This is a genomic window from Streptomyces sp. NPDC096012, from assembly GCF_040426375.1.
In the GTDB taxonomy this organism is placed as follows: Bacteria; Actinomycetota; Actinomycetes; order Streptomycetales; family Streptomycetaceae; genus Streptomyces.
Window position 1 is genome coordinate 250658 of sequence record NZ_JBEOTD010000002.1, and the last position, 56828, is coordinate 307485.

Annotated in this window: 49 protein-coding genes, 3 tRNA genes and 2 pseudogenes; 26 read left to right on the forward strand and 28 right to left on the reverse strand. The window is 71.0% G+C overall.

The window, feature by feature from the left end:
• Positions 1 to 65 precede the first annotated feature (65 nt).
• The 3 genes from ABVB68_RS03510 to ABVB68_RS03520 form a co-directional block, all read right to left on the reverse strand.
• Entirely contained in the window at positions 66 to 1055 is a 990-nt protein-coding gene (locus ABVB68_RS03510) for a DUF5926 family protein (protein WP_353599350.1), read from the reverse strand.
• Positions 1056 to 1190: 135 nt separating this feature from the next.
• Positions 1191 to 1829: an ATP-binding protein gene (locus ABVB68_RS03515; RefSeq protein ID WP_353599351.1), complete on the reverse strand. Its 639-nt coding sequence runs from the start codon at positions 1827 to 1829 to the stop codon at positions 1191 to 1193.
• 345 nt (positions 1830 to 2174) lie between these two features.
• The gene (locus ABVB68_RS03520; RefSeq protein ID WP_353599352.1) at positions 2175 to 3002 is read right to left on the reverse strand and encodes a glycerophosphodiester phosphodiesterase; all 828 of its coding nucleotides are present in this window, start codon (positions 3000 to 3002) and stop codon (positions 2175 to 2177) included.
• 229 nt (positions 3003 to 3231) lie between these two features.
• Between ABVB68_RS03520 and ABVB68_RS03525 the strand changes: the two genes are divergently transcribed.
• The 3 genes from ABVB68_RS03525 (at position 3232) to ABVB68_RS03535 (ending at position 6060) form a co-directional block, all read left to right on the forward strand.
• Positions 3232 to 4728, forward strand: coding sequence for a S1C family serine protease (locus tag ABVB68_RS03525; protein ID WP_353599353.1), 1497 nt, complete (start codon positions 3232 to 3234; stop codon positions 4726 to 4728).
• A 391-nt stretch (positions 4729 to 5119) separates the two neighbouring features.
• Entirely contained in the window at positions 5120 to 5752 is a 633-nt protein-coding gene (locus ABVB68_RS03530; RefSeq protein WP_353599354.1) for a LysE family transporter, read from the forward strand.
• A gap of 221 nt (positions 5753 to 5973) precedes the next feature.
• Positions 5974 to 6060 (forward strand) — tRNA-Ser (locus tag ABVB68_RS03535).
• 303 nt (positions 6061 to 6363) lie between these two features.
• Here ABVB68_RS03535 and ABVB68_RS03540 read toward each other — a convergent pair.
• From ABVB68_RS03540 to ABVB68_RS03555, 4 genes and pseudogenes are all read right to left on the reverse strand, one after another.
• Positions 6364 to 6759, reverse strand: coding sequence for a hypothetical protein (locus ABVB68_RS03540; RefSeq protein WP_353599355.1), 396 nt, complete (start codon positions 6757 to 6759; stop codon positions 6364 to 6366).
• Between the two features lie 270 nt (positions 6760 to 7029).
• Positions 7030 to 7461, reverse strand: a complete 432-nt coding sequence (locus ABVB68_RS03545) for a hypothetical protein (RefSeq protein ID WP_353599356.1) — start codon at positions 7459 to 7461, stop codon at positions 7030 to 7032.
• 493 nt (positions 7462 to 7954) lie between these two features.
• A pseudogene (locus ABVB68_RS03550) lies at positions 7955 to 8170 on the reverse strand (GNAT family N-acetyltransferase); the annotation flags it as partial.
• A 108-nt stretch (positions 8171 to 8278) separates the two neighbouring features.
• Entirely contained in the window at positions 8279 to 9151 is an 873-nt protein-coding gene (locus ABVB68_RS03555; protein WP_353599357.1) for a bifunctional DNA primase/polymerase, read from the reverse strand.
• 369 nt (positions 9152 to 9520) lie between these two features.
• On the opposite strand from ABVB68_RS03555, the gene ABVB68_RS03560 reads away from it, so the two are divergent.
• The 6 genes from ABVB68_RS03560 to ABVB68_RS03585 all read left to right on the forward strand — a co-directional run bounded on the left by ABVB68_RS03560 (position 9521) and on the right by ABVB68_RS03585 (position 15736).
• On the forward strand, positions 9521 to 9832 hold the full coding sequence (locus ABVB68_RS03560) for a hypothetical protein (protein ID WP_353599358.1): 312 nt from the start codon (positions 9521 to 9523) through the stop codon (positions 9830 to 9832).
• Positions 9833 to 10273: 441 nt separating this feature from the next.
• Entirely contained in the window at positions 10274 to 11239 is a 966-nt protein-coding gene (locus ABVB68_RS03565; protein WP_353599470.1) for a bifunctional MaoC family dehydratase N-terminal/OB-fold nucleic acid binding domain-containing protein, read from the forward strand.
• 8 nt (positions 11240 to 11247) lie between these two features.
• A complete protein-coding gene (locus tag ABVB68_RS03570) occupies positions 11248 to 11706 on the forward strand; it encodes a MaoC family dehydratase (RefSeq protein WP_353599471.1) in 459 nt (152 codons plus the stop codon).
• Complete coding sequence (locus ABVB68_RS03575; protein ID WP_353599359.1) at positions 11703 to 12869, forward strand: lipid-transfer protein; 1167 nt, start codon at positions 11703 to 11705, stop codon at positions 12867 to 12869. Before ABVB68_RS03570 ends, ABVB68_RS03575 begins: the two co-directional genes overlap by 4 nt.
• Before the next feature lie 520 nt (positions 12870 to 13389).
• Positions 13390 to 13983 (forward strand): SigE family RNA polymerase sigma factor, encoded by a 594-nt coding sequence (locus ABVB68_RS03580; RefSeq protein WP_353599360.1) that lies wholly within the window; start codon positions 13390 to 13392, stop codon positions 13981 to 13983.
• Positions 13984 to 14080: 97 nt separating this feature from the next.
• The gene (locus ABVB68_RS03585; RefSeq protein WP_353599361.1) at positions 14081 to 15736 is read left to right on the forward strand and encodes a long-chain fatty acid--CoA ligase; all 1656 of its coding nucleotides are present in this window, start codon (positions 14081 to 14083) and stop codon (positions 15734 to 15736) included.
• A 258-nt stretch (positions 15737 to 15994) separates the two neighbouring features.
• Here ABVB68_RS03585 and ABVB68_RS03590 read toward each other — a convergent pair whose 3' ends face one another.
• The gene (locus ABVB68_RS03590; protein WP_353599362.1) at positions 15995 to 17260 is read right to left on the reverse strand and encodes an MFS transporter; all 1266 of its coding nucleotides are present in this window, start codon (positions 17258 to 17260) and stop codon (positions 15995 to 15997) included.
• A gap of 132 nt (positions 17261 to 17392) precedes the next feature.
• Between ABVB68_RS03590 and ABVB68_RS03595 the strand changes: the two genes are divergently transcribed.
• Positions 17393 to 17974: a TetR/AcrR family transcriptional regulator gene (locus tag ABVB68_RS03595; RefSeq protein ID WP_353599363.1), complete on the forward strand. Its 582-nt coding sequence runs from the start codon at positions 17393 to 17395 to the stop codon at positions 17972 to 17974.
• Positions 17975 to 18045: 71 nt separating this feature from the next.
• Here ABVB68_RS03595 and ABVB68_RS03600 read toward each other — a convergent pair whose 3' ends face one another.
• Both ABVB68_RS03600 and ABVB68_RS03605 read right to left on the reverse strand, forming a co-directional pair.
• Positions 18046 to 23343, reverse strand: a complete 5298-nt coding sequence (locus ABVB68_RS03600) for a PAS domain-containing protein (protein WP_353599364.1) — start codon at positions 23341 to 23343, stop codon at positions 18046 to 18048.
• 974 nt (positions 23344 to 24317) lie between these two features.
• Complete coding sequence (locus ABVB68_RS03605) at positions 24318 to 24815, reverse strand: SSI family serine proteinase inhibitor (RefSeq protein WP_353599365.1); 498 nt, start codon at positions 24813 to 24815, stop codon at positions 24318 to 24320.
• Between the two features lie 413 nt (positions 24816 to 25228).
• Here ABVB68_RS03605 and ABVB68_RS03610 point away from each other — a divergent pair.
• Positions 25229 to 25319: transfer RNA gene (locus ABVB68_RS03610), tRNA-Ser, on the forward strand.
• Between the two features lie 215 nt (positions 25320 to 25534).
• Positions 25535 to 25607 (forward strand) — tRNA-Arg (locus ABVB68_RS03615).
• A gap of 77 nt (positions 25608 to 25684) precedes the next feature.
• Here the strand turns inward: ABVB68_RS03615 and ABVB68_RS03620 are convergent.
• From ABVB68_RS03620 to ABVB68_RS03665, 10 genes are all read right to left on the reverse strand, one after another.
• On the reverse strand, positions 25685 to 26911 hold the full coding sequence (locus ABVB68_RS03620) for a tyrosine-type recombinase/integrase (protein ID WP_503006010.1): 1227 nt from the start codon (positions 26909 to 26911) through the stop codon (positions 25685 to 25687).
• Positions 26908 to 27114, reverse strand: coding sequence for a helix-turn-helix domain-containing protein (locus tag ABVB68_RS03625; protein WP_353599367.1), 207 nt, complete (start codon positions 27112 to 27114; stop codon positions 26908 to 26910). Before ABVB68_RS03625 ends, ABVB68_RS03620 begins: the two co-directional genes overlap by 4 nt.
• Positions 27111 to 28391 carry a replication initiator gene (locus ABVB68_RS03630; protein ID WP_353599472.1) on the reverse strand — a complete coding sequence of 427 codons (1281 nt, stop codon included), beginning with the start codon at positions 28389 to 28391 and terminating at the stop codon, positions 27111 to 27113. The genes ABVB68_RS03625 and ABVB68_RS03630 overlap by 4 nt, the downstream gene beginning before the upstream one ends.
• A gap of 157 nt (positions 28392 to 28548) precedes the next feature.
• Complete coding sequence (locus ABVB68_RS03635) at positions 28549 to 28794, reverse strand: SpdD protein (RefSeq protein ID WP_353599473.1); 246 nt, start codon at positions 28792 to 28794, stop codon at positions 28549 to 28551.
• A gap of 25 nt (positions 28795 to 28819) precedes the next feature.
• Positions 28820 to 29014, reverse strand: coding sequence for a hypothetical protein (locus tag ABVB68_RS03640; protein ID WP_020940615.1), 195 nt, complete (start codon positions 29012 to 29014; stop codon positions 28820 to 28822).
• Positions 29015 to 29030: 16 nt separating this feature from the next.
• On the reverse strand, positions 29031 to 29222 hold the full coding sequence (locus ABVB68_RS03645; RefSeq protein WP_101417899.1) for a mobile element transfer protein: 192 nt from the start codon (positions 29220 to 29222) through the stop codon (positions 29031 to 29033).
• Between the two features lie 10 nt (positions 29223 to 29232).
• Positions 29233 to 29853: a DUF2637 domain-containing protein gene (locus ABVB68_RS03650; RefSeq protein WP_353599368.1), complete on the reverse strand. Its 621-nt coding sequence runs from the start codon at positions 29851 to 29853 to the stop codon at positions 29233 to 29235.
• A 33-nt stretch (positions 29854 to 29886) separates the two neighbouring features.
• Positions 29887 to 31263 (reverse strand): FtsK/SpoIIIE domain-containing protein, encoded by a 1377-nt coding sequence (locus ABVB68_RS03655; RefSeq protein WP_353599369.1) that lies wholly within the window; start codon positions 31261 to 31263, stop codon positions 29887 to 29889.
• Positions 31263 to 31619 carry an SCO3933 family regulatory protein gene (locus ABVB68_RS03660; protein ID WP_353599370.1) on the reverse strand — a complete coding sequence of 119 codons (357 nt, stop codon included), beginning with the start codon at positions 31617 to 31619 and terminating at the stop codon, positions 31263 to 31265. Before ABVB68_RS03660 ends, ABVB68_RS03655 begins: the two co-directional genes overlap by 1 nt.
• Before the next feature lie 168 nt (positions 31620 to 31787).
• Entirely contained in the window at positions 31788 to 32576 is a 789-nt protein-coding gene (locus ABVB68_RS03665) for a GntR family transcriptional regulator (RefSeq protein WP_053710568.1), read from the reverse strand.
• A gap of 109 nt (positions 32577 to 32685) precedes the next feature.
• Here ABVB68_RS03665 and ABVB68_RS03670 point away from each other — a divergent pair, with 109 nt between their 5' ends.
• The 4 genes from ABVB68_RS03670 (at position 32686) to ABVB68_RS03685 (ending at position 36861) form a co-directional block, all read left to right on the forward strand.
• Positions 32686 to 33093 carry an NUDIX hydrolase gene (locus ABVB68_RS03670; RefSeq protein ID WP_263280133.1) on the forward strand — a complete coding sequence of 136 codons (408 nt, stop codon included), beginning with the start codon at positions 32686 to 32688 and terminating at the stop codon, positions 33091 to 33093.
• A 46-nt stretch (positions 33094 to 33139) separates the two neighbouring features.
• On the forward strand, positions 33140 to 33568 hold the full coding sequence (locus tag ABVB68_RS03675; RefSeq protein WP_353599371.1) for an ATP-binding protein: 429 nt from the start codon (positions 33140 to 33142) through the stop codon (positions 33566 to 33568).
• Positions 33568 to 33945 (forward strand): hypothetical protein, encoded by a 378-nt coding sequence (locus ABVB68_RS03680; protein ID WP_353599474.1) that lies wholly within the window; start codon positions 33568 to 33570, stop codon positions 33943 to 33945. The genes ABVB68_RS03675 and ABVB68_RS03680 overlap by 1 nt, the downstream gene beginning before the upstream one ends.
• A gap of 480 nt (positions 33946 to 34425) precedes the next feature.
• Positions 34426 to 36861, forward strand: a complete 2436-nt coding sequence (locus ABVB68_RS03685) for a hypothetical protein (RefSeq protein WP_353599372.1) — start codon at positions 34426 to 34428, stop codon at positions 36859 to 36861.
• Positions 36862 to 37250: 389 nt separating this feature from the next.
• Here ABVB68_RS03685 and ABVB68_RS03690 read toward each other — a convergent pair whose 3' ends face one another.
• The 4 genes from ABVB68_RS03690 to ABVB68_RS03705 form a co-directional block, all read right to left on the reverse strand.
• On the reverse strand, positions 37251 to 37592 hold the full coding sequence (locus tag ABVB68_RS03690) for a hypothetical protein (RefSeq protein WP_353599373.1): 342 nt from the start codon (positions 37590 to 37592) through the stop codon (positions 37251 to 37253).
• A gap of 329 nt (positions 37593 to 37921) precedes the next feature.
• Entirely contained in the window at positions 37922 to 38221 is a 300-nt protein-coding gene (locus tag ABVB68_RS03695; RefSeq protein ID WP_353599374.1) for a hypothetical protein, read from the reverse strand.
• Complete coding sequence (locus ABVB68_RS03700) at positions 38218 to 38532, reverse strand: tyrosine-type recombinase/integrase (RefSeq protein WP_353599375.1); 315 nt, start codon at positions 38530 to 38532, stop codon at positions 38218 to 38220. Before ABVB68_RS03700 ends, ABVB68_RS03695 begins: the two co-directional genes overlap by 4 nt.
• Positions 38533 to 39332: 800 nt before the next feature.
• Entirely contained in the window at positions 39333 to 40154 is an 822-nt protein-coding gene (locus tag ABVB68_RS03705) for a MerR family transcriptional regulator (protein WP_353599376.1), read from the reverse strand.
• Between the two features lie 100 nt (positions 40155 to 40254).
• Between ABVB68_RS03705 and ABVB68_RS03710 the strand changes: the two are divergent.
• Positions 40255 to 40559 (forward strand): annotated as a pseudogene (locus ABVB68_RS03710) (hypothetical protein); the annotation flags it as partial.
• Positions 40560 to 40630: 71 nt separating this feature from the next.
• Positions 40631 to 41287 (forward strand): class I SAM-dependent methyltransferase, encoded by a 657-nt coding sequence (locus ABVB68_RS03715; protein ID WP_353599377.1) that lies wholly within the window; start codon positions 40631 to 40633, stop codon positions 41285 to 41287.
• 592 nt (positions 41288 to 41879) lie between these two features.
• Here the strand turns inward: ABVB68_RS03715 and ABVB68_RS03720 are convergent.
• The 3 genes from ABVB68_RS03720 to ABVB68_RS03730 are packed head-to-tail and all read right to left on the reverse strand — an operon-like array spanning position 41880 to position 43450.
• Positions 41880 to 42302 (reverse strand): arsenate reductase ArsC, encoded by a 423-nt coding sequence (locus ABVB68_RS03720; RefSeq protein WP_353599378.1) that lies wholly within the window; start codon positions 42300 to 42302, stop codon positions 41880 to 41882.
• A 30-nt stretch (positions 42303 to 42332) separates the two neighbouring features.
• Positions 42333 to 43079, reverse strand: a complete 747-nt coding sequence (locus ABVB68_RS03725; protein ID WP_353599379.1) for an aquaporin — start codon at positions 43077 to 43079, stop codon at positions 42333 to 42335.
• A complete protein-coding gene (locus ABVB68_RS03730) occupies positions 43076 to 43450 on the reverse strand; it encodes an ArsR/SmtB family transcription factor (protein ID WP_353599380.1) in 375 nt (124 codons plus the stop codon). The genes ABVB68_RS03725 and ABVB68_RS03730 overlap by 4 nt, the downstream gene beginning before the upstream one ends.
• Positions 43451 to 43557: 107 nt before the next feature.
• Between ABVB68_RS03730 and arsM the strand changes: the two genes are divergently transcribed.
• The 8 genes from arsM (at position 43558) to ABVB68_RS03770 (ending at position 55904) form a co-directional block, all read left to right on the forward strand.
• Entirely contained in the window at positions 43558 to 44358 is an 801-nt protein-coding gene (gene arsM, locus ABVB68_RS03735) for an arsenite methyltransferase (RefSeq protein WP_353599381.1), read from the forward strand.
• A 393-nt stretch (positions 44359 to 44751) separates the two neighbouring features.
• Entirely contained in the window at positions 44752 to 45786 is a 1035-nt protein-coding gene (locus ABVB68_RS03740) for a DUF2797 domain-containing protein (RefSeq protein ID WP_353599382.1), read from the forward strand.
• 579 nt (positions 45787 to 46365) lie between these two features.
• The gene (locus ABVB68_RS03745) at positions 46366 to 47106 is read left to right on the forward strand and encodes a response regulator transcription factor (protein WP_353599383.1); all 741 of its coding nucleotides are present in this window, start codon (positions 46366 to 46368) and stop codon (positions 47104 to 47106) included.
• Positions 47107 to 47297: 191 nt separating this feature from the next.
• Positions 47298 to 49325, forward strand: a complete 2028-nt coding sequence (locus ABVB68_RS03750) for an ATP-binding protein (protein ID WP_353599384.1) — start codon at positions 47298 to 47300, stop codon at positions 49323 to 49325.
• A 14-nt stretch (positions 49326 to 49339) separates the two neighbouring features.
• The gene (locus tag ABVB68_RS03755; RefSeq protein WP_353599385.1) at positions 49340 to 50938 is read left to right on the forward strand and encodes a bifunctional glycosyltransferase family 2/GtrA family protein; all 1599 of its coding nucleotides are present in this window, start codon (positions 49340 to 49342) and stop codon (positions 50936 to 50938) included.
• A complete protein-coding gene (locus ABVB68_RS03760) occupies positions 50935 to 53355 on the forward strand; it encodes an ArnT family glycosyltransferase (RefSeq protein WP_353599386.1) in 2421 nt (806 codons plus the stop codon). Before ABVB68_RS03755 ends, ABVB68_RS03760 begins: the two co-directional genes overlap by 4 nt.
• A 250-nt stretch (positions 53356 to 53605) precedes the next feature.
• On the forward strand, positions 53606 to 54991 hold the full coding sequence (locus ABVB68_RS03765) for an MFS transporter (RefSeq protein ID WP_353599387.1): 1386 nt from the start codon (positions 53606 to 53608) through the stop codon (positions 54989 to 54991).
• 154 nt (positions 54992 to 55145) lie between these two features.
• Entirely contained in the window at positions 55146 to 55904 is a 759-nt protein-coding gene (locus ABVB68_RS03770; RefSeq protein WP_353599388.1) for a TetR/AcrR family transcriptional regulator, read from the forward strand.
• 231 nt (positions 55905 to 56135) lie between these two features.
• Here ABVB68_RS03770 and ABVB68_RS03775 read toward each other — a convergent pair whose 3' ends face one another.
• Complete coding sequence (locus tag ABVB68_RS03775) at positions 56136 to 56606, reverse strand: PPOX class F420-dependent oxidoreductase (protein ID WP_353599389.1); 471 nt, start codon at positions 56604 to 56606, stop codon at positions 56136 to 56138.
• Between the last annotated feature and the right edge of the window lie 222 nt (positions 56607 to 56828).

A 56828-nucleotide genomic window follows, 5' to 3' on the forward strand; every position in this document is an offset into this window, starting at 1 on the left:
ACGTGGACGGTGTTGTCCGAGATACCGTACGGCGGTCGGTCGTAGAGGACCGGCGCGCGGGCCCGTCAGCTGAGCGTGACCTGCCGGTTGGTCAGCCCGCCGCGCGCCCGGCGCTCGTCCGCAGTGAGCGGCTCCTGGACGGCCAGAGCGGCGGCGAGGCGATCGGCGAACTCGGCGGCCGGTTTCTCCACGTCCTCGGCCATGACCCCGCTCGGCAGGTCCCAGACCGGCACGGTGAGCCCGTGAGCACGGAAGGAGCCCACCAGCCGGGTGCCCTCACCGAGGCTGGAGCGGCCCGCAGCGTGCAGTCGCGCGAGCGCGTCCAGAAGCCGCTCCTCCGGATGGGGCATCACCCAGCGCAGGTGGTTCTTCTCCGGGGTCTCGCACCAGTACGCGGCGTCCACACCGGACAGCTTCACCGTCGGGATCGCGGCGGCGTTCGCCCGCTCCAGGGAGGCGGCCACCTCCGGGCTGGCGTTCTCGGCGTCCGGCACCCAGAACTCGAAGCCGCTGTGCACGACCGGCTCGAACGGGGCCTGCGCGGCCAGCAGGTCCTGCAGCCGCGGACCCTCGGCGGGAGCCCGGCGGCCCTGTACGGGAGTGCCGGGTTCCGCCTCCAGGGCGCGCAGCAGGGTGTCGGCGAGGTCGCGGCTGATGTCGCCGGACGCCGTGTCGTTCTGCAGGCCGATCAGGACCGAGCCGTCGTCGCGGCGCAGCGCGGGCCAGGCCATCGGCAGCACCGTGGCGAGAGTGACCGACGGGACGCCCTCGGGCAGGCCGCCCTCGAGCGTCAGCTCGGCCGTCGCGGCCGGGACCAGCTCGCGCATGGCCACCCAGTCGCACTCGCCGGGCAGCCCCTCGAACGGGCGCTGCACCAGCTCGGTCACGGCGTGCGCCGCGGCCCGGCCGTGACAGGCCTTGTAGCGCCGGCCGCTGCCGCAGGGGCAGGGTTCGCGGGCGCCGACAACCGGAACCTGTCCATCAGCGCCGGCGGCGCGGGCCCCGTCATCGAGCTGGGGCCGCTTGGCCTTCGTCTGGGGTCGCTTCTTGGCCATCGTGGGGTCTCCCGGTTACGGCTCTTCTCGTACGGCGGGAGCCTAGCCGTTCAGGACCGGACCAACGGGAACCTGTGGACAACGCACGCACGCTCGACGCCAGGGGTGTGAACCGGAGGGCGACCGGCCGACCGTTCAGCCCACGTCCTCGAAGGCGTCGGCGAAGTCCAGACCCGTCAGGTCGGGCAGCGAGGAGGCCGTGACGCGCGTAGCGAAACCGGCGCGCCCGCCCCCGGCATCGGGATCGTGGACGTCCGCGTGGACCACCACCCAGACCGTCACCTCGCCGCGGACGCCGTCCCGCACGCCCCAGTCGTCGGCGAGGGCCCTGATGATGTTCAGTCCCCGGCCGCCGTGCGCGGTCACCGACGGCGTGGCCGGAGCCGGCCGGGTCGGGCCGCCGCCGTCCGTCACCTCGACGATGAGCCGGCCCCGGGCGTCCACCCGCCACGCGGCGCGGACGTCGCCGTCTCCTGCCGGCGCGTCGCCCAGGGGGCGTCCGTGTTTGCAGGCATTGCTCAAAAGTTCGGAAAGGATCAGTACGGCATCGTCGATGACCGTGTCCGGTACGCCGCCGGTCCGTAGGTGCGCACGCATCCGGTGCCGCGCCTTCCCCACGCCCGCAGGGCCATGGGGTACGGCCATGCTCGACGACGTGGGCACCTCCTGTGCCACCACCAACGCCACCCCCGAGACCTCCTTTGCCCCACGCCACGGTGTGGATGCCCCATTGGCCTGTACCGGAAACCGGCCAGTCCCCTTCCGCTGACGCATTCGAAACGGTCGTACACGTATCGAACGCGCCGGAGCACACCGCGTGACGATCCGACCGCCCCGACCGCCACCGCGGCTGCCGCCCCGACCGCCACCACGACCGCCACCACGACCGCCACCACGGCTGCCGCCACGGCTGCCGCCACGGCTGCCGCCACGGCTGCCGTCACCGGCGTCGTCAGCGGCCGTCGTGAGTGGTCGCCGCCAGGGGCCGTCGTCGCGGCCTGACGCCACCGGCCGTCGTCAGTGGTCGCCGTCACTGGCCGTCGTCAGTGGTCGCCGTCACCGGCCGTCGTCACGGCTGACGTCACCGGCCGTCGTCACCGGCGTCGTCAGAGGCCGTCGTCACCGGCCGAGTCGGTCCAGCACCGCGCGCGGGCGGTTGGTGATGATGGCGTCGACGCCCAGCTCGACGCAGAGGTCGACGTCCTCGGGCTCGTTCACGGTCCACACGTGCACCTGGTGGCCGGTTCGCTTCAGCCGCTCCACGTACGCGGGGTGATTGCGAACGATGCGCATCGAGGGGCCCGCGATCCGCACGCCCGCGGGCAGCCGGCCGTCGCGCAGTCTCGGCGAGACGAACTGCATCAGGTAGACCGTCGGCAACGTCGGCGCCGCCGCGCGCACGCGGTGCAGTGAACGTGCCGAGAAGCTCATGACCCGCACCGGGGACTCGGCGGCGGTGGCCGGTGCGTCCAGCCCGAACCGCTTCAGCAGTACCAGCAGCCGCTCCTCGACCTGGCCCGCCCAGCGCGTGGGGTGCTTGGTCTCGATGGCCAGCTCGACCCGCCGCCCGGCGTCCGAGACCAGTTCCAGCAGCCGCTCCAGGGTGAGCACCGAGGTGTCCGCGGTGTCCTCCGGCCGGTGCTCCCAGTCGGGCTCCTCGTCCCGCCCGCGCCAGGCCTCGCGGGTCTTCCAGGAGCCGAAGTCCAGCGCGGCGAGATCGGCCAGCTCCAGTGCGGAGACGGCGCCCCGGCCATTGGAGGTACGGTTCACCCGCCGGTCGTGGACGCAGACCAGATGGCCGTCCGCGGTCAGCCGTACGTCGCACTCGAGCGCGTCCGCGCCGTCTTCGACGGCCTTTCGGTAGGCGGCGAGGGTGTGCTCGGGAGCGTCCTCGGAGGCGCCCCGGTGCGCGACGACCTGGATGGAGTGCTGTGGTGCGTGGGTCACCGCGTCATGGTGCCACCGCCGTCCGGCGCGCGTGGCGTCACGGGTGCGGTCGTGCGGCGAACGAGGCTGTACAGCGTGCTCCTTTATGTAACTTTTGCCTAAATGATCCTATATAAAGAAAGCCCCCGGACCCACAGGCACCGCTTATGGTGCTCTGACGGCTCGTGGGAAAAGCTGACTGCAGACGAATGCGACCGACGACAACAGGCGTGGATCGAGGAGAAGAGCTGTGAGCACCGAGAACGAGGGCAACGCGGTACCCCCGGCCCCGTCCGCACCTCCCGTGCCGGTGGCCTCTTCCGCCGCTTCCCCGCAGGGCTCCGCGCCCGAAGGGGAAGCGCCGACGGCTCAGCTGCCACCGGTGCCCCAGGGCGCCCCGGCCACGGCCGGACAGGGCCCGGTGCCCGCCGGTCAGGGCGCCGCGCACCCCGCGGGTCCGCCCGCACCGGCCCCGGACGGCTCCTGGCCACCTCCGCCGCCGTCCACCCCTTCCTACGGTGACGGCGGTGCCGGCGGCTTCGGCGGTGCGGCCGGCTTCGGTGGTCAGGGCGGCGCGGGCGGCACCGGCTGGGGTGCGTCGTACCAGCAGCCCGCCCCCAAGGCGCGCGACGGGCGCGGCGGGCTCGTCGCCGCGGTGCTGGTGGCCGCGCTGGTCGCGGGCGGCCTGGGTGGCGGCCTCGGCTACACCCTGGCCAAGGACAACGACGGCAACGGCTCCACCACCGTCTCGGCCTCCGACGGCAGCGCCTCGCAGGTCAAGCGCGCGCCCGGCACGATCGCCAACGTGGCCTCCAGGGCCCTGCCCAGCACGGTCACCATCGAGGCGGAGGGCAGCGACGGCCAGGGCGGCACCGGCACCGGCTTCGTCTTCGACAAGCAGGGCCACATCGTCACCAACAACCACGTGGTGGCGGACGCGGTGAACGGCGGCAAGCTCTCGGCGACGTTCCCGGACGGCAAGAAGTACGACGCCGAGGTCGTCGGCCACGCCCAGGGGTACGACGTCGCCGTCATCAAGCTCAAGAACGCCCCGTCGGACCTCAAGCCGCTCGCCCTGGGCAACTCCGACAACGTGGCCGTGGGCGACGAGACCATCGCCATCGGCGCCCCCTTCGGCCTGTCCAACACGGTGACGACCGGCATCATCAGCGCCAAGGACCGCCCCGTGGCCTCCAGCGACGGCAGCTCCAGCAGCAAGGCGTCGTACATGAGCGCCCTGCAGACCGACGCGTCGATCAACCCGGGCAACTCCGGCGGCCCGCTGCTGAGCGCCTCCGGCGCGGTCATCGGCATCAACTCGGCGATCCAGTCCAGCAGCAGCGGCGGCTTCGGCTCCGGGCAGTCCGGCTCGATCGGCCTCGGTTTCGCCATCCCGATCAACCAGGCCAAGTACGTCGCCCAGCAGCTGATCAAGACCGGTAAGCCGGTGTACGCCAAGATCGGCGCCTCCGTCTCCCTGGAGGACTCCAGCGACGGCGCGAAGATCACCGACCAGGGTGCGGGCGGCGCCGCGCCGGTCGAGGCGGGCGGCCCGGCGGCGAAGGCCGGCCTCAAGCCCGGGGACGTGATCACCAAGCTCGACGACCACGTGATCGACAGCGGCCCGACCCTGATCGGCGAGATCTGGACCCACAAGCCCGGCGACAAGGTGGCGATCACCTACAAGCGGGGCGGCCAGGAGCACACGGTGGACCTGACCCTGGCCTCACGCGACGGCGACGGCTGACCCGGGCGAGGGTACGCGCGCGTGACGGGGGTGCCTCTCCTGGAGGGGCACCCCTTTCACGCACCCGGCGGTGTGGCCGGCTGACCAGCGTGACGACGCACCGTCTGGCCCGTGTGTCCAGGTGGCCGACGTGGTCAGGGTCCGGCCGGCCGGTGTGACCAGCCAACCGGGTTGACCGGCCGGCGACTTGACCAGCCGATCACTTGACCAGGTGTCCAGTCTTCGACGATGCCCGTGCCGCCCCGGAAAACCGGTTGTCCGGTCGGCCGTGCTGCCGCCAGGATCGGCCTATGACCACCATCCCCGCATTCCTGCCGCCGACCTCCGCCGCGCGATCGGTGCGAGGGCTGCAGCAGTCCGGCCGACCGGGGAGGCCGACGCCCGTTCACGCGTGAGCGCCGCCCTGGTCGCGGGGCTCCTCGCCGGTTATGGCATCGCCATGCCCGTGGGAGCGGTCGCGACGTATCTGGTGGCGCTGACGGCACGGACCTCACTGCGGACCGGCGCCTGCGCGGCGCTCGGGGTCGCGACGGCGGACGGCCTCTACGCCCTGATCGCCGTGATCGGCGGCTCGGCGCTGACGGACGCCATCGAGCCGATCACGGGGCCGATGCGATGGGCCGCCGCCGCGGTGCTCGTCGTACTGGCGGCCCACGGCGCGGTCACGGCGATCCTTCGCCACCGCGGGCCCCCGACGGCGACCCGGACCGACGAGGCCCCCATCGGCCCGGGGCGGGCCTACCTCGGCCTGTGGGGCATCACGATGATGAACCCCGTCACCGTCATCTACTTCGCGGCCCTCGTGCTCGGCAGCCGGACCTCGGCGGAAACGAACGCGTGGCAGCAGGCCGTGTTCGTGCTGGCCGCCTGCGCGGCATCCGCCAGCTGGCAACTGCTCCTGGCCGGCGGTGGAGCCTTGCTCGGCCGGCTGCTGACCGGCAGCCGCGGCCGGCTCGTCACCGCCATGGTGTCCAGCACCGTGATGACCGTCCTCGCCGCCCGCATGCTCCTGGCCCCGCACTGACGCGGGCTGACGCGCACCGACTCGGGCTGACGCGCACTGACGCGGGCTGACGCTGGCTGACGCGGGCGGACCGAAACGGCGGTTCGGTCCGCCGGCCTGCCCCACGCGGCCCACCGTGCCACCGATCACCACCGAACCGCCCTCCCCCCGGCCCCACACCGCCACCCCGCCGGCTGATCCCGGTACGCTGTACCCGCTCCGACCCTGCCGGCCGGGGCAGAGGTGGGTTGCCCGAGCGGCCTAAGGGAACGGTCTTGAAAACCGTCGTGGCAGTGATGTCACCGTGGGTTCAAATCCCACACCCACCGCGTAGGTTGAAGGCCCCTGAGCAGCAACGTAGCTCAGGGGCCTTCGTCGTGCGTGATCCCCGTTGATGACCGCCATTCCCCGTGAGTTCCCGGTCTATCGGGCACGGAGGGGGCACGGCCGACCACAGGCTTTGAGGTCGACCCGCATCCTTATCAGCCAGCCGTCGTTGGTCGCCCTCGGACGGCCCACAGACGGGCCGGCCCAGACACTCAGATCCCCCGGGCAGCCCTGGCGGCGGCTGAGCGACTGGGCTCTTCCCTACTGCCCGACGCAAGCGTCAGGGCGGGAGTCCGGCGCGCACCTCAGTGAGAGGCATCGACTGCGATCGCCGCGGTCAACACTGCGGCTATACACAAACCAATAATCACCAGATATCCGTCTTGGGTCTTCCATATCGACTTCTTCAGAATCCTTTCCGTCGTCGCCCTGTTCGGCTTCAGAGGGTCGTAAACAACTCGAACGATGGATTCATCCCCCACGAGTCCAAGATCCTCGGCTGTGATCGTGACATAGTGCCTTTGCCCTCTTTCGTCCCGATAGATGACATCGATTGAAGAAATGTTCGCGTTCCAGCTCGTACCGCCACATCTGCCTTCGGTTCGGACTCCTCTTCTCCTGAGGATTCGCATGTCGCGCAACCCGAAAAATCCCAGCCCCAAACTCACCAACGCTGGCAGATACGCAAAGAAGAGGCCCACATCAGCACCTTTCGTCTTCCGCTGTCGGTGACGACAGGTCAAGGAATGGCTATCGCGTGTTGTCGCGCGGCTCAAGTGGTCGGTGCGGCCTTCGTGGGCGAGTCAAGATCCATCGAGCGCGATCAGTAGCCGAAGAAGTGAAGGGCCGGGTCTCTGACCTGCGGCCGTGTAATCGATCAACGCTGCGACCTGCGACCTGGCTGTCGGTGGTTGTCAGCGTTGGTTGTCGTTGAGCACCCATCGACGGCCCCGAGAGGCCTGGCGTTCCTCTCAGCCGTTGACGTCAGCATGAGCGATCACGTGTATGGCATACGGGCGGTAGTCATCGCGGCCGGGTTCGGTCTCGTAACCAAGCGCCGTCAGCATGGCGATGATGCTCGTCATCATGTGCTCATGGATCTGTCTTGAGGCCTTCAAGAGAGGATCATCAATTGCTCCACGCTGGATGGCGGACCGGATCCCATCTCGGGTGCGGTCGTGTAGTTGCCAGTGAAGCCATACGCCGCCCCCGGCATCGTCGAATTCGTCGAGTTCAATCTCGACACCGCCCCCATCGCCGCGTGGCACGCCGAATTGATCAGTAGGGTGGACGGTCAGGCCTGAGGCTGCTAGATCCTCTCGTACCAACTCGGCGAGCCGACATAGACGGCTGATCTCGCCAGGCTCGGCCCTCTTGACCCCATAACTGTCTTCAGAATCCACAGTGGGCACGGTACCGAGCGGTCGGTGTAGCGACTTGGCCGGGAGTTTCAATGACCCAGTCAAGCGCCGTCGCGCTCAGATCCTGGAGCACTGGTTTGGAAGATCGCCCGGACGAACACCCCGGCGCCCTTGCGGGCCTCGGCGACGCCTTCGTCTCGGGGTGCAGCTCTCCGGAGCGGCACCCCTTTCGCGTGCCCCGGTCTCACTCCTTCTCGCTCACTTGCCGCCTTTGGCCCGTGCGCACGGGCCATGTGCGGGCCAGGACCACGGGGCCGGCCCCGCATCGACGGCGCGGGACGGAGGTTGGCCCGCATCGACGGCGCGGGTGATCAGGTCGTTGGAATGCAGGGTGCGGTCGGACTCCAGGCGTTACGGCAGCGAGCGATTTCGTGATGCCTGCGCGGTGTCCGGCGGCAGGCCGCGGCCACTTCTGTCTGGCACCCGGGGTACGCGGCGACGTCCGTGCTCAGAGCGGCAGATACAGCACGTGCAGTCACACATAGCCCTTCACCGGATGATGGAACCCCTCGGGCACGGCGCCGACGAGCCGGAAGCCCGCCGCACGGTAGAGCCCGAGCGCCGGGGTGTTGGACTCGGCGACAGCGTTGAACTGGAAGGCCCTGAAACCCTGTTCACGGGCCCAGGCGATGCTGTCGGTGATCAGGGGCCGCATCGCGCCGCGCCCTTGGTGCGCCGGGTCGACCGTGTAGTTGCCAACGCCACTGCGGGCCGTTGTCGTTGCCGTTCGTGTCGCCGGGGTGCGGTGCGTGCCTCGGGGGCTCGGGGGCTCGGTGGCTGAGGGGTTCGGGGATTGGGGTCATGGTCGGTGGGCCGTCATGCGGGCCGCCGAGGCGATCGTGGCGCGGGCCTCGCGTTCGGTCAGGCCGGTGTGGCGGGCCGCCTCGGTCAGGGGATCGGCCAGGGCGGGGCCGATGCCGTTCTCGTAGGCCCGGCAGGCCGCCCAGAACAGGCGCGTGTTGCGCTGGCCCTCGTGGGCGGAGAGGACGAAGTGGACCAGGCCGCGGCCGTGGTCGCCGGGCCCCGCGTGGGCCGGGTGGCTGCCGCGCGGCGTAGGCAGGAGCAGGCGCAGCAGCGATGCCGGGCAGGCGGCCGGGGCCAGCTGCCCGGTGCCGGGGGCGGTCGCGTAGACGCCGTAATCGGTGCGGGAGCCGGGGCCCACCAGGTAGCCCCCGGCGCCCCGGATGTCGATGCCGGGGGCGAGCCGGCCGGCGGAGTTCGGTACGACGACGTCCGGCGGGCCGGTCAGCCACAGGTGCCGGCCGCCGCTCGGGGTGAGGACGACGACCGTCTCCGGGATCGTGAACAGATGGCGCAGGGCCAGCTCGCGCAGGGCGACCGAGGAGTCCGTGCCCGACTTGGTGTCCAGGTCGACGCCGATCAGGTGGTACGGGGGGAGTCCGCAGGCGATGCCGTAGCCGGTGGCCCGGGGCGCGGCGGCGAACATCTCGCGGATGCGGACCGGATCGGTCGAGGCGTCGTACACGCCGTGGCCGAGGCGGCCGCACTCGCCGTGGCAGCGTGGTCCCGCCGGCTCGGGGTCGGCGTGGTGGGGCGAGCGCAGGGCCGGGAGTTTCGTCCGGGACAAGGGGATGACGGCCAGACCGCGTTCGGCGGCTGACAGGGCGTGTGCGAGGGCCAGCGTCGTGGCCTGCCGGTCGATGGTGGCCATGCCTCCATATTCGTACTCGCGTTCGAAAAAAGGAAGAGGGTGAGGGTGTGACGCGCCCGGGCGGGCGGATGGGCGGGGAAAATGCCGGAACGATTCCCTCCTTGTGCCGCTTGGTGTGCGTCCATCCGCACCTGTGCCTGCTGGGGTGCCGTCGGCTCGAAGGTGGCGTTAGGGGGTTTATCGACTTGTCATCACGCTTGAGTGCGAATCACGGCTTCCGGGGTGGTTCGCCGGGGATTCGGTGGGCAACTCTTGGGGCGTGACGTCGTCCACGACAGTCCAGGCGGTCGGCCAACTGCCTTGACACAAGCAGTAGTTCACGCGCTCACGGCCCCTGTGGCCGCAGAGTGCTCGTTCTGGAGGAACAACATGGCAAGCATCCGTACCGCCCGCGTTCTCGCCGTCGTCGCCGCGCTTCCGCTCGCAGCCGCTCTCTTCACCGGCGTCGCGGCCGCTGGCAACGGCGGTTTCGCGGACGACGGATCGAACGCGGGAGTGGCTTCCGTCATCGGCAGCGGAGTCGGCCACGACAACAACGGCAACTCGTCCACCACCCAGCAGAACGCGGTCGGCTCCGGGGCGTCGAACCAGAGCAACACCGCGCAGGTGAACGGATCCGCGTTCACGGCCATCCAGCAGGGCAACGAGAACGTCGCCGTCCACTTCACCCACCTGTGGTGAGCCTCTGCCGAGGTTCCTCCTGAGGAGGTCCTCGCGGGGTGTGCTTCGGGGTCGTAACACGTCGGCGCGGCGGTACTTCGGTACCGCCGCGCAGGCGTTTCCCGCCCGGCTCCGGCGCTTGCGGCCGACCTTGACACCCAGCCCTATCTGACGGACAGTCAGAAATGGTCCGGGTACGTGGAAGCGGTGCGGTCGGGCGGGTCCGTCCCGTCGGGCGTGGACGTTCGGTCGGGCGTGGACGTCCGGTCGGGTCTGGACGTCCGGTCGGGCCCGGACGTTCGGTCGGGCACGGACGGACTGTGGGCGTGGACGTCCGGTCGGGCATGGACGTCCGGTCGGGCGGTGACCGTCCCGTGAAGCGGGAGCGTGGCCGTTTCCCCGGGCGGAGACCGGCGCGTCGACGCGGCTCGACCTGAGCGGGAGGCGGAGGTGAGCGTGGAGATGGACGAGGTGGGGGCTCGGCTGAAGGCGTACGAGGGGCTGCCGGCCGCCGTCGCCGGCGTGGGCAAGGACCCGGTGAACGCGCCGATGATCCGGCACTGGTGCGAGGCGATGGGCGACACCAGCCCCGCCTACCGCGGCCCGGACGCCATCGCCCCGCCCACCATGCTCCAGGCCTGGACGATGGGCGGGCTCTCCGGCCACACGGGCCGCACCGGGGCCTACGACGAGCTGCTCGGCCTGCTCGACGCCTCGGGATGCACGTCCGTGGTGGCCACCGACTGCGAGCAGGAGTACCTACGGCCCCTGCGCCCGGGTGACGAGGTCACGTTCGACTCCGTGATCGAGTCGGTCTCCGGGCCCAAGTCGACCAGGCTGGGCACGGGCTACTTCGTCACCACCCGCACGGACGTCCGGGTCGGTGGCGACCTGGTGGGCACGCACCGCTTCCGCATCCTGAAGTACGCCCCCACGCGCACCGGCCCCCGGGCCCGGCGTCCCCGCCCGGTGGTCAACCGGGACAACGCCGGCTTCTGGCAGGGCGTGGCCGAGCACCGCCTCCTCGTCCAGCGCTGCACCGGCTGCGGCACCCCGCGCCACCCCTGGTTGCCGGGCTGCAACGCCTGCGGCGGCCTGGACTGGGACACGGTCGAGGCGAGCGGCGCGGGCACGGTCCACTCGTACGTGGTGATGCACCATCCGCCCTTCCCGGCCTTCGACCCCCCGTACGCCGTCGGCCTGATCGAACTGGCCGAAGGCGTGCGGATGGTGAGCAACGTGGTGGGGGTGCCGTACGACCGGGTGCGCATCGGGCTGCCGGTGCGGGTGGAGTTCCGGACCTACGAGGACGACGAGGGCGCGCTGGTCCTGCCGGTCTTCCGTGTCGTCCCCTCCGTGTCGCCGCCGGCGGGGGGCGGCCCGGACCGCACGGCCACCGTGGCCCGGACCGAGGCGGGTGACGCATGAGGACGGCACTGACGGCGGGCACGGAGCTGCCCCCGCTGGAGATCCCGGTCACCCGCACGCTGATCGTGGCCGGCGCGCTCGCCTCCCGGGACTACCAGGACGTACACCACGACGCGGAGTTGGCCAGGGCCAAGGGCTCGCCCGACGTCTTCATGAACATCCTGACGACCAACGGCCTGGTCGGCAGGTACGTCACGGACCACTTCGGTCCGGCGGCGGCGCTCCGCAAGGTCGCCATCAGGCTCGGCGCGCCCAATTATCCGGGCGACACGATGGTGCTGACGGGCAGGATCGAAGCGGTCGACGGCGACACCGCCGTGGTGCGGGTCGTCGGCGCCAACGGCATCGGTCGGCATGTGACGGGCACGGTGACGGTGACGGTCGTGGATGCGGACGCGGATGCGGAGGCCGATGCGGTCACGGACGTTCCCGACGGGGAGCTTACGGACCCGCAGGTCGCGCCATGAGTGTCCGTGGACGCGACACCCTGGGCGGCCGGGCGGCGATCGCCGGTATCGGGGCCACCGAGTTCTCCAAGGACTCCGGGCGCAGCGAGCTGCGGCTGGCGGTGGAGGCGGTGCGGGCCGCGCTCGACGACGCGGGCCTCACGCCGGCCGACGTGGACGGGCTCGTGACGTTCACGATGGACACCAGCCCGGAGATCACGGTGGCCCAGGCCTGCGGCATGGGCGAGCTGTCCTTCTTCTCCCGGATCCACTACGGCGGCGGCGCGGCCTGTGCGACCGTCCAGCAGGCGGCGCTGGCGGTGGCGGCGGGCGTCGCGGAGGTGGTGGTCTGCTACCGGGCCTTCAACGAGCGCTCCGGCCGCAGATTCGGCGCCGGCGTGCAGCACCGCGAGCCCTCGGCGGAGGGTGCGGCGCTGGGCTGGGCGCTGCCGTTCGGGCTGCTCACACCGGCGTCCTGGGTGGCCATGGCGGCCCAGCGGTATCTGCACGTCCACGGGCTGACGCCGGAGGCGTTCGGGCACGTGGCCGTGGTGGACCGCAAGTACGCGGCGACCAATCCGGCGGCCTGGTTCCACGGCCGGCCGATCACGCTCGCCGATCACGCCGCGTCCCGCTGGATCGCCGAGCCGCTCAGACTGCTGGACTGCTGCCAGGAGACCGACGGCGGGCAGGCGGTCGTCGTCACCTCCCTCGAGCGAGCGCGTGACCTGCCGCATCCGCCCGCCGTGATCGCGGCGGCGGCCCAGGGGGCCGGCCGGGCGCAGGAGCAGATGACCGGCTTCTACCGGGACGACCTGACCGGCCTGCCGGAGATGGGCGTGGTGGCCCGCCAGTTGTGGCGGACCTCCGGACTCGCCCCGGCCGACATCGACCTGGGGATCGTGTACGACCACTTCACCCCGTTCGTGCTGATGCAGCTGGAGGAGTTCGGGTTCTGCGGGAGGGGGGAGGCTGCGGACTTCGTGGCCGGGGAGAGGCTGCCGCTGAACACCCACGGCGGCCAGCTCGGGGAGGCGTACCTGCACGGCATGAACGGCGTGGCGGAGGCGGTACGGCAACTGCGCGGCACCGCGGTGAACCAGGTGCCGGGGGCGGCGCGGGCCCTGGTGACGGCCGGCACCGGGGTCCCGACGTCGGGTCTGGTGCTCACGGCGGACCGCTGATCCCCGCGCGGCCCGCACCGGACCACACGGGGAGGAGGTCACGACCCTGCGGCTGGGCGGGCCCCTAGGGATCTGCACCCGGTTTCCGTGTCCGGGCCCCGGGTACGGGGTCAGGCCTCTTGGGGGTCGGGCACCCGTGTCGGTGTCCGGGCCCTCGGGTACGGGGCCAGGCCCCCTGGGGATCGGGCGCCCGGTTTTCGTGTCCGAGCCCTCGGGTTCGGAGTCAGGCCCCCTGGGGATCGGGCACCTGGTTTTCGTGTCCGAGCCCTCGGGTTCGGAGTCAGGCCCCCGGGGGATCGGGCACCCCGGTAGCTGTGTCCGGGCACCCGGACACGGGGCCTCGGCGGCTGCGCTCGGGCCGGTTCCGTACCCGGGCATCAGGGTCGGACCCGCAGACGGGGTGGATCCGCCGTCCACCTTCAGGAGGTGCGGGCAGCCCCACCCCTACAACCTGAGGGGGACTCCCCTTCGGGACCTGCGGCCGATCCGGCGGGCCGGGCCCCGCTTCTAGCGTGGAGCCATGACCGCACCCGTCTGCACCAGCGCCTCGGATGCCGCCGCACCCAGCGGGCGGACCCGCCCCCACCCCCGGCTCCGCTCCGGCGGCGGGACGCCCACGTACCCCTCGTTCGCCTCGTACGTGCGGGCCCGTCAGCCGGTCCTGCTGCGTACCGCCCGCTCGCTGACCGCGAACCCCTGCGACGCCGAGGATCTGCTGCAGACCGCCCTCGCCAAGACCTACGTGGCGTGGGACCGGATCGAGGACCAGCGTGCGCTCGACGGATACGTGCGCCGGGCGCTGCTCAACACGCGGACCTCGCAGTGGCGCAAGCGCAGGGTGGACGAGTTCGCCTGCGAGGAGCTGCCCGAGCCGGAGCCCGTGCCCGGCGACGGCGACCCGGCCGAACGGCAGGCGCTGCACGACGCCATGTGGCGGGCGGTCACGAAGCTCCCGGCACGGCAGCGGGCGATGGTCGTCCTGCGCTACTACGAGGACCTCAGCGAGGCCCAGACCGCCGAGGTGCTCGGGGTGTCCGTGGGCACGGTGAAATCGGCGGTGTCCCGGGCACTGGGCAAGCTGCGCGAGGACCCGGAGCTGACGCTGGTCCGCTAGCGCTAATTTCCCTCCCCCTAGTGACATACCGCGCGGTATGTGCGCAGAATCAGCGCAACCTCTACCACCGCGTAGGCAATGTCGCCCGGGAGGACCCGTGCTGAGCACGATGCAGGACGTACCGCTGCTGATCTCCAGGATCCTGACCCATGGGTCAACGGTCCACGGGTCATCCCAGGTGACCACCTGGACCGGGGAGGCCGAGCCGCACCGGCGCACCTTCGCCGAGATCGGCGCCCGCGCGGCCCAGCTGGCGAACGCGCTGCGCGACGAACTGGGGGTCCGCGGCGACGACCGCGTGGCCACCTTGATGTGGAACAACGCCGAGCACGTCGAGGCGTACTTCGCGATCCCGTCCATAGGCGCGGTACTGCACACGCTCAATCTGCGACTGCCCGCCGAGCAGCTGGTGTGGATCGTCAACCACGCGGCCGACAAGGTCGTCGTCGTCAACGGCTCGCTGATCCCGCTGCTGGCGCCGCTGCTGCCCAAGCTCCCGACGGTCGAGCACGTCGTCGTCTCCGGGCCCGGTGACCGTACCCCGCTGCACGGCACGCACGCCCGGCTCCACGAGTACGAGGAGCTGATCGCCGGCCGGTCCACCGGCTACGACTGGCCGGAGCTGGACGAGCGCCGGGCCGCCGCCATGTGCTACACCTCCGGCACCACAGGTGACCCCAAGGGCGTGGTGTACAGCCACCGGTCCATCTACCTGCACTCCATGCAGGTCAACATGACCCAGTCGATGGGCCTGACCGACCAGGACACCTCACTGGTCGTGGTGCCCCAGTTCCACGTCAACGCCTGGGGCCTGCCGCACGCCACCTTCATGACCGGCGTGAACATGCTGATGCCGGACCGTTTCCTGCAGCCGGCGCCGCTCGCCGAGATGATCGAGCGCGAGAGGCCGAGCCACGCGGCCGCCGTGCCGACCATCTGGCAGGGCCTGCTCGCCGAGCTGCAGGCCAGGCCGCGCGACGTCGCCGCCCTCACCCAGGTCACCATCGGCGGCGCGGCCTGTCCGCCCTCGCTCATGGCGGCCTTCGACCAGCTCGGCATGCGGGTCTGCCACGCCTGGGGCATGACGGAGACCTCCCCGCTGGGCACGGTCGCCCGGCCGCCGGCCCATGCGGTCGGCACCGACGAGGAGTTCGCCTACCGGCTCACCCAGGGCCGCTTCCCGGCCGGCGTCGAGGGCCGCCTCACCGGCCCCGACGGCCAACGTCTGCCCTTCGACGGCGAGTCGGCGGGCGAGCTGGAGGTGCGCGGCCCCTGGATCGCGGGTGCCTACTACAACGGCCCCGACGCCGAACCGCTCCGCCCCTCCGACAAGTTCAGCGAGGACGGCTGGCTGAAGACGGGTGACGTCGGCACCATCTCCCCCGACGGCTTCCTCACCCTCACCGACCGCGCCAAGGACGTCATCAAGTCGGGCGGCGAGTGGATCTCCTCGGTGGAGCTGGAGAACGCGCTGATGTCCCATCCGGACGTGAGCGAGGCCGCCGTGGTCGCCGTGCCCGACGACAAGTGGGGCGAGCGTCCGCTGGCCACGGTCGTCCTGCGCAAGGGCGCCGTCGCCGACTTCGAGACCCTGCGCGTCTTCCTCGCCGAGGAGGGCCGCATCGCCAAGTGGCAGCTGCCCGAGCGGTGGACGGTGATCGAGTCGGTGCCGAAGACGAGCGTGGGCAAGTTCGACAAGAAGGTCCTCCGCAGGCAGTACGCCAACGGCGAGCTGGACGTCACCCGCCTCTGACGGCACGGCCGGGAGCGGCGGGTAACGAGGCCGGCCCGGTCGCGACCGGCTTCGTGACCGGGCTGGCCGTCAGTTGGGCGGGCCGGCCGGTCCCGGCGGCGGGGTTGTGCGGTCGGCGTCGTGTGCGGTGCTACGCGGGCCGGCTGCGTGTGCGAGATGGCCGGTCGGGTTGGTCGGGCCGGCCGCTCCCGGCAGCGGGGCTGTGCGGCCGGCTTCGTGAGCGGGGCTGCACGGCCGGCCTCCTACGCCGGGTGGCCGTCAGCTGGTCGGGCCGGTCGGTGCCGGCGGGAGCGGTGCCGCTTCCGCCGGTGTGCGCCGCGGGGACCGGGTCACCGTCGCCACCCAGCCGAGGATCAGCCAGGCGCCGGCCACCGCGCTCACTCCGGTCCAGCCCCAGTGGCCGAAGGCCGGCCCCGCGACGGCCGAGGCGAGGGCGCCGCCGGCGAAGCCCGAGACGACGTAGGCGGTGTTGGCGGTGGCGGGGGCGGTGGTCGTGGTCAGGGCGACGGTCTGGTTGGCCACGTGGGAGGCGACCAGCGCGGCGTGGACCGCGATCGCGGCGGCGAACAGGGCCACCATGACGTGGCCGCCGAGCCAGAACAGCGGCACGGACACGGCGGCCACCAGATACGCGACGGCCACGACCCGCGCGGCGCCGAACCGGTCCACCAGGCCGCCGGCCGGCGGAGCCACCGCGCTGGCGGTCAGACCGAAGAGGCCGAACAGCCCGGCGGTCGCGGTCGTCAGGCCGTAGGAGGGGCCGGTCAGCAGGAGCGTGAGGGAGGTCCACAGCGCGCTCCAGGCGCCGAACATCCCGGCCTGCCGCACGCAGGCCCGCCACAGGCCGGGCGAGCGGCGCAGCAGCCCCGGCAGTTCGGCGACGCCCGCGAACAGGCCGCCCTGCCGCGAGCGCCGCTCCGAGGGCAGGGCCAGGGCGGTGGCCAGGCCGAGCGCGAGGGTCAGTACGGCGGACCCGCCGAACACCCAGCGCCAGCCGAAGGCCTGCCCGGCGAGGGCGCCGACGACACGGGCGGCGACGATGCCGGTGAACAGGCCGGCGACGACGGCCGCGACATGGCGCGCGCGCCGGTCGGCGGGGGCGCGCTCGGCCACCAGCGGGACGAGCAGCTGCGGTACGACGGTCGCGGCGGCGGCGACGAACACGCAGACCGCCAGGGCGGCGATGCCGGGAGCGAGGGCCGCGACCAGAAGCGAGGCGGTGGTGGCCACGGAGAGGCCGGCGACGAGCGGGCGCCGGTTGACGCGGTCGCCGAGCGGCGCGAAGAAGAGCAGGCCGGCCGCGTAGCCGAGCTGGGCGACCGAGGCGATCCAGGTCACGGCCGCCGGGACGGTGCCGAAGTCGTGGGCGATGAGCGGGAGCAACGGCGCCGCGAGGTAGATGTTGGCCGCCGTGACGGCGGTGCAGACGGCGATGAGGAGGAGGAAGAAGGAGCCCGAGGCGGGCCGCTCGCGGGTGGCGAACGGTATGCCGGGCGTTCGACGGGTGGCGGTGGCTGACGGCATGGGCAGAACTGCTCCTTGGGCCGACTTGCAACTAACTGGTTGGTTGGAACTCTGCACCAGCGTGCCCCCTGCCCCTGTTCCCCGTCAACCAAATAGTTGGTTACCGCCCTCCCCCGGCCCTAATCTGTGCGTATGCCAGCAGTGAGGGACCCCGAGGCCACCAAGGCCCGCATCTTCGACGCGGCGATCGCCGAGTTCGCCCGGCACGGCATCGCGGGCGCCCGGATCGACCGCATCGCCGCCACTGCCAAGGCCAACAAGCAGCTGATCTACGCCTACTTCGGCAACAAGGCCGAACTGTTCACGCAGGTCCTCGGCACCTGCATGGTCGACCTGGCGGCCTCGGTCCCCGTCGACCCCGACGACATCGAGGGCTGGGTCGACCGCCTCCTCGACTACCACGCCACCCACCCCGAACTGCTGCGCCTGCTCTTCTGGGAGGGCGTCGAGTACGGCACCGCCGAGCTGCCCGACGAGGCGCAGCGCCAGGAGCACTACGCCCGCAAGGTCGCCGCCCTCGCCGACGGCCAGGCGCGCGGCGTGATCACCGACGCGATCCCGCCCGGCGACCTGCTGTTCCTGCTGGTCGCCCTCGCCAACTGGACCGCCGTCGTCCCCCAGATGGGGCGCATCCTCGCGGGCGCGCAGGACCCCGACCGCGACCGCCTGCGGGCCTCCATCAAGGAGGCGGCCCGCAGACTCGTCGCCCCCTGAGGCGCCCGCGCGCCATGCGGACGCGGACGCCGGTCAGTTCGCGCGGGTCCGGTCAGTTCACGCAGGCCCGGTCAGTTCGTGCCGATCCGGGCCAGCAGGTCCACGATCCGCGCCTGCACCTCGGCGCTGGTGGACCGCTCGGCGAGGAACAGCACGGTCTCGCCCGAGGCCAGCCGGGGCAGGTCGGCCGGGTCGACGGCTGCGGTGTAGACGACGAGCGGGGTGCGGTTGAGCTGCCCGTTCGCCCGCAGCCAGTCCACGATCCCGGGCCGCCGCCGGTGCACCCGCATCAGGTCCATCACCACGAGGTTCGGCCGGAACTGCCCCGCCAGCGTCACCGCGTCGTCGTCGTTCGCGGCCCGCGCCACCTGCATCCCGCGCCGCTCCAGCGTCGAGGTCAGGGCCAGCGAGATCTCCGCGTGCTCCTCGATGAGCAGCACCCGCGGCGGATGCTGCTCGCTGTCCCGGGGCGCGAGCGCCTTCAGCAGCACCGCGGGGTCGGCGCCGTACGCCGCCTCGCGCGTCGCCTGCCCGAGCCCGGCCGTGACCAGCACCGGCACCTCGGCGGCCACGGCGGCCTGGCGCAGCGACTGGAGCGCCGTACGCGTGATGGGCCCGGTCAGCGGATCGACGAACAGCGCGGCGGGGAAGGCCGCGATCTGCGCGTCCACCTCTTCGCGCGAGTGCACGATGACGGGCCGGTAGCCACGATCGCTGAGCGCCTGCTGCGTCGTCACGTCCGGCGCCGGCCACACCAGCAGCCGGCGCGGGTTGTCCAGCGGCTCCGGGGGCAGCTCGTCGTCCAGCGGCTGCGGCCGCGGGGTGTCGGAGACCTCGACGGCCCCACCGGGACCGTCCAGCGGCTCGGGCCCCTCGGCGGCGTCGGGCCCCGGGGCGCCTATGGCGTACGACCGTCCCGCCCCCTCGGTGCCCGTGCCGATCCGGGTCTGCCCGGTCGGCGTCGGCTGCGCCACCGAGGTCTGGCCGCCGAGCGAGGGCTGTGCGGGCGCGGGTTCGGCAGGCGGGTGCGGCCGGCCCGCCGGTTCCGGCTGCGCCTCGACGCGGGTGGCCGGGTCCGGGGGCGTGCCGAGCTTGCGCCGGCGGCCGGAACCACCCGGCGTGTGCGGGGGCGGAGTCGCCGTCGGCTGCTGCACCTGCGCGGCCTGCCGTGCGAACGGCACGCCCTGCCCGAGCGTCCGGACGCTGATGGCCCGGCCCTGCGTCGAGTTCGGGTCGGCCGGGGCTGCCGAGGACTCCGCGGGCAGGGGCTGCGCGGCCCGCTGCGGCCGCGCACCGGCGTGCTCCCCGGGCAACGGGGTACCGGGCGCGGGCGTACCGGGCGGGTTCTGCGGCGGTACGGACGTGCCCGCACCGGAGGTGTCGTCGGCACCGGGCCACTGCTGGGGGACGGTGGCCGCGGGGGCGGTGCCGGTGGCCGGCACCTGGCCGCTCGCGGACTCGGTCGGCAGCGGCTGTGCGACCGGGGGCGCCACCGGGGTGCCGCCGGGCGGGGTGACGGGCTGCGCGGCGGGCGCCTGCCGCGTCCCGGCGGCCTGCTGCACCGGGCCGGCGGCCGCCGGTACGGCCTGGGCGGCGGTGTTCTGTGCGGGAACCGCGGGAGCTGAGGGATGGGGGATGGCCACCTGCGGGCCGGCCACGACAGGACCGGGCACGACAGGACCGGGTGCGACAGCACCGGGCTGGGCGCCGGGCCCCGCCTGGGCGGTCACCGGGGCCGCGGCGTGCGTCTGCCCGGCGGGCGTGGCGGGGGCCGCGAGGGGGGCGGTGGAACCGGCGGGGGCGGCCTGGCCGGGGACGCCCTGCCCGGCCGTGGCCTGCGCGGGGATCCCGTGTGTGGCGCTCCCCTGACCGGGAGCCGGCGGTACGGCCGCGCCCTGACCGCCCTGACCGCCCTGACCGCCCGCGGCCGGAACCGGAACGGCTCGGGCCGCCTGCCCGGAACCGGGCGAGTGCGTGGCTGCCGGAGCGGGGTGCCCCGCAGCCGGCACGGCCTGTGCGGCAGCGGCCGCCTCCCCGGGCGCGGCACCCGGTACGACGGCCTGCGCGCTCCCGGCCGGCTGAGCCACGGCCCGGCGGCGCCGACCGGTGGGAGCGGTGGTGGGATGCGCCTGCGGCGGAGTGTGGTCCCCGGCCTGATCGAGCGGTACGGCGTCATGCCGGCCGCCGTCACCGCGTACGCCCTCACCGGCGCCCGGCACGGGCACGGGCATCTGAGCCTGTCCGGGCACCTGGGCCTGTCCGGGCACCTGGGCCTGTCCGGGCACCTGGGCCTGTCCGGGCACCTGGGCCTGTCCGGGCACCTGGGCGTATCCGGAAACCTGTGCCTGTCCAGGAACCTGGGGCTGTCCGGGGACCGGCCCCTGTCCTGCCACCGGTCCCTGTCCCGGCACCGGCCGGTGTCCGGGTAGCTGCCCGTGTCCAGGCACGGCCCGCGCTTCCGGTCCGGTGGCGGGGCCGGGTCCGGCGGGGGCACCGGGGCCGGATGCGGCCATGGGTCCGGCGGCGGCATGAGGACCGGCGACCGCGTGAGGACCGGCGACTGCGTGAGGGCCCGGAACGGCGCCAGGACCGGCGACCGCATGAGGGCCGGGAACGGCACCGGGACTGGGAGCGGCATCGGGCACCTGCCCGGCGGCGGCCTGCGCCTGTCCTTGGGCACCGGTACCCGCGGGCGAACCCGGCCCCACCGGCGCACCGGGTCCCGCGAACGCACCCGGCCCCGCAGGTGCACCCGGCGCTCCGGGCGCTCCCGGCGCGGCCACCCCGTTCGGTGCCGCAGCGGTGTGCGCGTTCACGTGCGTGTCCACGCCCGCATGCCCGTCCGTCACGTGTGCGCCCGCGTGGACGTCCGCCGCCTGCGGCCGGCGGTCGGCCTCGGCCGGTGGCAGGGCGAAGACCGTGCGCGCGCCGCCCGCTTCCGCCGCCGTAGCCGCGGCACGCTCCGCCGCGGCGGCCAGCGCACGACGGCGCCGCCCGGTCGGCTGCGTGCCCTCGGCCGCGTCGGCCGCCGCACCGGGGTTCGCCTGCGCACCCGAAAGACCCTGGGCCCCGTGCACGGCAACCGCCCCCGGCGTCGTCCCGCTGCCTGCCGCCGGCAGGGCGGGCGGCAGGGCGGCCTGCGGGGCGCCGGAGTCGTGGCGGCCGCGGTGGCCGCCGGGCGCGGGCACGCCCTGCGGGGGCACGGTGCCGCCGAGGCCCGTACCGGAGGCGGCGGCTCCGGCCGCATGCTCGGCGGCGGTCATCACGGCACCCTCGGCGACACCCGCTCCGCCACCGGCACCGTCGCCGTCATCAGCGCCGGCACCGGCACCGACGCCGTCACCCGCGGCGGGCCGGCCACGACGGCGGCCGGTGCCACCGGACGCGACGGTGCCACCGGACGCGGCCTCCGCGCGCTCGGCCGGGATCGCCACAGCGGCCTCCTCGGTGGGCGCGCCGGCCCGCCGGCGGCGCCGTCCGGTCGGCGTGGTCGCCTCCGCCTCACCGGTGGCCTCGACCGCACCGGTCACGTCGCCGTCCAGGAAGGCGTCCGTGGAGGACCGCCGGGCCCGCCGCCGTCCGCCGCCGGTACCGCCGGCGTCCGGCTCACCCGCACCGGTCTCCTCCACCGACACCGCGCCGGTGTCCACGCCCTGTGCGGGGCCCGCCACGGCGATCTGAGTGCCGAGCTGGGCGGCGACCGCCCCGGCGCCACCGCCCAGGGGTACTTCGAGCACGTACGCGCTGCCGCTCATGCCCGGCACCTCGTGGGTCTGGAGCACCCCGCCGTGGGCGCGCACGATGCCGCGCACGATCGGCTCGTGCACCGGGTCCCCACCGGCGTACGGTCCGCGCACCTCGATCCGTGCGACCTCGCCGCGCTGTGCGGCGGCGACCACGACGGTGTTGTCCATGTAACCGCCCGCGGAGACGGGCGCGTTGCCGGTCGCGTCGACGCCGGCCACATCCGCGATCAGGTGCGCGAGCGCGCCGGCGAGACGCTGCGGGTCCACCTCGGCCTCGATGGGCGGGGCGTGCACGGCGAACTGCACGCGCCCCGGCCCGATCAGCTCGACGGCCCCGTCGACACCGGCGGCGACGACGGCGTCCAGCATCACCTTCGTACGGGTGATGTCCTCGATGCCGGTGTCCAGCCGCTGGTAGCCGAGGACGTTGTCGATCAGGGTGGTGATCCGCGAGTACCCGGCGGACAGGTGGTGCAGCACCTGGTTGGCCTCGGGCCACAGCTGGCCCGCGTCATCGGCCGCGAGCGCGGACAGCTCGCGCCGCAGCTCGTCCAGGGGTCCGCGCAGCGACTGCCCGAGCAGCGTGAGCAACTGCTCGTGCCGCCCGGCGAGCGCCTCGTAGCGGTCCTTCTCCCGCTCGGCGAGCGCCGCGTACCGGTCCTCGCCTGCGCCCAGCTCCTCCGCGTGCTTCTCGCGGAGTTCCTCCAGCTCGGTGACGTGCTGCTGGCGCAGCGCGGTCAGGTCGGAGGCGTGCTCCTCGGAGAGCCGCTCCACCTCTTCGGCGTGGGCGGCCTCCAGCGCGGCCTTCTCCTCGGCGAGGCCGTCGTAGGGCCGGCGGTCGGTGAAGGTCATGACGGCGCCGACGAGCTGGTCGCCGTCGCGCACCGGAGCGGTGGTCAGGTCGACCGAGACCTTCTCCTCGCCCTTGGACCACAGCACCTGCCCGCGCACCCGGTGCTTGCGCCCGGAGCGCAGGGTGTCGGCGAGCGGGGACTCCTCGTAGGGGAAGGGGGAGCCGTCGGCACGGGAGTGCAGCACGAGGGTGTGCAGCTCCTTGCCGCCCAGCTCACCCGCCCGGTATCCCAGTATCTGGGCGGCGGCCGGGTTGACGAGCACGATCCGCCCGTCGGTGTCCGTCCCGACGACACCCTCCGAGGCGGCGCGCAGGATCATCTCGGTCTGCCGCTGCGAGCGGGCCAGCTCCGCCTCGGTGTCGACGGTTCCGGACAGGTCCCGCACGACCAGCATCAGCAGTTCGTCGCCGGTGTAGCCGTAACCGTCGTACGCCTGCTGTCCGTTCTCCAGGTTCGCGCTCGTGACCTCGACCGGGAACTCGGTCCCGTCGGTGCGCCGCGCGATCATCCGGGTCGGCTTGGTCCGCCCGGCCGGATCCATGTGGTCGGGCCGCCGCATGGATCCGGGGATGAGCCGGGAGTCGAACTGCGGCAGCAGATCGAGCAGCCCGCGCCCCACGAGCGCGGTGCCCGGCGCCTCGAAGGCCTCCAGCGCGATGGTGTTGGCGTTGACGACCGTGCCGTTGGCGTTGACCAGGACCAACGCGTCCGGCAGCGCGTCGAGTATGGCTGCGAGGCGAGCAGCGCCTCGGGATGGCCTGCTGCTCACGAGACGCTTCCCTCCTGTTACCGCACCTTGCCGACCGCTCGGGCCATCTTGCCAACCGGCCCGCGACGTGTCACGCGAGGGAGTCTAAGCGCATGGGTCGCGCCCGCGGCGCCGGATGAGAGGGAGGTCCCACGTGGAAGTGACAACGAACGCGTGACCGCATGCCCGGCTCCCCGAGACCTTCGCCGGACCTTTACCGCACCGTTGATTACGCCGGCCGACTGACGCCGATCCTGCCGGGCGCCCGCCGAGGTCGTCGGGACGCCTGCCGATCCTGCCGGTGCGCCTGCGATCCCACCGGGGCACCTGCCCATGTCGCCGGGGCACCTGCCCATGTCGCCGGGGCACCTGCTGATCCAGCCGGGGCACCTGCCGATGTCGCCTGGGCACCTGCCAAGTCCACGGGTGGCGTCCGCGGATGACCGGGCGGCGTTCGCGGATCCCGCCCGAGCGCGTCCGCCGATCCCCGCGCGGCTCGTCCGCCGACTTCCGTCCTGGACGCGTCCCGCAGCGACGACGCCGGCCCCGCACGCCACTCGGTCGTGTGCACCGGTCCGCCGTGTACGTCATTCCGGTGGAGCGCCGTCCCGCCGTGTACGTCACTCCGGGCTGCGTGTCGGTTCGCCGTGTACGTCATTCCGGTGGAGCGCCGTCCCGCCGTGTACGTCACTCCGGGCTGCGCGTCGGTTCGCCGTGTACGTCAGTCCGGCGGGTCCGTCAGCCCGCCGCGTATGCCGCTCCGCAGTGGACGCCACTCCGCCGCGTACGTCGGTTGCGCCTGCTGCCCGTGCCGCCCGGCCCACTCGCACGCAGGACCCGGAACTCCCGGGTCCCTGGAACTCTCCGGCCCCTGGAACCCCCGGCCCGCGGAACTCGAGGCCCCTGGCACTCTCCGGCGCCGGAACTCCCGGGCCCGCGGAACTCCCGGACCCCTGGAACTCCCGGGCCGCAGAACCTCTGCAGCTCCTCGGCACCTACGCGGACGCCGCCACTTTCGGCAGGAGGGGCACCATTCGGTCCCACCGCCCGATCTCGCATCCGTCGCTGCGGCTGTAGGTGGCGTCGACGGGGCGTCCGGCCCAGGTACCGGTGACATGGGCGGTGGCCGGTCCGCCGTAGAGCATGGTGCAGTTGCTGCCGGCAGGCACCGGGGCGAAGGGGTCCCGGCCCCAGCGGGTGTGCGTGTCGAGCGTGCGGCAGGCCCCGGCCACGTCCGGGTGACGGCCCGCATCGGGATGACACGCCACGTCGTACGTCCCGTCCCGCCCGGCCCCGGCGTGCCGGACGACGACGGTGAGGTGATCGCCGCGCTGATCGGCGTGCCGCTGCGGGGCCCGGTCCTCGGGCCGGACGGGCGGCGGCATGGCACCGGCCGCCATGGCGGGTACGGCGGTGAGCGGGACGAGGGAGGCTACGGCGGCGAGGGACGACACCAGGAGGCGTCGCCCGGCGGCCGGCAGAACAGAATCCATGCCCTGTCCAACGCCTCCGGCCCCCGGACGTTGCGCCACACCCCCCTCCCGCTTCCCGCCCCGTCCCGCCGGGCCCATCCGCCCCGCGACCCGGGCCCATCCGCCCCGCGACCCCGTCGCACCTGCCCCCAGGGCGGCTCCGCGACCCGTCACTCCTGCGGCCCAGGCGGTCCCGGGCCCCCGTCACCCCTGCGGCCCAGATCGTCCGAGCGGTCACGACGCCCCCGAGCCGAGCCCTGCCGATCTCTCTCTCTTCCTCCGGCCACGGCGCCCCCGACACCACGCCTCGCCAGGGGAAGGCCTTTGCCCTGCGCCCCGACTGCCTAGTACCGTGGGGGGCGATTGGTGACACCGCACCCGACTGTGTCATCATCTGCACGCACCACTCGCGCGCTCGCGTGAGCGGTTGTGCTGGAGGCGTCGCCTAGTCCGGTCTATGGCGCCGCACTGCTAATGCGGTTTGGGTCTTACAGCCCATCGAGGGTTCAAATCCCTCCGCCTCCGCACCGATCCCGAAGCCCCGGTCCCCAGGACCGGGGCTTCGGCGTTCCCAGGCGCACCCCGCCGCCCGGCCTCTGGGGCCCACTCTGGTCGTTTCCGCAGGTCACAAGGGGTGTGCCTATCGGATTTCACATGACGGCGGCAGTCATGTAATGTTCTTCCTGTCGCCGAGAGCGGGCCGGAAGGGCCGGGACCGGAGACGAAAAACAAGAAAACAAGCACTCGTAGCTTAACGGATAGAGCATCTGACTACGGATCAGAAGGTTGCAGGTTCGAATCCTGCCGAGTGCACACAGGTTAGAGGCCCCGGATCACTCCGGGGCCTCTTGCGTTTCAGGGGCGTACAGCAGCGAAGTACAGCAACCGCCTCAGCCGGTACCACCCATGGCTTCGGACAGCTTGCGGAGTGCGGCTCGCACCTCTTCCTCGCTGGCTTCGGCGTAGACCTCCATCGTCATGGCGATCTGAGAGTGCCGCAGGATCCGCTGGGCCACCTTCGGGTGCACCTTCAGGGCGACGAGGAGCGAGCTGCATGTGTGGCGGGTGTTCCGGAGCGGGATCACCCGGAGGCCGGCGCGCCGGGCCCGCAGGGCGAACATGCGGGTGAGGTTGCCCGGCTCGATCGGGGTCCCGTACTTGGTGGTGAAGATCAGACCGCGAGTGTCCTGCCACAGCTCACCGGCAGCCTTCCGGTCCCCGGTCTGCTGGGCACGCCGCATCCGGAGCGCCCGGAGGCAGAATTCGGGGAGCGGAAGGAAATCATCGGACTCCTCTGTCTTGGTCTCCCGGTGGAGGATCTGTCGCCCCGCACGCTGGATCTGGTGATCCACGTACAGCTCGCCGGACTCGAAATCGATCGACTTCCAGGTCAGGCCCAAGGCCTCACCACGCCGCAGACCGAGGCAGAGGACCAGGACCCAGGCGGCGAAGAGCGGATCTTCCCGAGCGAGCGAATCGGCGAGGAAGCGCCCCGCCTCGACGACGGACCAGGGCTTGATCCGGCGGCGACGAGGCTTGGGCACCTTCACCAGGGAAGCCACGTTCTTGTTGATCTCCTCCTCGGTCACGGCGTGGGTGAGCGCGGCGCGCAGGGCATCACGGGCCGCCTGGACGACCCGCCGAGACGGGTAGGCCTCGCAGCACTCCCCGACGGCACAGCAGCGCTGACGTGCCTTGTCCCGCTTGGCGTCCTTGCCCTGGGCGCAGCACTGGCAGATGCCGGCCAGCTTGGTCAGCCACTCCCGCACGTCGCGGACGGTCAGCTTGTCGAGCCGCTTCCCACCGAGGTGCGGATTGATGTAGAGCCGCACCGAGCCCTCGTACGACACGTACGACAGCGGAGCGAGGTTGGGCTTCACGATCGACTCGAGCCAGTAGGACAGGAACGCCTGAACCGTGCGGTGCCGGGTCTGCACCGGGCCCTTGCTGGCGTCACTGTGAAGCCTGATCCACTTCTCGTGGGTCTCCTCGCGGGTCTTGCCGTACACGTACTTGCGCTTGCGGTCGCCGTCCGGCGTCGTGACCCAGGCGTAGGCCGCGAAGCCGTTCTTGTACGGGTAGATGGACCCCTCGCCGTTGGCCCGCTTTCCGCTCATGCCGCCCACTCCCCGGCCTCGGAGGCGCAGCGGTTCACGTACTCGTCGACCCAGGCCGGGAGGATGCGGCGGTTGCGGCCGATCTTCACGGACCGGATCTCACCGCTCAGGACGAGCGCCTTGGTCTTGGAGAGGCCGAAGCCGAGCATCTCGGCGACTTCGGCCGTGGTGTGCCACTTACGGGTGACGGTCACCGTGGTCATGCGGTGGGCTCCCCTTCGGTTCCGGGTGCGGGTTCGAGAGATGCGGCCAGCCAGGCTTCGGCATCGGACAGGCCGGTGCCGGCGAAGACCCAGTGCGCGAGGACGTACGTCGTCTCGGTCTCCGGTCCGTTGGCTGCTGCGGCTTGGGCTCGGCGCCATGCGGCGCGGGCGTCGCGGAGGGCACCGAGGGTGGTGGAGTAGCAGCGGGACTTGGTGGAGAAGTGGCCGCGGAACCCGAGCATGTGGGCCCAGGCACGCAGGCGAAGGTGTTCCAGGTTCTTGCGGGCGCCGAGGGCCCAGGCCGTTCGGATCAGGCGGCGGGCGTGCTCGCTGATGTCGAGCTGGGCGAGTTCGGCGGCGAACTTGAGCGGGCGGTCGAGAGCTCCCGTGGCGGTCTCGGCGCCCTTGGTGGCGTACTTGGCGATGTAGGCCGCGACTGCCCGCTCGGTCAGCTCCTGGCCGCCGTTGAAGTCGGCCGAGCGGATGGTGCGGACGTCGAGCTGTCGGCCGAAGGCGAAGGTGTGCGCACGGCCGTCGATGACCGGGCCGTCGACGCGGACCTTGGCGGCGGCGGCCTCGATGGCGTCCGTGAGCAGTTCGGCGGTCGCCCAGGCCGGGGGCGGAGTGTCACCGCCGCCGGGGCCGTCGAGGCGGATGACGGCATGGAAGTGGACGGCTCCGCGCTTCTGGTACTCGGCGACCTTGGCGAACGAGACTCGGGCGTGCTGGCGGAAGTGGCGCTGTGACAGGCCCGCACGCTTGGCGGCCTCTCGGCGGAGGTAGATGGAGAAGCGCCGCCAGAGCTGTCCGGCGTGCGCGTTCCAGAGCACAGCCGCTTCGTAGTCGTAGGTGTCCGGGTCGAGCGGTGTGCCAAGGGCGTCGTCGTCCTGGCCGTGGTGGGCGCCGCAGCGGCAGGGACGGCCGTCTGTGCGGCGGTTGTGGACCGGGCCGAAGCCGGGGGCGGTGAAGGTGGCGAAGACGCGCGGGTGGGCGGCGACGTGTTCCGGGGTGCCCTTGCCGCCGCGCAGTCCGGCGGTGATCAGGTGGAAGGTGTCGCGGCGGTAGACCTCGGCGCAGGCCGGACAGCGGGTGGTCCGGCGGTTGTTGCAGCGGACGAGGAGCTGGCCGGCCGGGAGGGCGGTCGAGTCGAGGTGCTGGAGGATGCGGCCGATCTCGCCGGTCGTGGTGTCGACGTCGTACTCGGTGCGGTGGCCGTCCAGCCGGATGGGGTGCGTGCAGCCGCCGAGCCCGGAGAGCTGACGGAGGATACCCGGCAGGGTGCCGTCGGCGGCGAGGTTGCTGAGTTCCGGGAGTGGCGGCGGGGTGGTGCGGGCGAAGATGGCGGTCTCCTTCTGACGGGCACTGTCGGGAGGGATGGGCCTCCGGGGCGGCGGATGCTTGGCCGTGTCTCGCCGCCCCGGAGGTCTGGGCGCCTCAGCGCCGCTTGTGCTCGTGGAGCAGCGAGCGCAGGACCACGGCGGCGATGGCTACAGAGATGGCCGTGACGGCGACGGCGGCCAGGAGCGCGGTGAGGACCACGCCCGCGACGACCACGGCCGCGACCGTCTTCTGGTCGATGGAGATCGACGGCAGGGCGCGTCGGGCGGGAGCCGGGTCGGTCGGGGCGTGCGTGTGCACCGGCGGCGGGGTCGGGTTGTCCGGGTACTTGGGCAGGAACACGGCGGAACTCTCCTTACCTACTCGTCTAGTCATGTGAGCCGTTTACGACGCCCACGCCGGACCGCGTGCCGGACTCGATGGCGGGAGCGAGGAAGGTGTGCGAGAGCCAGAAGCCGAACAGGGCGATCAGGACGACGATCCAGGTGCGGACGCCGAGGAACTTGATCGCTCCCCAGGCGAAGAAGCCGAGGACGACGACGAGCGGCAGGCTGACGGTCACGGTGGTCCGGGTCCTCTCAACGGGCGGGGCAGCGATGGGTGCGGGCGGCCAGTTCGGCGGCGGCCCGGCTGTCGTAGTCGGCGGAGAAGCCGCAACGCGGGGCGGTGCAGGCGGCGGTGTGCTTCTCGCGGCCTCGGTTGTCGTAGGCGGTGCCGACCTGGACGGGGCCGATGCGGGTGACGTTGCGGAAGCTGCGGTTGGCGGCCATGGATCTCCTCTCAGAGGTGGGCGGCGATGGCTTCGGCCATGGGCACCGGGACGCCGAGGCGAGCGCGCAGGGTCGGGGTGTCGATCGGGGTGCCGGTCCGGGCGTGGTGCTCGGCGGCGACCTTGCGGGCGTGGGCGACCAGGGCGGACGGCACGGGTATGGGTGGGGGTTGCGGCGGTGCTTCGATGGCGGGTTGGGCGGGCGGTTCGGGCGCGGTTTCGGGCTCGTCCTCCTGGTCTTCGATGACCTCTGCATCGGGGCCCGTCTTCGGCGCGGTGTGCGCGAGGAGGGTGCCGCCGAGGAAGGCGACGGCGGGCCAGCCCGCGACGAGGATGCGCAGCCAGGCCGGGACGTTGCCGAGGTCGAGGAGGCCGGCGGTGGCGACGTTGGCGCCGAGGGATGCGGTGAGTGCGACGACGAACCAGCACCAGGCCGCCGTCTTGGTCGTACCGGAGCGCAGTCGGCGCCAGGCGGCGACGAGCAGCAGGTCGACGGAGACGGGGTAGGCCCAGGCCTTCCAGCCGTCCTGTCCGGCCGCCACGGCGACGTCGTGCAGGTGGGCGAAGGACAGTGCGGCGGCGATGAGCGCCTGGACGAGCACCGCGTCGACGCGGGCCAAGCGGGCGCGCATGATGCGGCTCCTTCCGGAGTCGAGCAGAGGAGATCAGTCGGTGACCGGGCGGGGGAGGAAGACCGGGGCCGCGGTCTCGACCGGGCGCACGGGTACGTCGGGCCGGAAGGGCTTCAGCGCGGGCAGGTCGGGCACCAGGTGGGCCGACTCGCGGCAGGTCTCGGCAGCGTCCCCGAGGGAGAGGTACGGCGTGCGGATGCGGGACCAGCCGCCGGAGGTGTCGCCCGCTACGGCCAGGCCGGGCCGTTCGGGAGCGATGGAACAGGCTGCCTGGACAGCCTCCGGAGCGATGTCGCCGAGGGCCATCTTCGCGGAGGCCTCGTCATTGACGCGGTGGCAGACGCGGCCGGTGAGCTGGGCGCGGAGCATGGTGGCGCCCTTGCCGAGTTCAGCGCCGAAGCGCTGCCCGCAGACCTCCAGGTAGATGCCGGCGGCGCGGCCGAGCTGGGCGAGTCGGATGAGCTGGGTGACCATCTCGTCGCGGCGTTCCTCGTCCTTCTTGGTCGCGACGAGGAAAAGTTCAGCGACCTCATCCACGAACAGGACGACGGGCACCGGGCGTTCGTGGTCGGGCAGGCCCCAGATGTCGGAGGTGATCTCCTCGTTCGGAGTGCCAGGGGCGATGCTCTGCCGGGCCTTGATCAGGTCGTACCGGTCCTCCATCTCGTTGACCAGTACGGGCAGCAGCTCGGCCGCCTGTTCCGGATCGGTGGCCAGCGCCGAGAGCCGGGGTGCGAAGGGGGCGAGTTCGACGCCCCGCTTGCAGTCGATGCCGACCAGGGCGACGGACTGAGGAGCGAGTCCGGCGACCAGATGCCGCAGGTACATGGACTTGCCGGACAGGGTGGCGCCGAGGGTGAGTTGGTGGGGGATGGTGCGGTAGTCCCGGACGAAGGGTGTGGCGTCCTCTCGCAGGGCGACCGGCACTTTGAGGGGGCCGTGCGCGGCCTTGCGAGGCATGCGCACCCGCCGTAAGACGTCGTAGCCGACGAGCCGCAGGTCGACGACTCCCGGCTTGACAGTGGTGACGTAGACGGCGTGGACGCCCCAGGCGTGCCGCAGTCGCTCGGCGGAGGCCGCGAAGTCGGCGGGTTCCTGGCCCGGTGCCAGGCGGAGACGGATGCGCAGTCCGGTCGTGGTGGGTCGGATGATGCCCCGGCGCGGTGGCACGGGCCGCACTTCGCGCTGGGTCATGGCCTTGACGGCGAGGACCCGCAGCCGGGAGGGCGCCACGGTCAGGCCGCATGCCTCCATGACCGAGCCGTACGAGCTGAGCAGTCGGACCGTGGACACCGGGAGGCCGACCGTGGACCAGTACGCCGCCGGGTGCTTGGCCCGGGCGTAGGCGGCCCCGCCGCCGAGTGCGGCGACAGGACCACCCACTTCGAGAAGCGTCGTCAGGTCGGACATCAGGCCGCGGCCCCGGTCGTGGCCGGGAAGGCGGCCGGAGTGACAGCGGCAGCGCGGTAGGCGATGCCGTGGCGCTGCTGGCCGTTGAAGACGGACTCCCACGGCCGGGCGAAGAGGCCGGGCAGCGACACCGGCGAGCCGAGGATCAGGCCCTCGGAGACGCCACCCTCGGGAACGGTGACCTTGATGAGCGACGACTCACCGTCCTCGATGTAGACGACGCCGATGGTCATCAGCGCCTCGCCGCTGGTCGCGTCCTTGGCGATCTCGCCGGTCTGCCGGTCACGGACCTTCGGCTCCGGAGCCTCCGTGAGGAGGATCGTCGCGGCGGAGGTCTCAACGCGGATGGTGCGCAAGGTACTACCCCTATCTACTCGTCTATACAAGAGTCGATCTGCGAGCCCGATCTCCGGGATCACGCGGATCACCCTGCCACACAACTTGCCCACTCGTCTATACGAGTAAGCGTGTCGGTGTGTACGAGTTCGGAGGAGCGTCCCCGCGCACTACCGCCGCTCCCGGGATCAGGTCGCCGGGAGCTGGTACGACAGGACGTACGCGTCCGCCGCCATGACCGTGTCGCAGACCTCGACGGCACGTCCCTCGGTGTCGAAGGCGGTCCGGATCAGGTGGATGACGGGCACGCCGGCCGCCAGATGCAGGAGCTTCACCTCTGCGGGCGAGGGCATGCGGGCGCGGATCTCTTCCTCGAAGTGGTCGAGGTGGTGCCCCAGTTCTTCGAGGCGGGCGTAGATGCCGCCGGGACCTGGGTTGGGCTCGGCGATAGGAGTGCCGCGGGCGATGTCGAGCGGGAGGTAGGAGGTCGCGAACTCGACCGGCCGCCCGTCGAGGAGATACCGGCGCCGACGAGCGAGGACGCGCCGCACCGACCCGAGCCGGGTGGAGATGTCCTGGCTCGCCTTCTCTTCCTTGACTTCAAGGCTGTCGACCGTGGGATGGCTGCCTGCGGCGTCGGCCTCCACGATGAAGGCGGACTTGCCCTGCTCGCGGTGACGCCGGGCGAACCGGTCGGAGGCGAGCCGGCGCACGGGGGGGCGCGGCCGGACGAAGACGCCCTTGCCGTGCTCGGCGTGCACCAGGCCCTCACCGGTGAGGACAGAGAAGGAGTTCCGCACGGTCATCCGGGAGACTCCGTAGTGCTCGACCAGCTCGGCTTCGGAGGGCAGCTTCTCGCCCTCGCGGAATCGCCCACGGTCGATGGCCTCGCGGAGCTGGTCGGCGATCTGCCGGAAGACCGCACGATCGCTCGTGGGGTCGAGATCACCGAGGAGGCCCGAAGGAAGAGGGCTCACGTGAGTACTCCTTTAGGTATCTAGACGAGTGGGCGAGTTCTGTTGCTACGGTGGAGAGCCTAGCCAGCCGAGAGGGCCGAGGAACGTGAGCACTGAACGCCCGCACTCCGTGAGCGTCGCCGGGGTCGTCGTGGACGACCAGGGCCGGGCCCTCCTGATCCAGCGCCGGGACAACGGCCACTGGGAGCCGCCGGGCGGCATCCTCGAACGCGAGGAGACCATCCCGGAGGCCCTTCAGCGCGAAGTCCTCGAAGAGACCGGCATCAAGATCGCGCTTCCCGCGACTCTGACCGGCGTTTACAAGAACATGACGGGCCTGATCGTCTCGCTGGTCTTCCGCTGTGAAGCCGCCGACGGTGTGCCCACCACCGGTGACGAGACCCGCGCGCTGCGCTGGGCCACCCGCGAAGAGGTCACCGAGCTTGCCGACGAGGCGTACTCGATCCGCGTCCTGGACGCACTCGACGCGACGACCCCGCCGGCCATCCGCGCCCACGACGGCGTGAAACTCGTCTAGCCCGAACCCGCTGCACATGGCGGCCTACCAGCGTAAAGGAACTTGTATGCACGAGTATACGAGTGAGGCCCGGGTCTGGGGGCTGAGTTGCCCAGGATTCCCGGAAGAGGTGAGCCGGGCCCGCCGATGGACCCGTGACATCCTGCGCGGCTCCCCTTTAGCCGACGACGCCGAACTGATCGTGAGCGAGCTGAGCGCGAACGCGATCCTCCACACCGCGAGCGGCCGGGAGTACGGCAGTTTCCACCTGGCCGTCGCGGTGTCCGCTCAGGTGGTGGCGGTTTCGGTCACGGACGACGGCGGTACGGGAACGGCCCCGAAGGTCGAGCACCAGGACCAGGACGCCGAGCACGGCCGGGGCCTGGGCATGGTCAGCGTCATCGCTCACCGAGTCGTCGTCCACGACAGCGACCAGGGTCACACGGTCACCGCGGAGCTGTTCGCGGACGCCCGGCGGGGAGGCCGCCCGTGCTGATGACAACACCGCAGCGGGGCTACTGGTGCGAGTGCTGGACCGAGGACCTGATCGAGGAGTGGCCGCCGGCACTGCTGGCATCCTTCGACGCCTACTCCGCGCCGCAGGCGGACCGTTGGGTAGCGGTCGTACTCCGCACGATCTCACCGGCACTGGACGCGGATGCCTCCGATGAGGCCTGGGAGTGGCTGTACGAGGGCCGCATCGAGACCCGACGAGCCCTGCTGCGTGCCGAGCCGTGCACGGTGTCTGTCACCCACGCCAGGACCCGGATCACGTGGACCATCCGACCGGTGATCTTCCTGCCGCTGGCCCACCGACAGGGCACCGAACTACCGGCGTGCGCATACCGTTTCAAGGCCCACGCGACCGACTGAGTTACAACTTTCTCTACTGGTTCAAGGCGGCTCGCTCCGCTCCCCGCGCGCGGCCCGGGCGCCGGCCGGGCCTGCGCTCCTGTCTCCGCCCCGCTCCAGCCCGGCCGGCGCCCGTGCCGCGCGCACAGCAGTCAGTCACCTGATGCCAGAGAAGGGGTACGTCGTGGCTGGGGCGGTCGGCTCCACGGCTTCAGCCACCTCCCCGGTCCGGGGCCCGCGTCGAGCAAGACCAGGGGGCCACCCGTGCACAGTGCGGGCAGGCTGAAAGCCTGCCCGAGTTGCCAACCAGCGTACGGCCCCCTGGTCATGCTCGACCCCAGACCGGGCAGGCCACCGGCCAAACCCGCTCCGCCCACCTTGGGCGTCTCTCTGAACTAGTTGAACGAACATCGGCATACCCGTAGCAGCCGACCCCCACTTCCGCGATGCTGTTACCAAGCAGGGATGGTCGATCCATGAATCTTTCTTATTGGGGGCCGGATGGATCCGTACGCCAGCGCGAAAGATGAGCTCAAGAAGCTTGTTTCATCGCCCACCGTTGGCAGCGGAGCTAACGAGGACACTACTCGGCTTCAGCTGATTGACGCCTTGCTTTTCAACTGCCTCGGCTGGCACACGCAGGATGCAACGACGGAAGACCACCACAATGGCTCTTATGTTGATTACATCGTCGGTAAACCGGCGGCGCAGTTCATCGTAGAAGCGAAGCGAGAGGGGATGCCATTTACACTTCCGGCAGGAATCACTGGCAGGCATGCCGTTTCTGTTCCCACGCTAATGGAGGATAAGAGCACGGCTGACGCCATTCGCCAAGTTCTAGGATACTGCCAAGAGCGAGGCGTGCCGATCGGCATTATCTCCAACGGGCACCAAATGGCCGCATTCTTCGCTTCACGGCAAGATGGGGTAGCGCCCCTCAAGGGCGAGGCGCTGGTTTTTAGCTCCTTGCAGGAAATGCATGACGATTTCAATATGCTTTGGGGTCACCTGTCGAAGCCTGCGGTAAGCACCAAGAACCTACAGAGGTACTTGATTGGAAGGAAGAACCAGGCGCTTGCGCCGGAAAAATTGGCCAACTCAATTCCCCACTATCCCGGATTCCGGAAGCGGACCGAGTTGGAAACGGATTTGAAGATGCTTGGTCAACTCTTCATCCAAGACCTAGAACAAGAGGAGCAGATCTCCGACGATTTCGTAAGGGACTGTTATTGTGCAAGTGGCGCACTTTCCCAGTACTCGATGCTGAGCAGGGAGGTGCTAAGAGCTCGGTATGCTTCTGTGGCTTCCGCCGTGACAGGAGGAACTGAAAAGGCCGCGACCAAAAAGGGAGTGAACCCGAAACTCACAGCCGACATGGTCACCGCCGCCTTGAGCAGAAGGCCCATTATTCTCCTCGGTGACGTAGGGGTCGGCAAAAGCATGTTTCTGCGTCACTTGATTCGAGTCGACGCCAAGGACGTACTGAAGAACTCACTGATTCTCTACGTGAACTTTTTGCGAGAGCCTGTTTTTGTCGACGATCTCCCCATGTACATCACAGAGAGAATGTCTGATCAGCTGGAATCGCACCACGGGATCGACGTTCATGACAGAACTTTCGTGAAACCTGTCTACAACAAGGAGATCAACAAGTTCAAGCGGACCATCTTCGGTGACGAGTCCGATCCGGACGAATACAAAAGGCAGGAACGACTAATGCTGGCGGGCCACCTGTCAAAGGAGTTCGAACACCTCCGTCGATCCCTGGAGCACATTCGCGCCACGTCGGGCAGGTCTCCACTTGTTATCTTGGATAATATCGATCAGCGCCCTCCGGAGTTCCAAGAAAGCATTTTCGAGACGGCTCATTCGATTGCCGATTCATGGCCGGGAACAGTCTTCGTCGCCATCAGGCCAAGCACCTTCTTTCAATCCCGCTCGCGGGGCACTCTTGCTGCCTACCAGACTCGCATGTTCACCATTGAGCCAGCCCGGACAGACCAAGTCATCATAAAGCGACTAGAGTACGCTCGGGCCAAAGTCGTGGAATCTGGCGCTGCTGGGGTATTCCCGGAAAATCTTTCAATCGACGATGCCGACTTGGTCGCTTATTTGGATGCTCTGATTAAAGCATTCAAATACGACGACGAGCTTAAATCGCTTATCGACAACATGAGTGCCGGAAACACCCGAGACGCACTCATGTTCCTTTTCACCTTCATTGGCAGTGGATATGTTTCCACTCAAAGGGTGCTCGATATTGCAACCGCGGGTCGCGTCTACAACGTTCCCATGCATGAATTTATTCGGGCGATTGTATTCGGGGACTACGATTATTTTAGCCCTGAGGCTAGCGCAGTCTGCAACATCTTCGACATCACTACCAATGATGGTCGTGAACACTTTCTACTGCCTAATATACTCGCCCATTCCCAAAGGGTTGCAGAGAGCGCCGGCAGTGAGGGCCTAGTATCAGCGGCGAGCATCTACTCATTCGGCCAGAGTGCCGGGTTTTCTCAGGAGCAAATCGGCGCACAGCTGGACAGAGCCGTGAAAAATAATCTGCTAGTATTTTCCGCCTCCATGGACGAAGGTTCTTATCGTCCTACGAGTGTCGGAAGTTATCTGCACCGTAAGCTCGCGCGGTCATTCAGCTACGTGGATGCCATGATCGTAGATACCCCCATCGTCGATCCAAGCGTGCGGAGAAATGTAAGAGATGTGCACAGCATCAAGGATAGACTCCAGCGAGCAAAGCACTTCCAAGCTTGTCTGGACAAGCAGTGGGAAATTTTCGATCCGCCAAGAGATGGCATTCCATTTCGTTGGGACGAGGTGAGTGTCGAACTCGCGGCTGATATTGAAGCCGTAGAGTTCAAGGCTGACGCCGCAACACAGAAGAGGAATGAATCGGCTACAAACTTCTGGACGACGTAGGGATAGCGCAGCCCATGGGGCGTCGCAGTAGTCCACGGCCGCGCCCAGACGAAGAAGAGGGTGAGCAAGCGCCGCAGGAAGTGAGCCGGAGCCATGGTGAGTGTCTAACTGCGTGACAACGCTGGCGAACATTGGCGGACAAGCGCGAACGCTAGCGGACCATCAGCGCAGGTGAGAGCCGCATCAGCCCAAGGCAGCACCAGCGCCCAAGTTGCTTCGGGACGAAGAAGTCACCGCGCAATGTCTCATCACCGCGGTTCCGCCGGCGCAGCTTGCTCTGATAGACGCCGATCGAGCAGCGTGGCTGATGCCGGTGGGGGCAGCGCTACACACGCGCGCGTGATCGGTTGACGCACCCGCCATCGTGGCTGACTGTCGTCGGCCGGGGCTCAGACCTCGGACCGCCGCACCCCAGTGCACGCGATCAGCCTGCTGCCGTCACCCGTGAGAAACAGCATGAACGTCCAGGAACCATCGGCAGTCCTAACCTGCCCCAGGCGAACCGGCTGCTGATGCCGGCCGAGCAACTCCACGGCGCGCTCCAAGTCCGTGGTCTCGATGCCCCGGCGACGCGTGTGCAGCAGTCTGCGTCCATAGACACGGGTGAGCGACTCGGCGGACGTAGCCCCGTCCCAGACCACATAGGAGCCACCGCAGCGGAGCGCAACCAGGGCGGCCACAGACGCCTCATCGCTGCCGACCAGCAGTCGTTCGAGTCGTTCCCGCTCCATACCCCTCACCCCCACCCGGATCCTGCTGTACAGCAGCCGGATACAGCAACCACAGCAACCGTCCCCACCCCGTAGCGCCCCCCTGAGGCTGGAGCGAGACCTGTATGACCGTCCCCGCCCCGTCTTTTTAGAGCTACGGATCAGAAGGTTGCAGGTTCGAATCCTGCCGAGTGCACAGCTTGCCAGAGGCCCTGTGGAGTGATCCACAGGGCCTCTGGCTTATGCCTTGACGGCAGTGCTTGACGGCAACCGCCTCAGTAGGCGCGGGGGCTTTTGCTGGGAGCTGCTTGAAGAAGCAGGTATTCGTGTGCCCGGCAGGAGCGTGTGCGTCAGACGGTCGCGGCCAGCCAGCCGATGGTTTCGGTGGTGTGCTTGCCATCGCTCTTGGTGGCGCCGGCGTACACCTCGTTGAGGCGGATCAGGAAGCCCGTGTTCGTGACGTCATGGACGCGGATCCCCGGCGTCTCCGGGCCGTTGAAGGTCTGGGTCAGAGGCAGGACGACGACGTTGGAGCCCGCGGGGAACGGAGTCGGAAACGTGACGCGCGTGAAGGTCGAGGTGTTACCACCGGTCGTCTCGATCGGGTTGTCGGACCGCAGGTCGATCTTGCCGGTCTGAATGAAGCTCACTGTCGACTTCCTTCGTGTGGGGGTTGGATCGCTCGGCTGGCTCTGGCAGCCGACGGGAGACTCGTCACCAAAGGGGCCATGTATGCCGAAGTCCCGCAAACGGGTGATCGTCTTTCGGACAGCGGTAGATCCTGTGCTTCCATCACGTGCGCATAGGTGTCCAGCGTCTTCGTGATCGTGCTGTGGCCAAGCGTCTCCATGATCGTGCGCGCGTCGACACCCTGCGCCAGGAGCAGTGACGCGCACGTGTGCCTCAGGTCGTGCACCCGCACGCGCCGCACCTTCGCATCGCGGCACAAGATCGTGAGCATCGGTGTTCAAGCCGCGCGGGTCGATCACCCTGCCCGTGGACGTGGCCAAGATGAGCCCCGCCGGCTGCCTCGGAGTCGGCTGCCACTTCCGCCCGGCGGCCTTCCGCCCCTGCTCTTGAGCCTCCCGGTGCGTCGTGAGCGCCTGCACGCACCGTCGGGGCAGAGAGATCGTGCGCGTGGACCTCATGGTTTTGGGGGGTGCCGAAGATCAGTTCTCGCCGGATCCGCTGCACGTTCCGGCGCACCCGGAGAGTCCCCGTGCTCAGGTCTACGTCCGCCCATGTCAGCGCGAGGGCTTCCTCGCGTCGCAGGCCGGTGGAGACCAGCAAGAGTCACAGCGCGAAGCCTGTGGAGCCGACGGGTGCGATGTACTTCGCCACGGTGTCACCGGTTTGGGGAGGCGGACGAGCCTTCTGTATCCGGAAGCGCGCGGTCGTGTGCTCGCCGGAGCCCATCTCGTGACGGTCGACCAGTTCTCAGATAGTGCAGCACAGGAGATGTACCGGGAACCTGGAGCGGAAATCGATCTCTCCACCGTTCTCGCGGAAGGGCGCGCAGTACTCGGAGACGGACGATACGAAACACTCGTACTCGCCGGTCAATTGGATGGTCTCCCCGTTCTCACTTTCACCGCCCCCTGGGGGTGAACGACGTGCGGTGGTCGCCCCCGCCGGCTGCATACGTCCGCTTCCTGGCATCCGGGCTTCTGGCTGCCGGCGTGGCTGAAGTCGGGCAGCGGGAGACCGCAGCGGTCTCCCGCTGCCCGAACGTGATCACCGGCCAGGCTGGGGCGCGATTGATCAGGCCCGGGTCACCGGTGCCTGCAGTTCCGTCACCCAGTCGTCACGGTTTTCCGGGCACTCCAGGTTGATCTCGCGGGGGTATCCGGTCGACTGGTAGTGGTGGGCGTCGATCCATCGGGCCAGAGCCTGGGTGGTGGGGAGCACGGCGTCCATCGAACCGCGGTGCACGGTGGTCGCTGCCTGGTCGAGGGTCGGCAGGTCGAGGATCCGGAAGGTGCCGTCCTGGAGAGGGGCGGAGACCTGGACGGCGGCGTGGACGCTGATTCTGCCTCCACCCTCCGGGACGTCCTCGTAGTACGCGATGCCGGGGCCCGTGGGGGTGATACGCGCTGAGCCCAGGCACCGGAACAGCTCGTCGTAGAGCGGTCCGATGACCGGGCCGATGTCCTCGGGCTCGAAGCTCGCGGCGGTCGCGGTCAGCTCCGCCACCCGGACGGAAGGGACGCTCTTGATGACGACGTCGTTCGTGGGCATGTGCCCCTCGCTCTCGATCGCTCGGAATCTCGCCTCGACCTGGATCAGCCGTGCTCCTGCGGCAGCCATTGCGGTCTCCAGTTCGGCCCGCCGCAGCCGCAACATGCCGCGCAGTTCCTCGAGGCTGACCTTCTCGTCCACGATGTCCTGGACCTGTTGGAGAGTGAATCCGAGGTCTTTGAGCGCGATGATCCGGTTGAGGCGGGCGAGCTGGGTAGCGGTGTAGTAGCGATAGCCGCTGGCGGGGTCGACGTGAGCCGCTCGCAGCAGTCCGGTCGCGTCGTAGTGACGCAGCATCCGGACCGAGACGCGGCCATGCCGGGCGAAGTCTCCGATGGTGAACATGATGTCTCCGAGCTGACCGCCTGACACGGTGTGAGAGTCAAGAAGCTACTTGGCGGCCGGGAGACATGGAAAACTCGGGGATACGCTGGCCCAGTTGCATGGGCGTGTCGTCATGTACACCATCGGCTGCATGGAGCACCCCGAGGTCCACCTGGGGGTCGGCAAGCTCGTCGACATCGGTGTTCACCAGCTCATCCTCGACACGCCGGTGTGGTGGGCCCTCTGCGCCGTGTACAACGAGGGCCGCTACAAGCACCACGCCCCGTTCATCGAGCGCCGCCGCGACGGCCTCTCCGCACGGCGGACTTCCTGAAGTCCATCGGCTTCGGCGTCGACGAGGAGTTGTGGGCGATCGACGGCACGGACTGCTCGCCGTGTGGCAACAAGGTCCCCGACAGCCACTGAACGGTCCTACCCTGGCCCCTGTCCTCGGTCCCCCGGAGGACAGGGGCCAGCCCTTTCGAAGAGGAATCGCCTTGCCCGCACAACACGACATCGCCGCCGAGACGGAGCTGTGGGACACCTACGCCGCCTCCGCCTTCAAGGACGACGCGGAGCCGAGCTTCTGCTGGACCCAGTACGCCGGTCACGGACCCGGCCCGGAACTACTCGGCGACCCGCGCTCCGTCCTGGAGATCGGCTGCGGCACCGGCCGCGCCCTCGCCCACCTCGCGCAGCGCGGTATCGCCGCTCGGGGCGTTGACCTCTCTCCCGTCATGGTCAAGAAGACCACCGCGAAGTGGGCCGGTACCGGCGCGGAGTTCGTGTGCTCCGAGGTCCTGGAGTACCTGGGCGAGAACGAGGACGCGTACGACGCCGTCTACTCGATCTTCGGAGCCGCCTGGTTCACCGACCCGGGACGCCTGTTCCCCCTCGTCCGTCAGCGGCTCAACTCCGGCGGCGTTTTCGTCTTCTCACAGCCTCCCGCCATCCCCGGCGCTTACGGGCCCCAAGGAATGTACAAGGGAGGCTTCGCCGGCAAGGCGATGTTCACCTACCGCTACAGCTACCGTCCGGCCGTGTGGGAGCGCCTGCTCACCCGGGCCGGCTTTGCCACGGCCAACGCGCAGATCCTCGACGCACCGCAGCCTGGGCATATCGGAACGCTCCTGGTCCGCGCCGTGACCCCATGACGATGTTCCCCAGCCGTGGATGGGCCCGATGGCGCGGTCGTAAGCCGCTCGCATATGGGTCCCATCGCTACATCATCGGCGCGTTCCACGAGGTGCCCGCGAGCAGCCTCCACAGCTTGCTAGGCGGCAGACGCAATTCCGCCTCGCGCAGGGCGCGAAACCCCTCCCGCGCGGCTCTATGGAGTCTGCGAGCCTCGGCCATGATCTGGTCGGGCGAGCGCCCCGCTGTGGGGATCGCCTTCTCGTGGCGGGCGAGGGCGACCTGCAGGATTGTTCGCCGCGCTTTGATCTCCTCGTACGTGCCTGTCTCGGCGTGAGCCAGACGGGCCGTGGAGGTCTGGACTTCTGCTGCGAGATCTTCAGGGAGCTCCGCGGACTTGACGGATGGACTGGAGAGCGCCCATCTCGGCCAGTGAAGCGGTCCGATGAGGTGCCACCACCCTCCGGGCCAGCTTGCGGCTGACGGAGGCCGCAGGTTCGGAGCACGCCGAGCGCAAAGTTGATCAGAGGCAGGGGGAGCAGGGAGAAGCGCGGCCGTTCCGGGCGCCAGGATCAGGCGGCCGGGCGGCGGGCCCACGTCAAACGCGGTCGGTCAGGCCGCCGTTGGGATGCCGAGTTCCGTGAGCAGGCCGCGCACGCGCTGCTCGATCTCGTCCCGGATGGGCCGCACCGCGTCGACTCCCTGGCCCGCCGGGTCGTCCAGCCGCCAGTCCAGGTACCGCTTGCCGGGGAAGACCGGGCAGGCGTCACCGCACCCCATCGTGATCACCACGTCCGAGGAGCGCACCGCCTCGGTGGTGAGGACCTTGGGGGTCTCGGCGGAGATGTCGATGCCGGCCTCCGCCATGGCTTGGACGACGGCCGGGTTGACCGCGTCGGCGGGGGCGGAGCCGGCCGAGCGGACCTCGACCCGGTCACCGCCCAGGTGGGTCAGGAACGCGGCGCCCATCTGCGAGCGGCCGGCGTTGTGGACGCAGACGAACAGGACCGAGGGGCGCGGTGCGGGGGTGTGCATGGCAGGCGTCTTTCGAGAGAGCGGAGCGGATCAGGAGGAGGCGGGTCCGGGTTCCCCGTGCGGGACGACGACCGCGTCTGCGGCGGGTGCGGGTGCGGGTGCGGGAGGACCGTACAGAGCGATGACGGCCCCCAGTCCGAACACGGCTCCGGCCAGCTGGGCGGCGATGAACGGGGCGACGGAGGCGGGGGCGATTCCGGCGAAGGTGTCGGTGAGGGCCCGGCCGATGGTGACTGCCGGGTTCGCGAAGGAGGTGGAGGAGGTGAACCAGTAGGCGGCGCCGATGTACGAGGCCACGGCCACCGGCGCGAGGGAGGCATTGCCGGCGCGTTCGAGTCCGAAGATCAGCAGGATCAGCCCGGCGGTGGCGACGACCTCACCGAGCCACAGGTGGGAGTCGGACCGGTCGTGCGTGGACCACTCGACCAGCGGCTCGGCGAACATGGCGTCGGCCAGGACCGCCCCACCGATCGCTCCGGCGATCTGTGCGGGTACGTACGCGGCCACGTCCCGCAGGGTGAGGCCGTCGGCCCTGTGGCGGCCGGTGAACCAGGCGGCCAGGGTGACGGCCGGGTTGAAGTGCGCGCCCGAGACGGGGCCGAGCACGGCGATCAGCACGCCCAGGCCGAAGACGGTGGCGAGGGAGTTCGCGAGCAGTTGCACGCCCACGTCGCGCGACAACTCGGCGGCCTGGATACCGGAGCCGACCACCACCGCCACCAGCAGCCCGGTGCCGACGGCTTCGGCGGCGACGCGCCGGCCCAGGGGCGCGGTCACGCGCCGGCTCCGGCGGCCTGCGGCGCGGTCAGGAACGCGGCGAGCCGGTCCAGGACGCCGGGCAGCACCCAGTAGTACACCCAGGTTCCGCGACGCTCGCAGTCGATGAGCCCGGCCTGCCGGAGCAGCTTGAGGTGATGGGAGATCGTCGGCTGGGACAGGTCGAAGGCCGGTGTCAGCTCGCACACGCAGACCTCGCCGCCCTCACCGCGCGAGGCGATCATCGACATCAGCCGGAGCCGGACCGGGTCGCCCAGGGCCTTGAACGCCTTCGCCGGCCCCGCCGCCTGCGCCTCGTCCAGCGGCGCGGCGGAAAGTCCCGTGCAGCAGCCCGCGTCCTGCCCGGTCACCTCGAGCTCTTGTTTCGACATGCGTCTATGTTGACGTTTTTCGATTCAAGGCGCAACCTTGCATCAACGAACGTCGATACAGGCCGTTCCGGGGCGCCTCCATGCCCCCGTCCTCCTGGGAGTGAGTCATGCGCGAGCAGTCCACTGACCTGCGTGAAACCGTCCGCCGGCGCTATGCCGCGGCGGCCGTGAAAGTGACCGAAGGAGGCACCGCGTGCTGCGGGCCGCAGCCGGTAGAGGCCGACGAGAACTTCGGCTCGACCAGGTACGCCGCCGCCGAGCGCGACGCCCTGCCCGCCGAGGCCGTCGCCGCGTCCCTCGGCTGCGGCAACCCGACCGCCGTCGCGGAGCTGCGCGAGGGCGAACGCGTCCTCGACCTGGGGTCGGGCGGCGGCATCGACGTCCTGCTCTCCGCGCGACGCGTCGGCCCCACCGGCAAGGCGTACGGGGTGGACATGACCGACGAGATGCTGGCCCTGGCCCTGGCCAACGCCGAGAAGGCCGGCGCGACGAACGTCGAGTTCCTGAAGGGCACCATCGAGTCCATCCCGCTGCCCGCCAACACCATCGACGTGGTGATCTCCAACTGTGTGATCAACCTGTCCGTCGACAAGTCCGCCGTATTCGCCGAGACCTTCCGTGTCCTGAAGCCCGGCGGTCGCATCGGTGTCTCCGACGTCGTCGCCGACGACAGGCTCTCCCCCGAACAGCGCGCCGAGCGCGGTGACTACGTCGGCTGCATCGCCGGTGCACTGTCGTTCGCCGAATACCGCCGGGGACTGGAGGCGGCCGGCTTCACGAGCGTCGAGATCACTCCCACCCACCCCGTCGCCGACGGCATGCACTCCGCCATCGTCCGCGCCGTCAAGCCCGCGGGCGCGACCGAGGCGAACGGCCGCTCCGCGACCGGGGCTCCCCGACCGAGGTGAACGGCTGCTCCGCGATCGAGGTGAACGGCTGCTCCGCGACCGAAGCGAAGGGCCACTCTGCGACCGAGGGAAACGACTGCTCCGCGACCGCCGAGCGGCTCTGACCCGCCGGCCGGCGTTTTCCGGGCCGGGTCGGGTTGGTCCGTTCGACCACGTCCGCGCCGTTCGCGCGGGCGGAGTCGGGTCGGGCCGGCCGATCGCGTCGGCGTCGGTCGGCGTTTTCCGGGCCGGGTCGGTCCGTTCGGCCGCGTCCCCGTTCGCGCGGGCGGAGTCGGGTCGGTCCGGTGGATCGACTCGCCGTCGGCCGGTGTTTCCGGGCCGGGTCGGTCCGCTCGGCCGCGTCCCCGTTCGCGCGGGCGCCGTTGTCAGACCCGTCCCCTACGCTCGCGAGTGATGGCACAGGTGTGGAGGTGCTCGGGGCTGCGCTGGTCGCCGGAGGGTCCCGTGCTGGTGTGGGACGGCGGGCGGCGCAGTGTGCTGCCCCGGGGGAAGCGGATCGCCTTCGCGGTGCCGGAGGGCGGTGCGCGCACCTGCGTGGGGGCGCGGGGGAATCCCTGCCCGCTGCGGGTCACCGTGCCGGGACGCAGTACGGGGGCCCGGTGCGAGGAGTGCGCGCGCCTGGACCGGGCGCATTCGGTGGCCGCCGACACGATCGCCGACGATCCCCGGCCCTACCGCGTCTATCTGGCCTGGTTCGGCCCCGGCATGCTCAAGGTCGGCATCACCGCCGTCGAGCGGGGATCGGCCCGGCTGCTCGAGCAGGGCGCCGTCTGCTTCAGCTGGCTCGGCACCGGTCCGCTGATGGCCGCGCGTCGTACCGAGGAGCTGTTGCGGGCCGCGCTACGGGTGCCCGACCGGATTCCGTACGCCGAGAAGCGGGCGGTGCGGTCGCTGCTGCCGGGCACGGAGGCGGAGCGCGCAGCCGAGGTGCGCGAGCTGCACGCGCGGGCCGCGGCGCTCGCCGGGTGGCCGGAGTCCCTGCGTCCGGAACCGTGCCGGGTGACCGACCACCTGGCGGCGTTCGGGCTGGTGGGAAGCCCGGCGGCGCTCGGTGAGGTCGTGGAACTCGTGCCGGGCGGCGCCGTCAGCGGTGAGCTGGTCGCGGCGGCCGGACCCGACCTGCATCTGACGGCCGGGGCCCACCCGCATCCAACGGTCGGGGCCCACTCGCATCCAACAGCCCGGCGTGACCTGCGTCTGACGGCCGGGGCCCACCAGCATCCAGCGGCCTGGCATGACCCGCAGAGGGCGGCCGGCCCCGATCCGCATCCGGCGAGCCGCGCGGGTGGGGTCGTCGTCCTCGACACGCGGCTGATGACCGGCTGGGAGCTGCTGCCCGCGGCGCCGGGCGACGACGGATTGACCGTGCCGGTGGGCGCGTTCAGGACGGAGAGGGAAAAGGAGGGGGAGCAGGAGGGACTCTTCTGAGGAGAACGCGTCGAACCGGCGGGGACCTGCCCGGTGAGGCGCGGACCTGCCTGGTCACGCGGGGGCCTGCCCAGTGGCGCCGGTACTGCCTGGTCGCGCGGAGGCCTGCCCGGTGAGGCGGAGACCTGCCTGGTCACGCGGGGGCCTAGCCGGTCGCGCAGGGGCCTGTCCAGTGGCGCGGGGGCTTGCCCACTGGCGCCGGGACCTCCCCAGTCGAGCCGAGACCTGCCCCGTCGCGTCGGGAGCTGCCCAGTCGAGCCGGGAGCTGCACCGTCGTCCGCGGGCGCCCTGCGCCCTGCGTCTTGTGCCCTCGCGTCAGCGCGTCCCGCGGGCCGCTCCCCTCCTAACAGCCCCGCTCAGGCCGTCGCGTTCGCCTCCGCGGGTAGCCGTGCCACCGCCCCGATAGCCGTGCCACCGCCCCGAACGCCCGTAGCACTTCGCCGAGTTGGCCTCCGCGGACGGTGCCGGCGGCCCCAGTGCGCTTCCCGGCCCTCCTCCCGAGAGACGCCTGTGCGTTTCTCAGGAAAATCACAGAATCCGGAAAGTGTCTTCTCAGAGGGCCCCGACAAGGTGTCCAGCATGACCACGACCTCGCCCCAGGGGCGCACCGAACTGCTGAGGCCGGACGGGAGCCCCGTCCGGGTGCTTGTGGTGGACGATGAGCTGTCGATCACCGAACTGCTGAGCATGGCCCTGCGGTACGAGGGCTGGCAGATCCGCAGTGCGGCCGACGGGCAGGGGGCGATCCGGACGGCGCGTGAGTTCCGGCCCGACGCCGTCGTGCTCGACATGATGCTGCCCGACATGGACGGCCTGTCCGCCCTCGGCCGGCTGCGCCGGGAACTGCCGGACGTACCCGTGCTGTTCCTGACCGCCAAGGACGCGGTGGAGGACCGGATCGCCGGGCTCACCGCCGGCGGCGACGACTACGTCACCAAGCCGTTCAGCCTGGAGGAGGTCGTGGCCCGGCTGCGAGGGCTCATCCGCCGCTCCGGCGCCGCCGACCGGCGGTCGGAGTCCGTGCTCGTCGTGGGCGATCTGACGCTCGACGAGGACAGTCACGAGGTCTCGCGGGCCGGTCGGTCGATCCATCTGACCGCCACCGAGTTCGAACTGCTGCGCTTCCTGATGCGCAACCCGCGCCGTGTGCTCAGCAAGGCGCAGATCCTGGACCGCGTCTGGTCGTACGACTTCGGCGGCCAGGCCAACGTGGTCGAGCTGTACATCTCCTACCTGCGACGGAAGATCGACGCGGGCCGGGAGCCGATGATCCACACCCGGCGTGGGGCCGGTTACCTGATCAAGCCTGCCGTGTCATGACCGGACGACGCCGGCCGCGGTGGCGGAACGGCCGGGCGGAACAGCCGCGTCGGCGGTGGCGGAAGGGGCATGCGGAACAGCCGTGTCGGCGGTGGCGGAAGGGGCGCGCGGGAGCACCGGGGGCCCCGTCGCGGAAGGGACCGGCGCCTCGGCCGCGTACCCGGGTGGCGAAGCGGCGTCCGCGTATCGCGGTGGCGAAACGGCGTCCGCGCGCGTGGTCGCGGAAGTGGCGGGCAGGACAGCCCCGAACCCTGCGGGCCCGGCTCGTCGTCGCCTCGGTGGTGCTGATCGCCGTCGTCTGCGCGGTGATCGGCGCCGTGACCACGCTCGCGCTGCGCACCCATCTGTACGACCAACTGGACGACAAGGTGACCGACATCGCCATGCGGGCGACGGGCGGCCGCCTGCCGAACCCGGGTGGCAGATCACCCACCGCCCCGTCCGACGCCGTCTCGTCGTCGCAGTCACAGATGCAGTCGCAGACACAGAAGCAGTCGCAGGCAAAGAAGCAGTCGCAACCGCAGTCACAGTCACAGATTCAGCCGCAGCCGCAGCCGCAGCCGCAGAACAGCGGCGCACCCAGCGACAGGATCGGGCGCCTCCTCACCATCGGGCCGACGCAGGCCGACACCGTCGCGGCGTACCTGGAGAAGGGCTCGATCACGGACGCCGCCAAGGCGGTGCAGCTGAAGAACAGTTACGGCGGCTTCCGAGCGATGGCCACCGCCGACCTCGACGCCGCGCAGCGCAGGACGCTCGCCACGGTGCCCAGGGACGGCGCCGCGCACCCGGTGCGGCTGCCCGGGCTCGGCAGCTACCTCGCCAAGTACCGCGCCGGCCCCGGGGGCGCCTACTACGTCGCCCTGCCCACCAAGGACGTCGACGACAACATCGACACCCTGATCCTCGTCGAGATCTGTGTCACCGCAGCCGGCCTGATCGCGGCCGGCCTCGCCGGCACCGTCATCGTCGGCATCGCCACCCGCCCGCTCCGCAGGGTCGCCCACACCGCCACCCGGGTCTCCGAACTCCCGCTGCACACCGGCGAGGTCGAGCTCAGCGAGCGGGTCCCGGAGTCCGAGTGCGACCCGCACACCGAGGTCGGACAGGTCGGCGCCGCGCTCAACCGCATGCTCGAGCACGTCCACGGCGCCCTGCACGCCCGCCAGCAGAGCGAGACGCGGGTACGCCAGTTCGTGGCCGACGCCAGTCACGAGCTGCGCACCCCCCTCGCCTCCATCCGCGGGTACGCCGAACTGACCAGGCGCGGGCGCGAGCAGGTCGGCCCCGACACCCGGCACGCCCTCGGGCGGATCGAGTCCGAGGCGGACCGGATGACGCTGCTCGTCGAGGACCTGCTGCTGCTCGCCCGGCTCGACGCCGGACGGCCGCTGCGGTTCGCGCCGACCGATCTCCTCCCGCTCGTCGTGGACGCGGTCAGCGACGCCCGCGCGGCCGGCATGGACCACAACTGGCGGCTACACCTGCCCGGGGAGCCCGCGACCGTCTCCGCGGACGCCACCCGGTTGCAGCAGGTGCTGGTCAACCTGCTGGGCAACGCCCGCACCCACACGCCGCCGGGTACGACCGTCACCGCCCGCGTGCAGCGGCGCGGGCCGTGGACGTGCGTCGACGTCGAGGACGACGGGCCGGGCATTCCGCAGGATCTGCTGCCGCACGTGTTCGAGCGGTTCGCGCGGGGCGACTCCGCGCGCTCCCGGGCCACCGGGTCCACCGGGTCCACCGGCCTCGGGCTCGCCATCGTGCAGGCCGTCGCGACCGCGCACGGCGGTGCGGTGACCGTGGACAGCGTTCCGGGGCGCACGGTGTTCACCGTGCACCTGCCCGCACTCGTCCCCGCCGCCGAGCTGCTCGATCTCGCCGCCGAGCCGTTCGTCGCCGCTGAGCCGTTCGTCCCGGGTGCGGAGCTTCCTCTCACCGCCGCCGAGCCACTCGTCCCCACCGCCGAGCCGCTCGATCTCGCCGCCGAGCCGCTCGTCCCCGTTGTTGAGCCGCTCGATCCCGCCGCTCAGCCACTCGTCCCGGGTGCGGAGCCTCTCCTCCCGGCCGCCGAGCCGCTTGTTTCTGATGCGCAGTCGCTTCTCCGGGCTGCCGAGCCGCCCGTGCCGAACGCCGCCCCGCCAGTGCCCGAGGCCGGGCGGGGAGCGCACTCACAGGCTCGGCACAGGGCCACCACACGGGCGGGACAGGGCGTCTGACGAGAGTCGGTGCCATGCCAACCGACTCTTCTTCCGGCACACTGCCGGCGCGGGAGCACCTCCCGGCCGGCGACGCCGGTACGCCTGTCCTGGACGTAGTGATCCCGGTCCACAACGAGGAGAGGGACCTCGGGCCGTGCGTCCGCGGACTGCACGAGCACCTCACGCGCACCTTCCCGTACGCGTTCCGCATCACCGTCGCGGACAACGCCTCCACGGACACCACCCCGCTGGTGGCGGCCCGCCTGGCGGCCGAGCTGCCCGAGGTCACCGGCTTCCGCCTGGAGCAGAAGGGCCGCGGTCGCGCCCTGCGGACCGTGTGGTCCGCGTCCGAGGCGCCGATCCTCGCCTACATGGACGTCGACCTGTCCACCGACCTCAACGCCCTGCTGCCGCTGGTGGCGCCGCTGATCTCCGGTCACTCGGACCTCGCGATCGGCTCCCGGCTCACCCGCGGCTCCCGGGTCGTGCGCGGCCCCAAGCGGGAGTTCGTCAGCCGGACCTACAACCTGATCCTGCGCGGCTCACTCCAGGCACGCTTCTCGGACGCCCAGTGCGGCTTCAAGGCGATCCGGCGGGAGGTGGCGCGGGTACTGCTGCCGCTGGTGGAGGACACCGGATGGTTCTTCGACACCGAGATGCTGGTGCTCGCCGAACGGGCGGGCCTGCGCATCCACGAGGTGCCGGTGGACTGGGTCGACGACCCCGACTCCACCGTGCACATCGTGCGGACCGCCACCGACGACCTCAAGGGCGTGTGGCGGGTGGGCAGGGCACTGGCCACCGGTTCGCTGCCGCTGGACCGGCTGACCCGGCCCTTCGGGGACGATCCGCGCGACCGTGAACTGACCGGCGTGCCCAGCGGGCTGGCCCGCCAGCTCCTCGGCTTCTGTGTGGTCGGCGTGCTGTCGACCCTGTTCTACCTGCTGCTCTACAGCGTCTTCAGGCAGTACACCGGTTCGCAGGTGGCCAACGCGCTCGCGCTGCTGGTCTCCGCGGCGGCCAACACCGCCGCCAACCGCCGGCTCACCTTCGGGGTGCGGGGCCGGCGCGGCGCCGTCCGGCACCAGGCCCAGGGCCTGGTCGTCTTCGGCATCGGACTCGCCCTGACCAGCGGCTCCCTGGCCGCACTCGGTGCGGCCACCGACCACCCGGCGCACTCCACCGAGCTGGCCGTGCTCATCGCCGCCAACCTCGCGGCGACCGTCCTGCGGTTCCTGCTCCTGCGCGCCTGGGTCTTCCCGGACCGGACCGGCGCCGGTGCCGACGTCGAGGCCGGCGCCGGCCCGGTGGCGGCGACCCCGTCCGCGCAAAGACCGGTGCTGTACGGGCAGTTGCCGTACGGGCGGTCGTACCAGGAGTCGCCTGAGCAACCGTACGGGCAGCCTCGCGAGCCGTCGCCTGAGCAGTCGTACGAGCCGTCGCCCGAGCGGTCTTACGAGCAGCGGCCGTACGAGCAGTCGTACCCGCACCCAGAGCAGCAGCCGTATCGGCGGCCGTACCCGACCATCCAGGTCCGCGCCGGTGAAGCCGCGGACGGCAACCGGAGGGACGCCACCCTGCACCCGCAGCCCGTGCTCCCCCACGACACCGACCCGGGGGACCCCCGATGACCACGCACCACGACCCGTCGGCAGAGCAGAACGGCACCAATGGCGGTCCGGCCGCCTGGGGCCCTCCCCAGGCCGCCACTCCCGCGACCACCACCACCCCGGCGACCGCGACCAGCACCCCCGCGACCGCAACCGCGGCCACCACCAGCACCCCCGCGACCGCAACCGCGGCCACCACCACCGTCACCGCGACCACCACCCCCGCGACCGCCACCACCGCGACCGCGGCCACTGCGGCCGCCCCCGGGACCGGTGAGCCCCGGCCGCCGTTCGTGCGCGGACTGTGGCGCGGCCCTTCCGGGGACCCGCGCTGGGTGCGCCCGGCCTTCCTCGGCCTGCTGGCCGCCACCCTGCTGCTCTACCTGTACGACCTGAGCGCCTCCGGTTACGCCAACTCCTTCTATGCGGCGGCCGTCCAGGCGGGCAGTACGTCGTGGAAGGCGTTCTTCTTCGGCTCGCTGGACGCGGGCAACGCCATCACCGTCGACAAGCCACCGGCCTCGCTGTGGCCGATGGCGCTCTCGGTGCGGATCTTCGGGCTCCACTCCTGGGCGATCCTGGCGCCCGAGGTGCTGATGGGCGTGGCGGCCGTCGCCGTGGTCTACGCCGGTGTGCGCCGCCGGTTCAGCCCCGCGGCCGGTCTGATCGCGGGCGCGGTGCTCGCCCTCACCCCGGTCGCGGCGCTGATGTTCCGGTTCGACAACCCGGACGCGATGCTGGCCCTGCTGATGACCGTGGCCTGCTACCTGGTGGTCCGGGCCGTGGAGGACGGGCGTACGCGCTGGCTGGTGGGGGCCGGGGTCGCGATCGGACTGGCGTTCCTCACCAAGACGCTCCAGGCCTTCCTCATCCTGCCGCCGCTCGCGCTCGTGTACGCGGTCTGCGCTCCGGTGCCGATGAGGAAGCGCTTGGGCCAGCTGGCGGCGGCGACGCTCGCGCTGGTCGTCTCGGGCGGCTGGTGGGTCGCGATCGTGGAGCTGTGGCCGGCGTCCTCCCGCCCCTACATCGGCGGATCGCAGAACAACAGCTTCCTGGAGCTGACCTTCGGCTACAACGGGTTCGGCCGCCTGAACGGCGACGAGACCGGCAGCGTCGGCGGAGGCGGCCGCGGCGGTGGCGGCACCGGGATGTGGGGCGAGACCGGCTGGGACCGGATGTTCGACTCCGAGATCGGCGGCCAGATCTCCTGGCTCCTGCCCGCGGCTCTGATCCTGCTGGCGGCGGGCCTGGTGGCCACCCGCAAGCACGGGCGGACGTCCGTCACCCGTGCCTCGTTCCTCGTCTGGGGCGGCTCGCTGCTGATCACGATGGCTGTCTTCAGCTACATGGCGGGCATCTTCCACCAGTACTACACCGTGGCCCTCGCCCCCTATCTCGCCGCCGTGATCGGCATGGGCGCCGGGACGCTGTGGGAGAGGCGGCGCGAGCTGTGGGCAGCGATCACCCTCGCCGCCGCCGTGGTCGCGGCGGCGGCCTGGGGATACGTCCTGCTCAACCGCACCTCCGACTATCTGCCCTGGCTGAAGTGGCCGGTGCTGGTCGGCGGTCTGGCGGCGGCGCTCGGCCTGATCTTCGCCGGCCGGCTCCCACGGCGGCCGGCCCTCGTGGCGGCGGCATTGGGCCTCGTGGCCGCGCTGGCCGGACCGACCGCTTACACCCTCAGCACGCTCCAGCAGGGCCACACCGGTTCGATCGTCACGGCCGGTCCGGCGGGGGCGAGCATGATGGGCGGCCGGGGCGGCGGTCCGGGCGACGGTGGCGGCATACGCGGCGGCTTCGGCGGCGGCATGCCGGGCGCCCCGGGCCGGCAGAACGGCAACGGAGGCACCCCGGGCCAGAATCAGCAGGGGCAGCAGGGGCAGCAGAACGGCAATGGTCTACCTGGCGGCGGCTTCGGCGGTGGTCTGCCGGGTCGGCAGAACGGCAACGGAAGCACGGGGAACCAGCGGAACGGCAACGGAAGCACCGGGAACCAGCAGAACGGCAACGGCTTTCCCGGTGGCCGCGGGGGTGGGGGCGTTAGGGGAGGCGGCGGCGCCGGCGGCCTGCTGAACGGCGCGCGCGTGTCCGCCGAGGCCGAGAAGCTGCTGGAGAAGAACGCGTCCGCCTACACCTGGGTCGCCGCGTCCATCGGCTCCCAGAACGCGGCCGGCTACCAGCTCGCCACCGGTGACCCGGTGATGGCCATCGGCGGCTTCAACGGCACCGACCCCTCCCCGACACTGGCGCAGTTCAAGAAGTACGTGGCGGCAGGACGCATCCACTACTTCATCGCCGGCGGCGGCATGGGCGGCGGTGCGGGCGGCGCCGGCAGGGGCACGTCCTCCCAGATCAGCGCGTGGGTCCAGGGCAACTTCAAGAAGGTGACGGCCGGTTCGGCCACCTTCTACGACCTCACGCAGAAGACGGGCGACTGAGAGGCGAGCGGTGAGGAGGTGACCGGCCGGGGGTGAGCGGCGGGGAGGCGACCGGCGGGGAGGCGAGCTGCTGACAGACGCGCTGCCGGGAGGTGAGCGGTCGAGCTGCTGACCTGCCGAGTTGCCGACTTGCCGAACCACCGAGTTGCCGAACCGCCGAACCGCCGAACCGCCGGGCCGCCGGGCCGCCGAACCATCGGGCCGAGAAACACGTTGTACACCGTATAGTCACAGCTATACGGTGTACGGCATGTCCTCCTCCCACGCTCACCCGCGGCGCTGGCTGATCCTCGGCGTCATCTGCCTGGCCCAGCTCACCGTGCTGCTCGACAACACGGTCCTGAACGTGGCCATCCCCTCCCTGAAGCGCGAGCTGCACGCGGCGACCTCCGACATCCAGTGGATGATCAACGCCTACTCCCTGGTGCAGTCGGGCCTGCTGCTCACCGCGGGCAGCTCCGCCGACCGCTACGGCCGCAAGAAGATGCTGATGGCCGGGCTGGCGCTGTTCGGCATCGGCTCGCTCGTGGCCGGGTTCGCGGAGGGCACCGGCCAGTTGGTGGCCGCACGGGCCGGCATGGGCATCGGCGGCGCGCTGCTGCTGACCACCACGCTGGCCGTGGCCATGCAGATCTTCGCGCCCGAGGAGCAGCCGAAGGCCATCGGCGTCTGGAGCGCGGTCAACGCGCTGGGCTTCGCGGGCGGTCCGCTGATCGGCGGCTTCGTGCTCAACCACTTCTGGTGGGGCGCGATCTTCCTGATCAACATCCCGGTCGCCGCCCTTGGCCTGCTCGCGGTCGCGGTCCTCGTACCGGAGTCCAAGGCTCCGCGTGGCGACCGCCCCGATCCGCTCGGCGCGCTGCTGTCCACGATCGGCATGGCCTCGCTGGTGTACGCGATCATCTCCGGCCCGCGCCACGGCTGGACCTCGGGGCGCGTGCTCGGCACGGCGGCCGTGGCGCTCCTGGTGCTCGCGGTCTTCGCCTGGTGGGAGAGCCGGATCGACGAGCCGATGCTGGACCTGCACTTCTTCCGCAACCGGCGGTTCACCGGCGCGGTCGCCGGTGCCGTGCTCATCACGTTCGGCATGGGCGGGGCGCTGTTCCTGCTGACCCAGCACCTGCAGTTCGTCCTCGGCTACGGGCCGTTGGAGGCCGGTCTGCGCACCGCTCCGCTGGCGCTGACCGTCGTGGCGCTCAACTTCACCGGTCTCGCGGCGAAGTGGTCCGCGCGCCTGGGCACGCCGGTGTCGATAGCGCTCGGGATGGTGGTGATGTCTGCGGGGCTGGTGTCCCTCGCCCAGTTCGACACCGGGGGCTACGCCGGCACGCTGCTGGGGCTGGTGCTGATCGGTGCGGGATGCGCGATCGCCAACCCGGCCATGGCGCACGCCATCATGAGCGCGATCCCTCCGGAGCGGGCCGGAGTGGGCGCGGGGATCAACGGTACGTTGGCCGAGTTCGGCAACGGGCTCGGAGTGGCCGTGCTCGGCGCCGTGCTCAGCTCGTCCGTGGCCTCGGGGGAGTCGCTGTCCGCCGGGCTCGGGGCAGGCCAGCTGGTGGGGGCGGTCGCCGTGCTGGCCGGCGGACTGCTGGCGGCGGGACTGCTCCGCCGGGCGGAGCGAGTGGTCGCCTAGCGGCCGGGGGTATGGGTATGCGAGCGACCGCGGGCGGTCCGGGGCCGATCGGCCCCTCGCGCAGGCCGCTCCGCGGCGGCGGAGCGCCGTGGCCGCCTGGTCGCGGCGGTCCTGGCATCTTGATCAATGGGCGGAAATCGAGGAAGGTGCGCCGATGACGAAGACACCAGGTCGGTCGGCGCGGGACAGCGTGTGGCTGGAGGGCAGGACCCGCCGGGGCGGGCGGGGCGGGCAGCCCTCCGGGCTCGACCGGGAGCGGATCACCGAGGTGTCCGTACGGCTGCTGGACGCCGAAGGGCTCGCGAAGTTCTCCATGCGGCGGCTGGCCGGTGAGCTGAACGTCACCGCGATGTCCCTGTACTGGTACGTCGACACCAAGGACGACCTGCTCGAACTCGCACTGGACGCGGCCTTCGGCGAGCTGCGGCTGCCCGATCCGGGTGATGAGCGGGAGGACTGGCGGGAGCAGCTGCGGGCGCTGGCCGCCGACTACCGGGCGCTGCTGGTGCGCCATCCCTGGCTGTCGCCGCTGGCCGGGCGCTACCTCAACATCGGCCCGAACTCGCTCGCCTTCTCCCGTGTGGTCCAGCGAGTGGTCCGCCGGGCGGGGCTGCCCGCGCACGGGGTGATGGGGGCGATCGCGGCCGTCTTCCAGTTCGTGTACGGCTACGGCACGATCGAGAGCCACTTCTCGGCGCGGATCGAGAGCACCGGGCTGAGCCCCGAGGAGTACTTCGAGCAGGCCATGACGCTGGCGTCGGAGGACCCGGGGACCGCCGAGGTCATCGCGGAGTCCAAGGAGCTGATGGCGGCCCGCGGCGGGGACACCGTGGCGGAGATGCTGGAGCGCGACTTCACCTTCGCCCTGGACCTGCTGATCGCCGGCATCGAGGCGATGGTCGCCCGCGGCTGACCCCGTCCGTCGGCCCCGAGGCGATCTCGCCCGGGGCCGACCGTGAGCCGCCGACCGTGAGCCGCCGACCGTGAGCCGCCGACCGTGAGCCGCCGATCGTGAGCCGCCGATCGTGAGCCGCCGATCGTGAGCCGCCGATCGTGAGCCGCCGATCGTGAGCCGCCGATCGTGAGCCGCCGGTCCCCGTCCACCGAACGCCGCCGGTCCCGGTCCACCGAACGCCGCGCCCGGCTAGCGGCCGGGTGCCAGGTGTGCCGGGAAGCCGCCCGTGGCCACCGGGCCCCAGCGTTCCGGCGTCACCCGGATGATCGACTTGCCCTGCTCGATCATGGCCCGCCGGTACTCGTCCCAGTCGGGATGCTCGCCGGCGATGTTGCGGTAGTACTCCACGAGCGGTTCCACGGAGTCGGGTGCGTCGATGACCTCGGCCGAGCCGTCGATCTGCACCCAGGGGCCGTCCCACTCGTCGCTGAGGACGACGAGGGCGACCCGGTGGTCCCGCTTGGCGTTACGGGTCTTGGCGCGCTCGGGGTAGGTGGAGACCACGATCCGGCCGGAGTCGTCCACGCCACAGGTCAACGGGGAGGCCTGCGGGCTGCCGTCGGCGCGCCGGGTGATCAGCAGGGCGCGGTGCCGGGGGCGTACGAACTCCAGCAGCTCGTCCAGCGATACACGGGTGTTGGTCGCGATGTTCGGTGCCATGGGCGCAGCCTAGGGTGAACGCGCGCGTTCAGCCTGACCCTGCCGGGCGCAGGCTCACCCGTGTCCGCGCCCGCGGGGCCGCCGCCGGTGTCGTCCGCCCGGTCGCCCGTGTCCGCGCCCGCGGGGCCGCCGCCGGCGTCGTCCGCCGGTCACGCCCCCACCACCGGACGTCACTTCACCGCAATAGAGCAGCTAAAGTGCTGATGTTCTGTGCTCGCAGTC

Excerpts from the sequence above, each read along its gene's own strand:
- ABVB68_RS03510 (WP_353599350.1), bottom strand. The coding sequence starts at position 1,055 with ATGGCCAAGAAGCGACCCCAGACGAAGGCCAAGCGGCCCCAGCTCGAT.
- ABVB68_RS03515 (WP_353599351.1), bottom strand. The coding sequence starts at position 1,829 with ATGCGTCAGCGGAAGGGGACTGGCCGGTTTCCGGTACAGGCCAATGGG.
- ABVB68_RS03555 (WP_353599357.1), bottom strand. The coding sequence starts at position 9,151 with ATGGCCACCATCGACCGGCAGGCCACGACGCTGGCCCTCGCACACGCC.
- ABVB68_RS03560 (WP_353599358.1), top strand. The coding sequence starts at position 9,521 with ATGGCAAGCATCCGTACCGCCCGCGTTCTCGCCGTCGTCGCCGCGCTT.
- ABVB68_RS03565 (WP_353599470.1), top strand. The coding sequence starts at position 10,274 with ATGGACGAGGTGGGGGCTCGGCTGAAGGCGTACGAGGGGCTGCCGGCC.
- ABVB68_RS03575 (WP_353599359.1), top strand. The coding sequence starts at position 11,703 with ATGAGTGTCCGTGGACGCGACACCCTGGGCGGCCGGGCGGCGATCGCC.
- ABVB68_RS03580 (WP_353599360.1), top strand. The coding sequence starts at position 13,390 with ATGACCGCACCCGTCTGCACCAGCGCCTCGGATGCCGCCGCACCCAGC.
- ABVB68_RS03590 (WP_353599362.1), bottom strand. The coding sequence starts at position 17,260 with ATGCCGTCAGCCACCGCCACCCGTCGAACGCCCGGCATACCGTTCGCC.
- ABVB68_RS03595 (WP_353599363.1), top strand. The coding sequence starts at position 17,393 with ATGCCAGCAGTGAGGGACCCCGAGGCCACCAAGGCCCGCATCTTCGAC.
- ABVB68_RS03605 (WP_353599365.1), bottom strand. The coding sequence starts at position 24,815 with ATGGATTCTGTTCTGCCGGCCGCCGGGCGACGCCTCCTGGTGTCGTCC.
- ABVB68_RS03620 (WP_503006010.1), bottom strand. The coding sequence starts at position 26,911 with ATGAGCGGAAAGCGGGCCAACGGCGAGGGGTCCATCTACCCGTACAAG.
- ABVB68_RS03625 (WP_353599367.1), bottom strand. The coding sequence starts at position 27,114 with ATGACCACGGTGACCGTCACCCGTAAGTGGCACACCACGGCCGAAGTC.
- ABVB68_RS03645 (WP_101417899.1), bottom strand. The coding sequence starts at position 29,222 with ATGGCCGCCAACCGCAGCTTCCGCAACGTCACCCGCATCGGCCCCGTC.
- ABVB68_RS03650 (WP_353599368.1), bottom strand. The coding sequence starts at position 29,853 with ATGCGCGCCCGCTTGGCCCGCGTCGACGCGGTGCTCGTCCAGGCGCTC.
- ABVB68_RS03655 (WP_353599369.1), bottom strand. The coding sequence starts at position 31,263 with ATGTCCGACCTGACGACGCTTCTCGAAGTGGGTGGTCCTGTCGCCGCA.
- ABVB68_RS03675 (WP_353599371.1), top strand. The coding sequence starts at position 33,140 with ATGCACGAGTATACGAGTGAGGCCCGGGTCTGGGGGCTGAGTTGCCCA.
- ABVB68_RS03680 (WP_353599474.1), top strand. The coding sequence starts at position 33,568 with ATGACAACACCGCAGCGGGGCTACTGGTGCGAGTGCTGGACCGAGGAC.
- ABVB68_RS03685 (WP_353599372.1), top strand. The coding sequence starts at position 34,426 with ATGGATCCGTACGCCAGCGCGAAAGATGAGCTCAAGAAGCTTGTTTCA.
- ABVB68_RS03690 (WP_353599373.1), bottom strand. The coding sequence starts at position 37,592 with ATGGAGCGGGAACGACTCGAACGACTGCTGGTCGGCAGCGATGAGGCG.
- ABVB68_RS03700 (WP_353599375.1), bottom strand. The coding sequence starts at position 38,532 with ATGCTCACGATCTTGTGCCGCGATGCGAAGGTGCGGCGCGTGCGGGTG.
- ABVB68_RS03705 (WP_353599376.1), bottom strand. The coding sequence starts at position 40,154 with ATGTTCACCATCGGAGACTTCGCCCGGCATGGCCGCGTCTCGGTCCGG.
- ABVB68_RS03720 (WP_353599378.1), bottom strand. The coding sequence starts at position 42,302 with ATGCACACCCCCGCACCGCGCCCCTCGGTCCTGTTCGTCTGCGTCCAC.
- ABVB68_RS03730 (WP_353599380.1), bottom strand. The coding sequence starts at position 43,450 with ATGTCGAAACAAGAGCTCGAGGTGACCGGGCAGGACGCGGGCTGCTGC.
- arsM (WP_353599381.1), top strand. The coding sequence starts at position 43,558 with ATGCGCGAGCAGTCCACTGACCTGCGTGAAACCGTCCGCCGGCGCTAT.
- ABVB68_RS03740 (WP_353599382.1), top strand. The coding sequence starts at position 44,752 with ATGGCACAGGTGTGGAGGTGCTCGGGGCTGCGCTGGTCGCCGGAGGGT.
- ABVB68_RS03745 (WP_353599383.1), top strand. The coding sequence starts at position 46,366 with ATGACCACGACCTCGCCCCAGGGGCGCACCGAACTGCTGAGGCCGGAC.
- ABVB68_RS03755 (WP_353599385.1), top strand. The coding sequence starts at position 49,340 with ATGCCAACCGACTCTTCTTCCGGCACACTGCCGGCGCGGGAGCACCTC.
- ABVB68_RS03760 (WP_353599386.1), top strand. The coding sequence starts at position 50,935 with ATGACCACGCACCACGACCCGTCGGCAGAGCAGAACGGCACCAATGGC.
- ABVB68_RS03765 (WP_353599387.1), top strand. The coding sequence starts at position 53,606 with ATGTCCTCCTCCCACGCTCACCCGCGGCGCTGGCTGATCCTCGGCGTC.
- ABVB68_RS03770 (WP_353599388.1), top strand. The coding sequence starts at position 55,146 with ATGACGAAGACACCAGGTCGGTCGGCGCGGGACAGCGTGTGGCTGGAG.
- ABVB68_RS03775 (WP_353599389.1), bottom strand. The coding sequence starts at position 56,606 with ATGGCACCGAACATCGCGACCAACACCCGTGTATCGCTGGACGAGCTG.